The following is a 56,247-nucleotide window of genomic DNA, read 5'->3' as shown; positions in this document are numbered from 1 at the left end:
CGATGCAGAGGGCGCGCTCGCCGAAGAGCAGAACAAGCAGCGGCTTGAAAAGATGGACCCCCTTGAGCGCATCAAGGAACTCAAGCGCCAGCAAAAAGCCCTCAACGACGAAGCTGCCAACGCGCCCGACGCCAAAACCCGTGCCGAGAAAAAAACCGAAGCCCTCAAGCTCAACGACGAGATCGACAAAGCGCAGAAGGAACTCGAGGGGAACAAAGGCGACAAGAAGCCCTCCGTCATCAGCTCGTCTCTCGCCAGCATCGGCGGTGGCGGCCGTGCCTACATTGGCGGAGATCCTGCCCTGGCAGAGTCGCGCCGGCAGACATCTCTCCTGCAGCAGCTCGTGCGGAACACGTCCGGAGGCTCCGGCCTTCCCGGACAGCCCGCGGCGAATCCTTTCTGACATTTCCCCAAGGAGATGATCAAGCATGGCTCCCCACTTCTCACCATCCAGCCCGATGCCGAAGTCTCGGAGGATGAAAACGGCCTGCTCACCGGCGCCGTCACATTCGAAGGAGATCGCGCTTATGTCGCAGCCGTCCCCGCCATCGGCACGCTGCATCCCTATGACACCCGTCTGACGTGTTACAAACGCGGAATCAGCTACATTAAAACCGGCAAGCTCAAAGCCACGCTTAGCTACATTGGAGTCTCCGCAGATCCGACGCCCTTCTTCATCGAACACCCGGGTGGCAGCGGTCAGGACCCGATTCAGACCCATCCCAATTTCCTCGACTTCGCCGGCACCGCCGACGATCCGAAAAACGGCGCTTACTTTGATCCCGACTCCGGCGAGTTCGTCGGCTTTACCGATCCCTCCTCCCGCTTCTTCGGCACCACGGCCTACATCGTGCCGAGCGTCATGGTGAACCTTTCGTTCTACACGCACTACGTGCCGGATCTGGCGAACGTGGGCGAGATCTACACCTGGAACATCCCAAACCTGATCGCCCCGCCAAACGTGAAGAATTTCCTCCTTCTCGGCATGCCCTACCGCCAAATCGGCAACGTCTTCCAGGTCACGCACCAGGTGCTGGGCTCTGGCCCCTCCGGCTGGAACAACACGATCTATTGACGCACGATGAGCGCCAGCACCAATCCCCTCATCCGCCCGCGCACGCCGTTCGACCGTCGGATGGTCGCACAGATGGAGATGGGCAAGCCCATTGGAGGCCTGCGCACGTTTCACAAGCTCTTTCCCGGCGGCACCTCTATCACCACGCCGCGTGCCGTCAGCAAGATCGCGCCCGCCATCACGCCTTTCACCATCACGGCCAAAGGCAAGGTCTATCCCGGCCTCGTCGGCTTGAAAATGCCGACGCTCTCCGGCGGTGCGCTCGATACCACCAGCAACGTCATCGATCTCACCGATCATGGCGGAAACTTCAAAGTCTGGTTCACCCTCAATTTCAGCGTGACCTATCTTTCGACCTTCCTTTCGTCCTACACGCTCAACAGCGTCACCGTGGACACTGGCACCAGCATCCCGGCGGATGACGATCACACGAAGCATCTGCAGTTCAACACGATCACGGCCAAGAAGCCCACGACCTCGTTTTTCCGCGCCAGCATTCCGATCGCACTCTACGACAATGGCGCCAACGCCACCCTTCTCCACTACGGCTAACGATGATCTGGAGACGAGTTGGAAACAGCTTCGGGACCTCGCCGCCACCCGTGCGCGACCAGTATCCCGACCCGAATGGCTCCAACCTGAAAGTCTGGACCCGTCAGCGCGTGGTCACCACCTTCAACAGCGGCACGGTCATTGATTCCGGTTGGACAGCTTGGGCAGATACTTTGACCTGGCCCGCAGGTGGCTTTGCCAAAGCTGGCTCTGGAGGCAGCAGCATGGTCGTCTCGATCGAAACGGCTGGCCGTGCGATGCCCTGGCAGATTGTCGTGCGAGATCAGATCCAGGTGCTGGCCACCGGTGCGACGTCCACTTCAGACTACACCACGGATATGCTGCCCGGCGTTGTGACGGATTTCAACTACACCGCCACCGCCGGAACGCAGCGCCAGGCCTTCAACCATTATTACAACATCCCGGCTGAGGGCGTCTGACACGCTCCCACCGAAGGTGAGCGCGAACCAGCTGAACTTCTGCATCGATGTCCCAAACCGCCGGTTGATCCGGGATTTCTTCAGCAATCTGGAGATTCTGCCCCGCGCGCTCATCCAGGGAGATACCGTGCATCTCCGCATCATTGCCGTGGAGCCAAACATCGGGAGCGATCCCTCACGGCCGTGGCGCTACGTCTCCCTGCCCACCTCCGTTTACTTTGGCATCGGCCCTGTCGGCGTCGGCCCCACTCTCGGCACCTTCACCCTGACTTTTGGCGCAGACACCACCACGGCGCTCGCCTACAACATTACCGCGGCGGCGTTGCAGACCGCCCTCAATGCACTCGCCTCCATCACCAGCGCCGGCGGCGTTGACGTCACCGGTCCGGACTCCGGGCCCTACCAGGTCGTGTTCCGCAGCAATGGCTCCCGAGCGGACATCACCGGCAATGCGGACCTGCTTTACCCGCTTTCCACGATCCAGACCTACAAGGCGCGCGCGGGGGACGCTGGAACTCCCGAGATCCAGGTCATCGTCATCGATCGCCAGCCGGCCGCGCTGGCGGAGACTTTCACCGCGATCTCATCGCCCGGCATCACCATCACCACGCTGCAGGACGGAGCCTCAGGCGTTCCCGAGGTGCAGAAGATCTCCCTCGATCCTACAACGCACGGCGGCACGTTCACGGTCACGTATGCGACGAAAACCACCGTTGCCCTGCCCTACAACATCAGCGCGGCAGATTTGCAAACTGCCCTGCAGGCCTTGAGCTCGATCGGTGCGAACAATTGCGTCGTCACCGGTGCATTCCCTGACTACGTCGTCACCTTTCAGGGTACTCTCACGGGAAATCTATCCGCCATGACCGCCAGCGCTGCAGGCCTGATCGGCCCCGTCGGCGTCGAGGGAGATCTCTCACTCAACACCGCCGGCATCGAGCAGCTGCTCAACGGCGCGGCTTCCGTGGACACAACGCTCGAAATCACCGCCCAGATCGACGGCTCCCCCATCACACTCCTGCAGACGACCGTAACACTGAAAAACGACCAGATCCCGAACGCCCCCGTCTCCGGCACCGGACTCCCCAGCTATTACACCGCGTCCGAAGCAGACGCCCTGTTCGTCCCTCAGCAGACTGGAAGCATCGCAGATCTGACGGCCGATGCTGACACGGCCCACAACATTAGCTCCACCTTCTCCGACACCGAAGTCGAAGGAAAGCTCAACGCCCTGGCCACAAAGCTGAACGCCACCACCACCGCTCTCAACAGCGTCCTGGCCAAGCTCCGCGCCGCCGGACTCATCGATCCTTGATCCTTCATGAAAGCCATCCCTCTCTTCATCAACTACGGCACCGGCGAACTCCGTCGCACGCTCACCCAAGGCCCGGCGCCGCGCGTCGCCGCCATCCTCGGCACCACGCTTGAAATCACCAACACGTTTTTCGATGATGAAGACGCGGCCCTGGAGCTCGACGAAGGCACCACCGGACGCCTCGTCTGCCGTTCTCCGGAGGCCATGGACGGCGATACCGTCCTGCTCGATTCTTCATGGGATCACACGACCGGACAGACCACGTACAGCCTCAAAACTCTCGCGGACTCCGAGCAGCTCCGCGCGTTGATCAAATCGCAGGCTGAATACATCCTCAGCGCCCAGGTGGAGTTCACCGTCCCGGGAGAAGATGCGCCACGCAAATCCCTTCCCTTTGACCTCATCATCATCAACGGCCCCGCCCGTGGCGATGAAGGAGCCCCCGACGTCAACGGCTCCGCGCAGTCCGCCTGGCTCACAGAACGCGCCCCACGCATCGACATCGACGCCGTATTGACCGCAGGCGAGCGCACCCAGCTCCTCACCAACATCGGCAACACGCTGCAGCAGCGTCTCAGCGACGACGGCTCCTACGTCCATTTCTACAACGCCGCCGGCATCTACAAAGGCAGCGCCACACTCCTCGATCTCGGCCAGGCGAACCTCTGACACTTCTACTCTTTTCCCATTTTATGCGCTTCAAGCTCATCGCTCTTCTCGTCTTTCCTGCCGCATTCGCTGCAGCTCAATCCGTCGGCGACTTCAGCATCCCATACAAAGCCAATGCGAACGGACCAATGGTGCAAAAGTCTTGGTCCAAAGGAAACAGCACGCTCTGGGGCACCGATCCCAGTGGCAACCCTCAAAGCATCACCATTGGCAGCGGGCTGACTCTGACCGGCAACACCCTCACAAGCAGCGGTGGCGGCAGCGGCGGTTCTGGAACTGTCACCAGTGTCGGAATGACGGTTCCAACGTTTCTTTCCGTGACAGGCTCTCCCATTACCACGAGCGGAACGTTTTCCCTCAGTCTCAGCGGCATAGCTCTCCCCGTGGCAAACGGTGGCACAGGGCAAACAACTTGGACAGATGGCCAAATCGCCATTGGCAACTCCACCGGCAACACGCTCACCAAAGCCACTCTCACCGCCGGCAGCGGAATCACAGTCACGAATGGAGGTGGTTCTATCACACTCTCCATTGGCAGCAGCGCCATCACCAACACGATGCTGGCAGGCTCGATTGCCTTGAGCAAATTGGCGACCGATCCCCTTTCTCGTGCCAATCACACAGGCACGCAGCTGCTTGCCACGATCAGCGATGCCGGCGCACTCGCGGCGCTCAATGCCGTTGCCTCCGCGCAGATCACGGATGGAACGATCATGAATGCGGATATCTCATCGAGCGCAGCGATCGCCACCAGCAAGATCAATGTCTCCAGTGATGTAAAAAGCGTTCTGGACGCCGCCAACTTCGCTGCCATCCGCACCGCTTTGAGTTTGGTGCCGGGGACGGATGTTCAGGCGCACGATGGAAAGCTGGACACGCTGGCTGCGGGTTTTGGCGGCGTCTTTGCAGGCCCTGGCTTCGTGCAGTGGAACGGGACAACTTATGTGCTTGCTTCGTCAGTTCTCGGCACGACTCAAGGCGGCACTGGCATCGGTGTTTATGCGACGGGGGATATTATTTATTGCTCAAGCACCGGAACGCTTTCAAGGCTGGCAGGAAATACTTCTTCGACGATTAAAATACTGACAAGCACCGGCTCTGGTGGCAATGCCCAGGCTCCGGCTTGGAGTTCGTTTCCTGCGGAGATCGTGGTAGCTTGCTCCGATGAATCAACGGACATCACCACTGGCGCCGCAAAGGTGCGGTTTCGCATGCCGCATGCGATGACCGTTTCAGCGGTGCGTTTGAGCGTCAGCACCGCTCCGACTGGTTCAGTCATCATCGTGAACGTCAAAGAATCCGGCACCACGATTTTTTCCACCAAGCCGCAGATTGCCACCTCCGCATACACTTCTGTAGGCGGTGCAGTGCCGGGAGTTCTATCTGATACTTCTCTGGCCGATGACGCAGAGATCACTATCGATCTCGATCAAATCGGTTCCACCATCGCTGGCAAGGGTCTTAAAGTCACTCTGATCGGTACACGATGAAAAATTTCAGCCGCATCATTCAATCTCTTGCCTGCCTCTGGTTGGCATTCGGTTTTTCATCTCCGCTCATGGGCGGAGTAGTTATTAACTCCTATGTCTTCTCGACGGGCGGCGGAGCACCGACAGACCCGTATTTCGCCAATGTAATCCTGCTGCTTCATTGCAATGGCACCAATGGCTCCACGACCTACGTGGACAGCTCAAGCTATAACCGCACCGTCACCGCCTACAATGGCGCTGCGCTTTCCACAACCTCGCCAAAATTCGGCACGGCCTCAAGTATGCATGACGGTGTAGATGACTACGTGGAAGTAGCCTCCAGTAGTGCGTTTTCCTTCGGCACGTCCACCGACTTCACAATTGAGTTCTGGCTTTGGGCGGACAGCACGGACAGTGATTCGTGCGGCATTGGTCAATTTAGCGGCAGCTATGTGGTGCTCCTCAGCGGTGTGCTTTACGTCGGAAATGGAGCGGTGAATATGTGCAGCTACTCCTATGCTGGGTATTACGATCAATGGACGCATGTTGCAGTGTCTCGCACGGGTAGCAATATGTGGCTTTATCTAAACGGCACGATGGTCGCTGCTGGAGTGAATGCAGCTTGGGGCAACAGTAGCACGATTATTCTGATGCGTTCACCGGTGGTTGGCGGTTATGGCAAGGGAAAGATTGACGATCTGCGCATCACTTCAGGCATCGGCCGTGGAACCGCTGGAGGCATCACTCTTCCTTCAGCTCAATATCCAGACTCATGAAAATCCTCTTTGATACCGAACTTTCGCAGCTTCGGCCCTATCCTCGCAGTGATGACGAGCCCGTTGTCGGCTTGGCCCCCTGCTATGTGGTGCTCGATGTCATCCAAGCTCCGGAGCCATCTCTGGCGCCAGGTCAGCGCGCGGTGCAAACCGAGTCCATTAATCTCGAAACTCGCCAGCTTCTACGAGGGTGGTCCGTCGAAAGTCTGCCAGCGCAATGGGCCAACTCTCAGGAGTTCATGGCAGCGTTCACAGACTCCGAAAAAGCAGCGATTGAGCTGAGCACCGATCCCATCGTCGCGGGCATGCGCCGCACTCTCGATACCTGGGATTCCTCCGTCCACCCGGATGACGTCCGCGTCTCCGGCGGCCTCGCGCATCTCGTGAACATCGGCATCCTCACGGAAGAGCGCAAGGCCGCCATCATTGCGACTGCAGGTTGATCATTGACAGTCCGCCACGTCGCGATGACTCGCGACGAAATCTTCCAAATCGAACGGCACACCGATATCGTGAAAGGCATCATCGGCAGCGTCGCCTGGGGAACCAGCGTCATCACGTCGAACCTGCCCGCCATCGAGGCCTGGCTTCGCATCGCATCGCTCATGGTCGGCATCGCCGTCGGCATCGTCACCATTCGCAGCATCGTGCGGAAAAAGTAGCCGCTCACTGACAACTGCCTCACCGGTATGAAGCTCTCCATTCTCTTCCTCGCAGCCATTTCCCTTGCCGCCACCAGCTGCGCCAATCGTCCCCTGACTGCTCAGGAACAAAAGGCGCTGGTCACCGCCGAGGATGTCGCCCTTTCTGGCATTTCCGGCCTGGCCAATGGCGGCCGCACTGGAGCCATCCTCGGTGCCGTCGGCGCGCTTAAACGCAATCTCCCATCCGCCAAACAACCGCAAAACGTCACGCCATGAAAACCACCGTCCTCGGCATCCTCACCATCATTGCCGCAGCCTCCGGAGCCGCCGTTGAATTCCTCAAAACCGGCACCTGCAACTGGACCACTCTCGGCCTCGGCATCACTGGCGGCTGGGGCTTGATTCACGCCAAAGACGCGAAATAAGCCCGTCCGCATCGATCCACCATGCGCCCGCTCAACGAAGCCACTCTGCAGCTCGTCCGGAGCTTCGAAGGCTTGTACCTTGAAGCCTACAAAGACGAAAAGGGCGTGTGGACCATCGGCTACGGCCACACCGGTTACGACATCGCCGGCGGCGCCGTGACTGCCGGGCGCAAGCTCGCCAATCAAGAGGAAGCCGAGCAGCTGCTCCGTGTGGACCTTGAAAACGTCGCCAAGGATGTCGCAAAACTCCTGCTGTCACGTCCCCAGGCCGAGCTGAACGACAACCAGTTCGGAGCCCTGGTGAGCTTCGCGTTCAACCTCGGAATCGGCAATCTGGAGAAGTCCACCTTGCTCCGCCGGCTCAACGCCCGCGACTATCTCGGCACCGTCCCCGAGTTCGCCAAATGGAACCGCTGCGAAGGCAAAGTCCTTCGCGGTCTCACGCGCCGCCGCACCGCCGAAGCCGCCCTCTTCTGCAGCTTCCCCACCCCCGTCAGCATCGCTGCCTAAGATGTTCAGCTCGACCTGGCACCAAATTTGGTCACGTCTCGCATGTGCGCGACTGCTGCCTTCTTCGTTTTCGAATCGAAGTGGGTGTAGGTAGTGTTTACATCCTCTGATTCGTGGCCTACGAGATCCATAACCACCGATTTTGCTACGCCCGCATTGGCGAGATCCGACACCATGGTATGGCGCAGTGAGTGGAAAGTGAGAGCATTGCGTGTCCTTCGTCCTGAGCGTCCAGGACCGTCCTCTTGCTTGTGGTGGCTTTTCTTCGGCCTGAGCCCTGCCTTCATCAGCAAAGTGGCAAACTGGGTGCTGAGGGTGACTGTCCGGTTTTTTGTCCTTTTCATCACCGCGGCATAGGCCCTGGGATGAAGAGGAGCCTTCACATTGTCGGAGCTTTTTTTCGACAGTACCCATTCAATGTAGGGAGGTGCCATATCCACGATGATACGGAGGTCGGTTTTGTTGCTCCAAAATTTCACGATTCCCATGTGGGGATCTTCGTTCTCCCCAGTCATCAGAGCGATGTCTAGAAGCCGCTGCCCGGTATAATAGGCCCGGATCATCATGTCGCGCCATTCTCCATCCGAAACACGCATGACGGCTTCGAACTCCTCGTCCGAATAAGGCCGTTTTGGAGCCTTTTCAGAACGCATTTCCTTTACCTTTTTCACATCCGCACATGGGTTTTCCGGGGTCCAACCATCAGCCTGAGCCTGTTTGAAGAGCATGCGAATGGTCTTCAATGAATGATTGGTGGTCTTGCCGGTGACCAGCTGCCGGCGTGCATCACGGAAACCGACAATGTCCGCGCGCGTGATACGAAATAAATCAAGATCAGCTCGTGGTCCGAGGTGCCGTAGAAACAGCCTCATTTGGTCGCCATAAAAACGCATCGTATCGTCGCCTGTCTCATTTTTCTTCGTGGCCAGCCATTGCGCGGCGTAGGCCCTGACCGTCATCGAGGGCATCTCGCTCCCGAGAAACTTCCGGTGCAGATCCGCAATGACGCGGCGCATGTTTTCCATGCTCACCTCTCCCGCGGTCGGTCGCGCCATCTTCTCCCACTCATCGGCCAGGTCTTGAGCTTTGCGTTTGTCGGTGAGCTTGGTGCACCGTTGCACGAGGTTGCCGTTCGCGTCGCGGAACAACGCATAGTACAGCTTCTTTTTTCCGCGTGGTCGGATCGAGGCCATCGGTTAATACATCTGCCGTGAGCCTATCGGGTGTTTTAAAAAATGGCAACACATTTGGCAACAACGCGGGTGTTTGCCCGTGTCGCGGGTGTCGAAAAATTGAGCGTCCCCTTCGTACGCCCGGGTCGTTGCTGCCCGCCACTTGAGTCAGGGGTTCGAATCCCCTTAGCTCCACCACAGCCGCTGAAGGCTGGGTGGGAAAAAAGCACATCACACCCCAAGGAGGGGAATCGGTAGACTCCCCCCATTTTGAGACAAGGCAGGGTGGCTGACGGCGAAGCAGTTAAGACAGCTTACTTTTTGCGAGCAGGTTTGGCGGAAGCCTTGGAGGCGGGTTTGGCGCCGGACTGCTCCCGCAGTTGATCGGCTTCGACCTGCCGGGCAACGGCGCGCTCGACGTAGTTGGCAAAGCTGCGGTCATCGAGCTCGGCATATTTTTTGGCGAGCTTGGCGATGCGTGGATCGATGGTGATGCTGGTATTGATTTTCATGAGGTGGCAGATTGTGGTATTTTGAGGCAGTCTGCAACGTCAAATTGAGGCGCGGGCATGGGGAGATAGCCGGACGAGGCAATCAGGGAGGGCTGCCCAGGATGCATGAACTGGGAGGTCCAAGGCCCGGTAACACTGGACGGGAGCAGGTGGTTCGACTGCCTTCAGCATCCATGGATGCCTCATAACTGGATGAGAATCCTTCTGACGCCAGACAGCCGAGGGGCAAGCCTGCCGCCCACCGCCATTCAAGTCGATATTCGAAGCCGGGGATGTGATGCAGCAGTGTCGCACGAGAAATGCCCCACCCTCTCCAAAAAAGCTTCCCAGGATGAAGGCGCCGCCAGCGCAGGGTGAAGGCAAAAAAAAGCCACGCCCTTCAACGGGCGTGGCGAGCGAGCGATAACAGGCTTTAGGAAATGCCTGGCAGTATTAGGCTCAGCGTGTGGAGGCGACTTTGACAGGAGTGGCGGGAACCGTCAGGAGGGGAGAAACTTCCTCGTTGAAATGGGCGTTTGATCCGATCGAATTGCCCCAGCGAAGGTGTGGCTGGCGCAAAAGCTGCTGAAAGGTCTCATTGAGCACGAGGGAGGTGTGGTTGTCATTGTAGCGCAGGGCCTTGAGGGGAAGGATGTGATTATTGGTGTCATCCATGGTGTCCGTGTCATTCACCACCTGGGTGATGCGACCGGAAGGAAGATCCATCAGGAGGAGCCCGACCTCGCCAAGGTAGTGGCCCTGCGGATTTTTGATCTGCATGAGTTCAATGGCTTCAGTGGTCTGCACATAGCCGAGGCGTGGAGCACCAGGATTGCCAGAGTAGGCGAACCAGGGTTTCACACCGAAGTAACGGCTGGATGATGCGACGCGATCCTGCTGGGCGTAGGAGGAGGGATCTTTGCGCCCAAGGAGTGGTGCTGCCGCGAACTGCGCCCGGCTCACATTCAAACGGGCGACTTCGTGGTTGTCATCATACCTGAAGGCGCTCGGAGGAACGGGCGTAACACGCTCGTTCATGCCGAGAAAGCCAAAGCGTGAGGACACGAGCACTTCGACGATGCGTGAGTTGGCAAGGTCCACGGTGATGGCCTTGATGCGGCCGAGTTTTTCGTCCTGATTGTTGCGCACTTCGATGTTGATCAGCTCGGCGAAACGCGAGTCAGGTCCATCCACCTCACCTGTGGCGCGGAGGACAGTGGTGTTCTTTCCCTGGAGGGTTGTGGTGCGGAGGCGTGCGGGTGTGGCGCTCTGAACTTGCTGGAAAGCGCAGAAGAGGGCCAGTACACCGCTGATTACAGACGTGGCATTGAGTTTCATATTGATTGGGGATTAAATGGTGCCGCACCTGTGGCTATGCACCGCTATACCAGCGGCCACTCCCGATGCAGCTGCCTTAAGATCGCACCAGCGAACCAATTCGGATGTGAGGTAATGGCACGACCGAAAGGGACCAGAAAATGAACAAGGTGGGAAATGCCATCAGACGCGACGGATAAAAGATAGCAGGCATCCAAGAAACCGGACGCATGCGATTGGCTGGTTTGGAGGCGGAAGTGCGGAAAGGAGGCCTCAACGGGAGGGGACTTGGCACATTGCGAGATAAACCCAGCGCCGGGCGGGCGTAACCTATGCGCCCCCTTTGATGAGCTCCCTGAAGATTCCAAGATATTCTTGCTGTGACGCGATGATCATGCTGCTCGTGAGTTGTGCCCTGATGTGGGGTCGAGCTGGAGCTGCCCAGGAGTTGGCGAAGGTTGCGCCCGGAAAAACGCCGGAGGAGACTGCCATGGAGCTGAAGAAGGCGGAGGTGAAAAAGACTTTTCGGGAGAAGGTGGAGCCGTTTGTGAAGACGTACTGCTTTGAGTGCCACGGGGACCGAAAGATGAAGGGAGGCGTGACCTACCACCCGGCGCTGAAAAATCCGAGCGATGCGGCGTACAGCCGGCGCTGGAAGATGGGGCTGGCAACGGTAAATACGCATGACATGCCTCCGGACGAGGCGGACAAGCAGCCGACGGATGAGGAACGGCAGATGTTCATGGACTGGGTGGGGCAGCTGAAATTCCTGAGCCCGCAGGATCCCGGGGCGTTTGTGATCCGCCGGCTGACGAAGGTGGAATATGGGAACACGCTGCACGATCTGCTGGGCGTGGATGCGAGCGTGGTCAATGAACTGCCGGATGAGGTGGCGGGAGAAGGCTACATGAACACGCTGTCTTCGCTGCAAATGGAACAGTACCTTGGCATTGCGAATGAGGCGCTGAAGCGTGCGCTTTCAGCGAAGGATGCGGAGCCGACCGCGGTGGAACAACGGCTGTTTGGCAGGGCGCCTGCGGCGGGGGCAGATGTGAAAGCGGTGGCGCGTCAGGTGGCGCGCGTACTGACACGCAGGGCCTATCGGCGGCCACCTACGGTAGCGGAGCTGGATGTACTGATGAGTGTGTTTGATCTGGGAATGCGCAACAAGCTTGGCTACAACGGAGCACTGCGGCTGATGCTGAAGGCTGTTCTGGTCTCGCCGCAATTTCTGTACATCACTCCGTCGATGGAGGCGGAGCTGGAGGCGGGGCGTGAGATCGTGCCTCTGGATGATTACCAGCTGGCGTCGCGCCTTTCGTATCTGCTGTGGTCGTCCATGCCGGATGGCGAGCTGGCGGCGCTGGCAGATGATGGCAAGCTGCATGATCCTGCGGTGCTGAAGGCGCAAGTGGGGCGGATGCTGAAGGACGCGCGATCGCGGGCGCTGTTTGATGGCTTTGGCGCGCAGTGGCTGGGCCTGGGCGAACTGGAGGACAAGACTTTTGACACGACAAAATTTCCGCAGATGACGCCTGTGCTGCGCACAGCGATGTATGATGAGGGGAGGCTGTTCTTTGACAGCATCGTGCGGGAGAATCGCACCGTGGTGAGCTTTGTGCAGAGCGACTACACCTTCATGAATGAGACGCTGGCGGCCATCTACGGCATGGAGCAGACCGTGAAGGGCGCGCAGATGCGAAAGGTGCAGCTGACGGATGCGAATCGCGGTGGGATTTTGGGCATGCCGGGAATTTTGGCGACGACGTCGTTTCCGAATCGCACAAGTCCGGTGAAGCGCGGTGTCTGGGTGCTGGAGCAGGTGCTGGGACAGCACGTTCCCCCTGCCCCGCCGAATGTGCCGACGCTGGAAAAGCAGGACAAGAACAAGATCGCGAACCTGACGCTGCGGCAGCGCACGGAGCTGCACCGCACGAATGTGGTGTGCGCAAACTGCCACAAGATCCTGGACCCGATCGGCTTTGGCCTGGAAAATTTCGATGCCATCGGCCGCTGGCGCGATGCGGATGAGACGGGCGGTGCCATCGATGCGGCGGGTGAACTGCCGGGTGGAAAACGTTTCTCGGCACCGAAGGAGCTGAAGGGCATCATCGCCGCGCGTTCAGAAGAGCTGGCGCGGAATCTGACGGAGAAGCTGCTGGCGTATGCACTGTGCCGCCAGCTGGAGGGGTATGATGAGATCGTGGTGGACAAGCTCATGGCCGACATCAAAAAGGATGGGTACCGGATGCAGAGCGTGATCACGGCGGTGGTGACGAGCTATCCGTTTATGAATCGGCGGGTGGTGGAGGTGGTGAAGTAGAATGGGGATTTCAATGAAGGCAGAGGCTGATCTATTTGGAAACACCCGATCATGAGCAATACCAGCATCGCCGTTTATCCTGCTGCCGTGGGACAGCAGTGCGTGGATTATTTTCGGTCCCAACGGCCCGAGTGGAGTGTTGTCTTGAATGCGGAAAAATTTGTGACTGGCGTGAATGTTTTCATTCAAGAAAACGAGGCGGCTACGGCCATTTGGCTTCGATTTCCGCTAAGCGAGGATTGGGAATTGTATTCAGGCATTTCCAACCGGTTGAAATGCTGCTGGCTCAATGTCCTGTTTCAGGAACATATTGTCTGGGAGTACAACTTGTATGATGAAGCCAATGTCCTGATCGACAGATTTGAACCGCTGCCGGGTATGTGGGGGCATGAAACCGGATCTCCGGGCAATGCTGAGATCGTTGCGCGCATTTGGAAAATCAATCCGGCGAAGATCAACCGATACCTGAAGATGTGGACTGATCGTCTGAGAAGAAGAAGTCGAAAAGCGTACTTTTGCCGGGATGAGTATGGCTATGGCCAACTCGAGCAGGGTTATGATTTCATCAAGGCGCTTACAGGGCTGAAGTTTCCCGATTGAGCAGAGACGGAGTGGATGCTGCTGGCGGAGTTCTGCGGACTAAAGTCCGCGCTCCTTTTGCTTTGCCGCGCTGTTGTGGGTTATGGCACGTTCTCTGCACGAAAACCCGCAAACGGCGCGTAGTTTAGAAGAAGCATCTGCCGCCTGTTTTTTCTCCATGAATCTCTTTTCCCTGAACCGCAAACAGCTCCTCGACCGCCGCACCTGCCTTCGTGGCCTTGGGGCCTCTTTGGCGCTGCCGCTGCTGGAGACGATGGGGTGGGCGGAGGTGGTGAAGGGGAAGGCTGCGGTGAAGCCGCCGGTGAGGCTGGGTTTTATGTACATGCCGCATGGGGTGATCATGGATCAGTTTTGGCCGGCGACGGCGGAGAGCTTTCTGACGGCTCCGCCTCCGGCGCTGGAGTCGCTAAGGCCGGTGCTAAACCAGTGTTTGCTGATGAAGGGAATCTCGGGGATTCCGATCGCGCCGTTCAATGGGGCGCCGCATGCGCTGGAGCTTTCGACGTGGCTGACGGCGCAGTTGCCGGATGCGCGGCAGCGGAACAGGATCAACATTGCGATCTCGGCGGATCAGATCGCGGCGAATTATGTGGGGGCGCTGACGGCGCTGCCTTCGTTGGAGCTGGCGACGATGCCGCAGACACACAAAGAGAATCAGGAAGGGCTGAACGAGGGGTATTACTCGCACTGCAGCTTTCGATCTGCCACGCAGGCGGTGCCGGCTGAGATCAATCCGCGCAGTGTGCTGAACCGGCTTTTCAATCAGGATGCGGCAGGCGCTGGGAAGGCGGGGGACTCGAAGACGAATGCGCTGGATCAGAGCATGCTGGATCTGGTGATCGGCGGTGCGAAGGAACTGCGGCGGAAGCTGCCGCAGGATGATCAGCACAAGCTGGATGAGTACCTGGACAGCGTGCGCGCGGTGGAGCGGCGGATCGCGGCAATCGAGTATCGGCAGAAAGAGGCGGCGCTGGAAAAGGCGGGGGTGAGCAGCAGCAAACGCAAGGCGAGTGACTCGCCGCCGATCGAGATCAAGATTCCGGTGGGGGACAAGCGCAGTGAGTACATGCAGGTGATGTGTGACCTGAACGTGCTGGCTTTCCAGACGGACACGACGCGGGTGAGCACGTACATTGGCTCGACACCGAACGGGGTGTCTTATCCGGAGCTGGGCTTCAAGGATGAGCACCACTCGCAGACGCACCACAACAATCAGGCGGAGAAGGTGGGCAAAGTGGCGGCGATCACCGCGTTTAACATTTCGCAGTTTGCCTACATGGTGAAGAAGATGGCAAGCCTTCGCGAAGGCGACGGGACGCTGCTGGACAACTGCATCATGATGTGGGGCTCGGGCTTGGAGGACGGAAACAAGCACTCGCGTGAAAACCTGCCTTTCATCATCGCGGGCAAAGGCGGCGGCAGCATCAACACGGGCCGCTTCCTGACGGAGACGAAGGGGAATCAGGGCGATCTTTTGACGACGCTTCTGGCCTGTGCGGGAGTGCCGCTGGACCGGCCGATCGGGATTGCGACGAAGCAGATCACGGAGATGAAGGCGAATGGGGCGTAGGCGGGAAGAGATGTGATGAAGCCAGAGGTTCATCGCTTAAAGTTTTGCGGGGCTGGCAAGTAGCGCCCGGCCTGTTGAGTCAGGCGGGGGTTCGTCATTGAACGACGAGAAGGCCACGATAGGGTGCAGTCATGAGACCAACGTTTTTTAACGCCAAGTTCGGCTTTCGTGTATTGATGGCACTGCTGGCACCACTTCTGTGCGGCGGATGCATGCAAGGACAGGCAGAGCCGGGGTCGATGTTTCGCAAGGGAGTGCAGCGGGATGCGTGGCAGACGGAGGCGAATTATTCCGAGGCGGTGCTATTGCACAAGGACAGGCCGCGCAAGGAGATCCCGAGCGTGTACTGGGAGCCTCGCATTCAGCAACTGCACCCGCTGAAGGTGTACATTCACCGCTTGAACCTCGTGGTGGTGCAGAAGGAGCAGGACGGGAAAGAATACGGCCGGTATGTGTACCTGCCCACGGCTCCCTACATGCCGAAGACTTCCTGGTTCCCAAAGACGGGAGTGGACGGCTTTGTGTTTCGCGAGACGGTGGTGTGGGACGAGTACGACTATACGCGAGCCCTGGGGTACTGACGCGCGCCGTCTGAAGGACAAGAAACTGCAATTTTCGAGATCGCGACCTAAAAATGGCTAACCAGTTTTGCGGCCACACAGCTTTGTCAGATTTCAAAAGCCTTGGGAGGTGGGCTGCTCAAAGAGAATTCTGAATTCGATGAGGTCCGAATCCGCGTGTCCCCTGACATTGGCTTCTTGAAACAAGCATCGCCTGACAGATGATGGAAGCCAGTCGTGGAACTGCATGCAGCGGGATCATAGACAGTGGAGGCCGAGGCGACACTGAAGGTGTTTATTAACTCAAGAAAAGTGATTAGATCTCCATCGCTCCATGGAAGGAGAGTAAAGGTTTTTCAGACGAACAGGGTTTTCAGTCTTTAGCCGAGTGTTCTTGAGATAGATCGATGTTTATTTATGAATGAATGCTTTATTTCACCCTGCGGCAGTATTCACGCATGCTCCGAGTTCCGCGTGGGTGGACCATTGAACTTGTCATTCCCTTCTCACCACAAAATGCCAGCCTTCCCCGTGCCACCCAGCCGCTTGACGCAAAGGAACGAGGATGCATTTCTCGAGAGGGGCGACAAGAATCGAGCGAGCGGAAGGCCAGTCTCCCACGTCATTCCCTAAATCAATAAGATCTCACCCTATGGGTGAAGCGTATTCCTCCAACCCACTAATCCGAAGCCATGAACGAAGCCCAAACCACCCAGACCATACGCCTGGCCATTGTCGATGACCACACCATGATGCGGGAAGGTCTGAGCCTCTTCATTGAGAGCACGGGGGACATGCACTGTGTCTGGACCGCCCAAAACGCGGCCGAGGCGGTCAGCAACGTTGAGCGGGACACGCCGGATGTGCTGATCGTGGACATATCCCTGCCAGACCGTTCAGGGCTGGAGTTGATCAAGGATCTGCACCTGCTGCGGCCGGGTATGCCCGTGCTGGCCGTGTCCATGCACGATGAGAAGCTTTATGCCCAGCGCGCCTTGAAGTCCGGAGCCAAGGGTTACGTGATGAAAAATGCGCCGCAAAAGCAACTGGCGCAGGCGATACGGCGGGTGGCGAGCGGTGGGATCGCACTCAGCGAGGAAATGTCCGAGGAGGTGCTGAAGGCCTTTTCCTCCGGCGGCAGCGCGAGCAGCAAAGGAGTGGTGGCCGACCTGACGGACCGCGAATTTGAAGTTTTCCAGATGATCGGCAACGGCCAGAGCACCAACCAGATCGCCGAGGCCATGAAACTCAGCACCAAAACGGTGGATGTTCACAAAATGAACATCCGCAACAAGCTGAACCTGAAAGATGGCAGCGAGCTGACGTTTTTTGCCTTCCGCTGGATGCAGGACAAGCAGGCTTGAAAAACCGGCAGCGCTGGCAAGGGCCGAACCGAACAGCTTTTTTCAGAGGTTTCAGCGTCCGGCAGGAGGTTGACCGCCGAAGTGTTTTGATACTGCCTAATCTTTGCAGGGTCGGCACTCTGCTGTGCGTTTATGTTTGCTAGAAGTCATCACCCCTGACTCAAGACGTTATTATGAAAACCTACTCTCAGATCGTTTGCGGACTGGTGGCGGCCGTGGGCCTGTCTTCCTGTGACATCAACCATCTTTACTCCACCACACGTCCCGTCAGCGGCAGCTTCAAGCCCCTCCTCCCCCCCAGCGCCGGCCCCATCTACACCCCGCTGTCACCCGCCTACCGGAACAGTTCCTACCTCGTCGATCAGGATGTGTCCTATGTGCGCCTGCCTTCCGTTCAGGGGGCTTCCCATTACGTCTGCTATGACTCCGTCCAGCAGCACCCAATTCCGCTGCCGCAGAGGGTCAAAACTTGGCGCTACACCTCGCGCCACCCAAATGAATGGGGCGCTCCCATCTGGGTGACCACCTACCGACCCGCACGCAAGGCCTCCCCTGCCCCGCTGACGGTGGCAACGGAAAGCTCGGCACCGCCTCGTTAGGCCGAGTTTCAGGCTACCTCCTCGCATCCGCCTTCGGAACCGGCAGGGCTTTGGGAACCGCTCCCGATGCGTTGGTGCTTTGATAAGGATCTTTCCCCACCACGACGCTGGCCATCGGGGTGACGGAGAGGATGCGGGGATCGCCATCAACCGGAAGCGCACGGAGAGGGGCGGCGAGAAATTGAGACAGCCCGGGTTTGGCGTCCCAGCCTTGGGGCTTGCCCTCAGTCACCATCTGAAAGACTGCGGCCCACAGGGGCAGCGCTGCGGTGGCGGCGGTGGTCTTGGAGCTGATCAAGGCATCTTTGTCGTGGCCGATCCAGACCAGGCAGGTCACGGCCCGGTCAAAGCCGACAAACCAGGCATCCGTGCGGTCATAAGTGATCCCGCCAAATCCGGCGATGCTTTTGTTGGCAAGGCCGTGCTCGAGGAGGGGCTTGCGGAACTCAGGGCGTTCCATGCTGGAGACGAGGGTGTCCCGCACATGAGCGGCGGCGGCTGGAGCAAACACTTCGGCACTGCGCACGGTGGGGGCGAGCAGGAGGTGCGGCGCGGAGCACATGCGTCCGTCATTGGCGAGGGCGGTGAAAGCACGGGCCAGCTCGATGAGGCGCAGCGGAGTCTGGCCCAGGGTAAAGGCGGCCTCGGTGCGCAGAGGAGTGGTAAAATTGCAGCGATTCAGAGCGGCCCGCAGAGGATCCAGCCCGACCTGGTAACTGAGGCGCACCGTAGCAGCGGTGCGGCCCTCCAGCAGAGCCTGCATGGGAGTGATGGTGCCTCCTGTGTAGGTCACGGGCTCCCCATCCGCCCCCCACTCACCGAGGGTGCCCACCAGACCACCGATCATGGCCTGCCTGTTGTCCAAAGGGCCATCGATCTGCGATGCGTCCGTGAGATCCGGCTGCGTGGTGAGCGCGGCGGCATAGACCAGAGGGAGAAACGCGGTGCCAGGAGGGCGAACGCCATCGAGGGCACGATTGAACGGACTGGTGGTGAAATCGCGCCCGCCCTGCATGGCGAGGATGGCACCGGAGCGGTTATCCAGAACGATGACGGCGCCTTGCATCGTGGTGGCGTCATCGGCGGGAAGACGCTCCAGGTGCTTGCGCATCAAGGCATCAAGCTGGTGCTGCCATTTCAGGCGCAGCGTCATGGTCATTTCCGGCGGGTTTCCAGGCTGCAGGCCAAGACGCTGAAATTCCGCGCGTGCGGCCGCCAGCATGTAGCCGGTGCGTACGCGAGTCTTGTCATGGCGGAGGGTCAGCGGCTGGGCTTTGGCGGCGGTGGCTTCGGCTTCGGTGATCTTGCCCGTCTCCGCCATGCGCTGCAGGGTCAGGTCCCGCTTCTGTTTGGCCAACGCGGTCTGGGTGATGGGGGAGAAGGCCACGGGGGCCTTGATGATCCCGGCCAGCGTGGCGGACTCGACGAGGGTGATGTCCTTCACATCTTTGCCAAAATAGCAGCGCGCCGCAGCACCGACACCGCTGCAGCCGTTGCCGAGGTAGATGCGGTTCATGTAGTCGGTGAGGATCTGCTCTTTGGTGCGCTCGCGCTCAATGCGCATGGCGAGGAAGATTTCAGTGATCTTGCGTTCGTAGTTGCGCCCTTGGAGGCCAAAAGCGTTACGAGCGAGCTGCTGCGTGATGGTGCTGCCGCCCTGGCGGATGCCCTTGGAACTAAAGTTTTTCACCGCAGCGCGCGTGAGGCCCACCAGATCATAGCCGGGATGAGTGTAAAAGCGTGCGTCTTCCGTGGCTATGATGGCATCGGTCAGGGAGATGGGCACGTCTTCGATGGTGACCAGTTCGCGCTCGATCTCGCTGGCGCTGCCAACGAGCTCTCCTTTGGCATCCACAATCAAGGTTTCGTTCTGGCCACGCTTGAGCGCGCTCATGTCAAAGGTGGCAGCCACGCCGGTGTAGTGATGCCAGACAAGAGCCAGCGAAAACGCAGCGACGAGGCAAACCACCGCGCAGAATCCCACCAGCCGACGCAGCCACCGAGGCAGACGCAGATAGAGGGAGCGGAAGACGTGGAAGAGGCCGAGCATGCGAAAAAGCAACAGGTGAAAGGAGTTAGCGGAACAGACGCTGGAAGAAACCTTCCACAGGACCGCGGCTGTAACCCGGCGGGCGCACCAGCTGGGGTTCACCATAGAAACCGCCGGAAGCCACAGGCTCGGTCAGCGGATCGTTTTCCTGATCAACACGGGTGTTTTCATATTTCACCCCATGAGCCTCGGGCCTGGCCTCGATATCGCGCAGCACTTTGGTGATGACAGGCGCCGCGGTGCCGCCACCGGAAAGGCCGCCTTCACCGGCGTTTCCCTCAATCATGACGGCAAAGGCCAGCGGCGGCTGTGTGTCCACAAAGCCGGCGAACCACACGACGTTCGCCTTGGCACCACGCAGCACCCACTGGGCGGTGCCGGTTTTGCCATACACGGCAATCTTTTTCAGACGTGCGGCCTTGCCGGTGCCATTCACGTGATTGACCACGCTGTACATGGCGTTTCGCACGGTCTCGAGATCGGTCTGGCTCACGGGCATGATGGTCTCTCGGCACGGAATGGCCACATCGCCCACATGACCGCTCTGAGACTGCGTATGCATGACCAGCCGTGACCGTGGGCGGCAGGTGCCATTGGCCAGCGCGGACATGGCCATGGCCACCTGCAGCGGAGAAGCCTCCGTGACCCCCTGGCCGATGGAGAGATTGGCGAGATCTCCATTCGAAGGCGCATTGCGCGGCAAAGAACCGGCCGCGGTTTTCACCGGGAGTACAGGTGCCACGCCGAAGCCGAACTCACGAGCCATGTAGAGAATGGGCATGTCCCGCGTCATCATGGCAGACTGGTAGAAGTAGGTGTTGCAGGAGCGGATGAGAGCGGCCCGGGCGTTGAAAAAGCCGTAGTCGTCCTTGGACCAGTTGTCGAACTCGCGACCATCGATCATGAGCGTGGGGCCGCACTCGAACTCCCGCTGGGCATCCACGGTTCCGGCACGCAATCCAGCGAGAACCACGAAAGGTTTGAAGACGGATCCCGGCGGGTAGGTGCCCTGCACCGCGCGGTCAAACAGCGGACCTTCGATGTCTTGAGAGAGCTTCGTAAAGTCATCGCTGGAGATGCCGCCGGCAAAAGCGTTGGGATTGAAGCGAGGGTAGCTGGCCATCGCGCGGATGTCTCCCGTGCTGGAATCGACGATGACCATGGCGCAGCGGTGGCCGCAGTGGTCCAGCGCATTCTCCGCGCAGCGCTGGGTGTCAAGATTGAGCGTGGTCACGATGTCCCGGCCCGCCTGAGGTGGAACGAAAACCTGCTCATAGGCGATGGTGCCGGCATCCGTCATCATGAGGCAAAGCGTACCGTCCGTGCCGGTAAGCTGCTTGTGGTAGGCCGCCTCCAATCCCACGGCGCCGCGCGTGCGCTGCCAGAGTGGCTCGCCGCGCTGCACCTGACCGATGGGTGGAGCACCATCCGCTGACACGTAGCCAAGAAGATGCGCGGCCATGTTTCCCTGCGGATAATAACGCTCATACTCCGCGCGCACGCTGGCATGCGGATGCTTCTGAGGATCGATGGTGATCTCCTGCTTCACAGCATCGCTCACTGTCAGCGGCAGCTCCCGGCGTCCTTCATAATGACGCTTCACCTGGTCCGCGTCCGGCATGCGTGCGGCCGGGAGGTCATGCTTGGAGGCAGCGATTTCCTGCTCCAGCCATGCGGTATAAGTTTCGAGGGTGCCACGCTGCTCTGCCGGAACGGTCAGTTGCAGGCGGTGCACGACGGCGTTTTGTGCCAATGGGCGCCCTTTGCGGTCGAGGATCTGCCCCCGCGGCGCAGGGATGGCAAAGTAGTAGGGCTTCACATCGGTGCGCGTGCCAGTACCTGGGACAAACGCGGGCGCCGGTGGATTGTCAGCGATCAAGGGGGACGCAGCCAGCATGAGGCTTCCCAAAAGAATGCAGTGGAGCCGAAGGCGAAGAGTGGTGGGCGAGACAAAGACAGCGCGCCAAGGGGCACGAGCGGGGGCTGGGATGGCTGTCGGAAAAGAAGAAATCACAGTCGCAAATAATAGAAAAACCCTGCCAAGAACAATAACCTGCCGGCGAGGCTGACTCCAACCTAATATCGTCCCGGCAGCGAGTTTGGACGTGGCAGAACGCAAAGCATTCAAGAATAGGTTGGCGAAGGGTGACGAACAGCCTGCTACCGCAAAAACCGTAACCGCTGCTCGACAATGAAAGGGCGCGCCGAATACTCACAACCCATCTCCCGAACGCGACCTCCATCATGTCTTCCCCAAGCTCCGCCAAGCCTCGCAACGTCCTGATCACCGGAGCCTCGACGGGAATCGGTGCGGCCTGTGCCAGAATGCTGTCAGAACGCGGCTGGCGCGTCTTTGCCGGAGTGCGGCGTGAGAACGATGGAGAAGCACTCCTCGCGAGTACAAAGGGACAAATCGTCCCAGTTATTTTGGATGTGACGAATCGTGAGCAAATCCAGAAAGTGGTGCAGGACATCAGCATCAAGTGTGGTGCGGCTGGCCTGCAAGGAGTGGTGAACAACGCCGGCATCGCGTTGGCAGGGCCGCTCGAGTTCATGCCGCTTGAAGCCTTCGAACGGCAGTTCAACATCAACGTGCTGGGATTGATCGCCGTGACACAGACCGTGTTGCCGCTGATCCGGGCGAGCCGCGGGCGCGTCGTTTTGACGGGCTCGAACTCCGGCTTCATGTGCGAACCGTTTCTGGCTGGCTATGGGGCAACGAAGCACGCGCTAGAAGCCATCGCCGATTCTCTGCGCATCGAACTGCGCCCCTGGGGCATCGAAGTCGCGCTCATCCAGCCGGGTGCGATCAAGACCCCCATCTGGACCAAGTCCCGCGAAGCGGCGGAACAGCTCTTTGTGGGCATGCCGCCGCAGTGCGAGGAGCTGTATGCGGAGCCCATCGCCGCGCTGCGCAAAATGGTGGAAAAAGTCCCCTCGATGGCCATTCCGCCTGAACGGGTGGCCAAGGCGGTGGTGCATGCGCTGGAGGCACGCCGGCCACGCACCCGCTATCCAGTGGGCCTCGACTCCATCCTCGGATCGGTGCTGGTGCGGGTGGTTCCAGACCGGCTGAGGGACTGGTTGATCCGAAAGTTTATGGGGCTGAAGTAGCCGAAAACTCGAGGCAGCCGGGCATCTTTAGATGATGCCCAGTTCCTTGCCGACCTTCTCAAACTTCTCCAGCGCGCGGTCGATCTGCGCATCGGTGTGTGTGGCCATGAGGCTGACGCGGATCAGTTCTTCCCCAGGAGGCACGGCCGGTGGGATGACGGGATTGACGAAGATGCCTTCGTCCTGCAGGCGGCGGCAGAAGGTGAAGGTCCTGAGGGTTTCATTGACGTAAACCGGGAGGATGGGAGTCTCGGTGGCCCCAAGCTTGTAGCCGAGCGAAAGCAGGCCCTGCTTCATGCGCGCGGTATTGGCCCAGAGCTGTTTCATGCGCTCAGGCTCGGCGATCATGATGCGCAGCGCTGCGAGGGCGGCGGCCACATTCGCGGGACTCATGCTGGCGCTGAAGACGAGGGGGCGGGAGTGGTGCTTGAGGTAGTCGATGGTGTCTGCTTCCCCAGCGATGAAACCACCCAGACTCGCGAGTGATTTGCTGAAGGTGCCCATGATGAGGTGAACGTCATCCACCACACCAAAATGCGAGGCTGTGCCTGAGCCATGCTCTCCCAGAACGCCGATGCTGTGGGCATCATCGACCATCACGGCCGCATTGTACTGTTTGGCGAGTTTGACCACCTCGGGCAGCTTGATGATGTCCCCTTCCATGCTGAAGACGCCATCCACGATGATGATCTTGGGAGATTCCGCCGGGAGATGCGCCAGACGACGGGCCAGCGAGGTCATGTCATTGTGGGAAAAGAGGAAGGTCTTGCCCGGAGCCATCTGGCAGCCCGCTCCGAGGCTGGCGTGATTGGCGCGATCCGCCAGAATGCAGTCATCGCGGCCGACGATGGCGCTGATGACGCCGAGATTCACCTGAAAGCCGGTGCTGTAGAGGAGCACCGCCGGCTTTTTCATGAGCTGCGCCAGCTCCTCCTCCAGCTGCACATGGATGTCCAGGGTACCATTGAGAAAGCGCGAACCGGCGCAGCCTGCGCCGTATTTTTGCACGGCCGAGCAGATGGCCTCCTTGATGCGCGGGTCGTTGGTGAGGCCGAGATAACTGTTCGAACCCAGCATGAGCACCTGCTGGCCGTTGATGATGACTTCCGTGTCCTGGGCGGAGGCTATCTCACGAAAGTAGGGGTAGATTCCTGCGGCGCGTACCGGCTCCAGAGCGGTGAATTTACGAACCTTGTCGAACAATGGGAGGGGGCTGGACGGAGAGGCGGAGGGCATCGGAGCACAAAGGAAGCAACGAACCTGCCACTGGATGGCCGACTGTCCATGGCCACCTGAAAGGAAGAACAGATTATGGCAGGTTTGTCATCCAGCGCGGACGGAGCGCTCCACACACCATCAATCGAGAGTGCGTTTCGGCGGGGCGATGGTCACGGGAACCGTCCCCCCGGGAGGGGCCGCACGCGGCGGGGTGGGAGCCAGGCGCTGAACTTCGTACGTGGTGAGATTCACGGTGAGGTCCAGCTTGGCAAGAAACTCCCAGGTGGCCGGCACCCCGACTTCATCGGCGATTTTGCGGGCTTCCAAATAGGCTTCAAACGCATCTGGCATGACCTGGAAAATGGCAACGCCACTGGGGTCTGACTTGATGTCGCGCATGAGGCGGATGTAGGGGGAGTTCGGCTGCTTCATGGACTCCACCGTTTCGCCACCGCCGCCTTTGGGAGTCAGAGCCAGCTGCACATACGGCAGCGTGGGCAGTGTCTTGGGCTCAAAGCCGTACGAGCCCGACATGAGCGGGCTGGAGGCGGCGCGCTGAAGCAGGGCGACAATGCGCGCAGAATCATAGATGGTGCGCGCCTTGCTCACATTTTCGATGCCTTTGACCTTGGACAGATCGTGGAAATAGCCGAGCACATCCTTCGGTGTTGCTTTGACCTCCTGGGTGATGGCACCCCATGAGAACGAGATCTTGCCGCCTGAGACGGAAGCTTTGATGACGGGAACGGCAGGGTCGCGTGATGGATCAAGTTTGACCCAGGGAGCGACGTCCCCCTTGGTGGCGGCAACGATGGCATCTGCCACGACCGGCATGGTCTGGCGGGTGGGGATGGAGATGTCTGCGATGGCGCTGAGCAGCTGCTTGCTGGGTTGAATGCCGCCGGCCACGAGTGCCTTGTAGGCCCCTGCCACGTATTCCATCTGCATGCGATTGACCAGCGGAGCGATGTCCGGCCAGGCCTTCTGTGCATTGGCAGCGGAGCCCAGAATGCCCTCGAGCAGCTTGGCAAACGGCGTGTACTCCACCTTTTCAAATTCGAGCTTCGACTTCACCTTCTCCATGCCATCGAGAATGGGCTGGAGGAATTTGTTCTGGTTGAAGGTCAGCACCCCCTGCTTGGCCACGAGAATGCGCGTCTCATTCGGCTTTTCCGGATAGGGGTGCGGATTGGGCAGACGGACGTAGGTGGCGGGAAGCGGCTGGAACACGGGCGTCTTGTCCAGCAAGGACTTCAGGCGCTCGACTTCCGCGAGCATCTTTTCGGTCTCCGCCTTGCTCATATCCCGGTCTTTTTTCCGCTGATCCAGCTGCTTCTTGAAAGCCTCCAGATCCATGAGCTTGATCTTCGTCTGCGTGTCGGCGGTATCGACGGTTTTGAGCTCCTCGATGGCACGCTTGAGCTCGACCTCCGCCTTTTTCAAATCTTCTTCCAGCTTCTCAGGATCGATCTTTTCAGGCAGGACTTTGACCTGCTCCTTGATCTGCTGAAGCTCCTCCGGAGTGACGGGTGGCAGGTCCGAGAGAACTTTCTTCACCGCACTGGCCGCGCTCAGGCCGACCATAACGAGCACGATGATCAACACGCCGACCACATTGGTCATGGTGTCCATCAAGGCGACGAACGGCAGTTCCTGCTCTTCGTGTGGTTTGCGTTTGGCCATGGTTCGTCAGGCGGCTTTCTTAGCGGGTGGAGTTGCGGCCGGGGGAGCGGGTGGCGGCACGGTTTTGGGCGGCACTGCCGGAGCAGGCGCAGTGCCCGGCGCGGGTGGGGTGGCGGGCACAGGCTTGGCTGTGGGGGCTGGCTTGACAGCGGGAGCAGGTTTTGCGGCCGGAGCCATTAAAGCGGCAGGAGGCGGCGGGATGATGCCGCGATATTTCGCAAACGTGGCGAGGTCGAGAATGCCACGCCCGGGGATGGGCAGCTTGCCAACCCGCACCTTGTAGTCATTCTCGGCGCGACCCGCGCCGTTGTTGAAGGCAGCCTGGCCGTCATCGCGGATGAGGAACAGAACGAGAGACTTGGGATTCTTGGCCACCTCGGTGAGGAAGTAATTATAAACAGGATCCGCCACCACGACCGCCGCGGTGGCACTGAGGCGGTAGTCCTCCTCTCCCCAGGCGCCGAGAATCTTCAAAGCACCGTTCGTGGCCTCCACGAAAAAGACTTTCGTGTCCGCCGCCATGCCGCTGCCGGAAGGCTGGACCACAACCGGGGGCGCTCTCCGCTCAGGCGGCACATCGCGTTTTTTGAGCTCGTCCATGAGCGCGGCGATTTCCTTTTTGCTCTCCGTCTGCTGCTGCTTCATCCCATCGAGTTCCAGCAGCAGATCGTCCAGTTCCTTCTGCATCTGCTGGCTGATTTTGAGGTTTTCCTCCTGGGTCTCCTTGGAAGTGGCGAGCAGCTTGCGCAGTTTCACAAAGCGCTGCTCTTTTTCCTCAATCTGCTTCTGCAGTTCCTCCAGGGAGGCGACCTTCTCCTTGAGTGCGACCGACTGCGTGTTGCGCTCCACGATTTCCTGGCGCAGGCGCTTGGCCTCCTCCGCCGACTGCAGGTCTTCCTGGGTGCGTCCTTCCGCCTGCTGGGTCTGGGACACACACAGCACGACGATGATCAGAATCAGCACGCCGATCAACGAGCAGAGAATGTCCAGAAACGGGACCAGCAGGATCTCGTCTTTGGCAGCATGTCGGCGCTTTGCCATGGTCGAATGTCAGAGGTTAAAAACAGACGGACAACTATTCTTTGCTGAACCAGCCCTTCTTCTTCACCTGATGAATCAAGATCTGCTTGCCACCGAGTTCTGAGAGGAGGGTGTTCAAAGATTGAATGCCGCTGGCCAGCGCGCGGGTGTAGTCGGTGGTGGTTTTGACGCTGTCCTTGACCGAATTGGTGAGGTCCTCCCGCATGCGGTTCAGTGTCATGGCAAACTCGGCGTCCACGCGCTGCTGATGGGCGGCGGCGCGCTTGTCCAGGTTGTCCGCCTGCTCCTTGACCTGCTTGGAGAGGGCGTTGAGATCCACGAGGAATTCTTTCTGCGCACTGGCCACCGCCTTCACCAGCGTGTCCATGATGCCGCCGGTGTCTCCGCCGGCGATGCCGCCACCGTCGTTGAGCCGGGGCAGGAGGACTTCGTTGCAGAAGGAGTCGATGTCATTGAGGCAGTCATCCTCCGACTTCATCATGGCATTGAGCGGGAAGTTCAGCGTCATGGCCAGCACGAGGCCGAGCAGCGTGGCGTCAAACGCGGTTCCCAGACCGCCGGTCACCTTGCCAAGCGTGCCAGTCACCTGCTTGATGTCGGTCATGTTGGTGAAGTCCATGCCACCGATGGCGTGGGACAGACCGATGACGGTGCCGATGAACCCCAGGATGGGAATGGCCCAGAGGAACGCCTTGAGCAGAGAGTAACTGCCGCCGATGCGCATGCTGTCGATGTCCGACTGGCTGGAGAGCATGTTCGTCACGTCACCGGTGTTCTGTTTCACTTCAAACAGTTCCAGGGCCTTGCGCATGCGGTTGACCATCATGCTGTCGCGCAAGCTGTGGGGCAGCTTGTAAAGGTGGTCGATGAAATGGCCGACGTTGTCGCGGTTGATCTCAGCGCCGAGGTCCCAGGGCAGGACATCCAGGAGGAGGGCTTTGCGCTGATGCCCGAGCTTGCGCAGCTTCAAATAGAGGATGGACATGGCCCACGTGAAGAACAGCGTGTTCATGAAGCTCACCAGCATGTGCTTGAAGAACAGCGAAGCCACGAACTGCATGGTCGTGTAGGAGGCGGGAGAAGCGCCGTCCGGAGCCTGGAAGGGATAGAGAATGGCCACCCAGAGAACGAAGAAGCCGAAGCCCATGCCGAAGCTCAGCAGGCTGCTGGGGTTGGTCGGGTCTTTTTCCTCCCACCCGCCACGTTCTCCGCGCACACTCGCGGAGGAGGCAGGTCCCTGGGGAGGAGCCGTGGTGCCATGCTCATACTCCGCGCCAAAGGCGTCGTTTTCAGCGGGCGCCATCCCGCTGGGAGCGGGCAGTCCTGAGGGAGATGGCAGGCCCGATGGCGCAGGGAGCGTGGAAGCGATGTTGGCCGGAATGCTCAGCTTGGTGTCGCAACCGGGGCAGCGGACAATTTTTCCGGCCATTTCCGGCTCGGCTTTGAGCTGCATGTCGCATGAGGGGCATTTGAACGTCACGGGTGAATTCCTCCAGAGTGTGTATTGAAGCGGGTGGCCTGTACCTAGCGGAAGCCATACTCCTTCGACAATATAATTCTTGGGGTGAAACTCACTTCAGCCACAAAGGTACCAATGATTCATTCAAAGGTATCATTTTTGACCACTGAAAGTCACAGCAGCTCTTCGACAAAACGCTTGGAATCAAAGGGCTGGAAGTCTTCGACACGCTCTCCCAGACCGATGAAACGAGCGGGCACGCCAAGCTCCTGCTGGATCGCCACAAGCACACCTCCTTTGCCACTACCGTCCAGCTTGGTGACAATGACACCGGTCAAAGGAATGATCTTATGGAATTCACGCGCCTGCTGCAAAGCGTTGGAGCCGGTGGTGGCATCACAGACGAGCAGCACTTCGTGTGGTGAGGAGGGATCTTTGCGTCCGAGGATGCGGTGGATCTTCTTGAGCTCCTCCATCAGGTTGTGCTTTGTGTGCAGACGTCCGGCGGTGTCGCAGATGAGGAAATCAGCCTGTGTCTTGAGCGCCTTTTCATAACCCTCAAAGCACACGGAGGCGGGATCTCCATTCGGCGGCCCTTTGACGAGCGGAATCTTCAAACGCTCCGCCCAGACGGTGAGCTGCTCCACGGCGGCGGCGCGGAAGGTGTCCGCGGCGGCGAGCACCACCTTGTGCCCGCGCTGATGCAGTATGTGCGCCAGCTTGGCGGTGCTGGTGGTCTTGCCAGTGCCGTTCACGCCGACGATGAGCAGCACCTTGGGCTTCCCTGGGATGGGTTCGAGAGAGGCCACGGACTCGGGCAAAATCTTGCGCACATGCTCACGCGCCACCTGCACGATGTCCGCGCCATGCAGCGTGCGCTGGCGGGACTTCAGGTCTGCCACGATCTGCAGAGCCAGGCGCGGACCGAGGTCTCCGGAGATGAGAGAGGCTTCGAGATCGTCCCAGTCGATGTCGGGCTTGGTAAAACGCTGGATGAGGGATTTGAAAAAACCGGCCATATAAAAATGACGAAATCAGAATGACGAATGACTGAAAGCGAGGGCGGCAGGACAAGCCGGAGGAGAAACCACTAATCGGACACTAATCGAACACTAATGATGAGGTTTCGGAGGATTGGATCCCTGGAGAATCAGATTTCTGGAGGATTGGATTAGTGTGTGATTAGTGTTCGATTAGTGGTTTGCTTTGAAGTTTGGGATTGCCTGTATCACGAATCACCACTGACCCGAGCTAGGCGTCCGCCGCGCTGATGGGATTTTCCACTTTTTTCGGCTCAGGACTGCGCAGCGACTTTGCCAGCTTGTCCAGCACGCCATTGACGAAGGACCCGGACTCACCAGCGCTGAGCGCCTTGGCGATGTCGATGGCCTCGTTCAAAATGACCGGCGTAGGAACATCCGGGCAGTAGAGCAGTTCAAACGAAGCCACGCGCAGCACGTTGCGATCCACGGCGGCGAGGCGCTCAAAGCTGAAATTTTCCAGCAGCCGGGTGATCCCGGAGTCGATCTGCTCCTGGTGCGCGAGCACGCCTTTGATGAGGTTTTCGGCAAAGGCACGGGTGGAGGCCTTGGCGCTGTGCAGCGTCCAGAACACATCGGCATCTTCGGGCTTGGTCTGCCCCTGGAGATCACGGGCAAAGAGAAATTGAATGGCGGCCTCGCGGCCTTCGCGGCGTCTTCCCATGGTGTTAGGCGTGGTCAACGGGTTCGCCGGCAAAGCTGGCCTTCATTTTGCCAAACAGATTGATCATTTTGACACAGGTCTGGGCGGCCTCCGTGCCGCGGTTGATGGTGGCCCCCAGGCAGCGCTCCTCCGCCTGCTCCTCCGTGCTGACCAGCAGCACTTCATGAATGACGGGAATGCAATGGCGCACGGCCATCTGCTGCAGCGCATCGGTCACTGAAGCGCCGACGAGATCCGCATGCTCGGTGGAGCCGCGGATGATGACGCCCAGCGTGATCACGGCATCCGGAGCGCTGCCACGCAGCACATGCTCCACGCAGACGGGAATCTCGAAGGCGCCGGGCACCCGGTAAACATCGACGGAGGCATTGGGAGCAATGACCTCGATTTCTTCCCGGGCGGCATTGAGCAGGCCCTGCACAAACTGGTTGTTATACAAAGAGGCGACGATCGCGATGTTGATCGGCTCCTGGGTGGGACGTGGACGGCTGGAGGCGTAATTGGACATGATTAAAGCTTGTGGCCCATCTTCTTCTTTTTGGTTTCGAGATACTTCGCGTTCTCGGGATGAGGAGGTGATTTAACGGGGACTTGTTCGATGATTTCGAGCTTGTGACCTTCAAGGCCGACGACCTTGCGGGGATTGTTGGTCATGAGCAGGATCTTGCGCACGCCGAGATCGGAGATGATCTGCGCACCGATGCCGTAGTCGCGCAGGTCCATGGGGAAGCCGAGCTTCAGATTGGCCTCGACGGTGTCAAAGCCCTGCTCCTGGAGCTTGTAGGCCATGATCTTGCCATGCAGACCGATGCCGCGCCCTTCATGGCCGCGCATGTAAACGATGATCCCCTTCCCTGCCTGCGCGATGTGGCGCATGGCGGCATGCAGCTGGCTGCCGCAGTCACAGCGGCGGGAGCCAAACACATCGCCAGTGAGGCACTCGCTGTGCACACGCACCAGCACAGGCTCGTCCGGCGAGATGTCGCCCATGGCCAGGGCCACGTGGTGCACGCCATCGAGGCTGCTCTTGTAGAGGTGCAGCTTGAAGGTGCCGAAGTCGGTGGGCATGTCCACGACCTCGATCTTTTCCACCAGCTTTTCACTCAGGCGGCGGTGCGCGATGAGATCGGCAATGCTGCACATCTTGAGACCGTGCTTCTTGGCAAATTTCTTCAGGTGCGGCAGGCGCGCCATGGTGCCATCGGGATTCATGATCTCGATCAGAACACCCGCTTCGCGCAATCCGGCTAGGCGGGCGAGATCAACGGCGGCCTCGGTATGCCCGGCGCGGCGGAGCACGCCGCCTGGCTTGGCCACGAGGGGATTGATGTGACCGGGCTGCACCAGATCCTCCGGTTTCGTTTTGGCGTCTGCCAGCAGGCGGATGGTGCGGGTGCGGTCCGCGGCGCTGATGCCGGTGCTGATGCCCTTGGCAGCGTCCACCGTCACGGTAAAGTCGGTGCGGAAGGCCTCGCGGTTCTCCGGCACCATGCTGGGGAGATTGAGTTTTTCGGCGATCTCGAGGGAGACAGGCACGCAAAGCATGCCGCCGCCCTGGCGCACCATGAAGTTCACCATTTCGGCGGTGATTTTTTCGGCGGCGCAGATCAGATCGCCTTCATTTTCGCGGTCTTCGTCGTCGGTGACGATGACCATGCGGCCGGCGCGAATGTCTGCGAGAACAGACTCCACGGAGTCGAAAACGGATTCCTTTTTGCGGGGCATGGGAGAGGTGGGAAAGAGCCGGTGCCGCGGGGTGCGGCGTCTGGGGGTGGATGACTTAGCCGATTGGGGGACTGTTTTCCAGTGCGAGTTGGTTTTTCGTTGCCGTCCGAGACAAGCTTCGCGTAATGTCAGGTCATGCCGCCTCCGACCAAAGTTAAACGTCCGCCATCGGTGACGGTGGGGGAGTTTTTCACGCTGAATGAAAAATCGCTGAGGCTGAAGCTGGTTGGGTCTGACGCCGGCTACTCCCGCAAGATCAGCGAGCCCTCGGTGAACCGCCCCGGTCTGGCGCTGTCTGGGTTTTTCACCTACTTTGCCTACAAGCGCGTGCAGGTGATCGGCAATTCCGAGCACTCCTTCCTCCAAGGCCTGGACCCGAAGCTGCGCGCCGCGCGCTTCAGCCAGCTCTGCTCCTGGGACATTCCCTGCATCGTGGTGGCACGCGGGCACCGTATTGATGACGATCTCATCCAGATTGCCAACAGCGCGGGCATCTCGGTGTTTCAGACGAGCATGATGACGATGAAGTTCCTCAACGCCGCCACCATCAAGCTGGAGTGGGCCTTTGCTCCCACTCTGCTGGTGCATGGCTGCCTGGTGGACGTGCAGGGCCTCGGCGTGCTGATCCAGGGAGACAGCGGCTGCGGCAAGAGCGAAAGCGTGATCGGCCTGCTGCAGCGCGGTGCCAGCCTGGTGGCGGACGACGCCGTGCGGCTGCGCCTGATCGAAGACCGCGAAATCGTGGGCTCGGCCCCGGAGATCACCCGCGGGATGATTGAAATTCGCGGACTGGGCATCCTGAACGTGGCGGCGCTCTTCGGCGTGAGCGCGGTGCGCCTGAGCAAGCGGCTGGACCTGATCGTGGAACTGGTGCGCGGCGCCAAGACGGAGGACCTGGAGCGCGTCGGGGTAAACACGGAAGCCCGCGACATCATGGGACTCAAAGTGGGCCGGGTGCAGTTGCCGGTGGAACCGGGGCGGGACGTGGCCGGATTGATCGTACTGGCGGCCATCAACTTCAAGCTGCGCACCTTCGGCTATAACAGCGCCGTAGAGTTTGACCAAAGGTTGTTGAAAAAGATGGCGGATGATCAATTAGGTTAATGCAGCTCCCTTCCCCTCCCCTCATGAGCATTCAAAAAGAACTAACGATCCGCAACAAAATGGGCATGCATGCACGCCCGGCGGCGCAGTTCGTCAAACGCGCCAGCAAATACCAGTGCGACGTTTGGGTGGAGAAAGACGACGAACCGGTGAATGGCAAAAGCATCATGGGCCTCATGATGCTCGCCGCTGGTCGTGGCGAGACCATCAAGATCATTGCGGACGGGAATGATGCCGAAGCAGCGGTGGCGGACCTGGAAGAACTGGTGGCCTCGGGTTTTGGGGACGCCGAGTGAATTTATGATTTACGATTTCGGAAACCCGCGCACAAGAAGCGACTGGGCCGTCTCCCAAATCATAAATCGTAAATCATAAATAGAGCGCTCCGCTATTTCTTCGGCTCCGCTTTACCTGCCTCCGCCTTCTTCGCCTCCTCCGGCCTTCCCGCCGAAACCCGGATCTCCTGCGTCTCTTCCTCCTTCGGCGGCGGCGCTTCCTTCAGAAGTTGCAACATCATGCTGCCGATGATGTAGATCAGCCCGCCACCAATGCCTGCGCCTATGGCGATGAAGCGGCGCTGCCAGGTGTGCTCGCGGTCGATGGCATACCAGAAGCGCATGCAGAAGAGGATCCAGACGATGCTGGCAACGAGAACGAGGAGATGGCCGGAGGGCATGGACATGAGGCGGAGTTTGGACCGAATTTGGCTGCCAGCGACAGAAAAAACAAAACCCCGCACTGGGCGGGGCTTTGCACACATCGAGCTGTAACAATGGAAGGCGAATTAACGCTTGGAGAACTGGAAGCGTTTGCGGGCGCCTGGGCGGCCGGGCTTCTTACGTTCCTTGGCGCGGGAGTCACGAGTGAGCAGACCGTTCTGCTTGAGGACGCCGCGAAGCTCAGGATTCACGCCGATGAGGGCGCGGGCGATGCCAAGGCGGACTGCGCCGACCTGGCCGGTGCTGCCACCGCCGCTGGCGTTCACCTTGAAATCATAGGTCTGACGGGAATTCGTGAGAGCCAGGGGGAACAGAATCTGGTTCTGCAGGGCGACGGTCGGGAAGTATTCTTCGAAGTCGCGTCCGTTGACGGTGATGCTTCCGGCTCCTTCAGTGATGAAGACGCGGGCGATGGCGGTCTTGCGGCGGCCGGTGGCGGTTTTGAGAGGCTTGCTCATGCTAAGGGTGACGATGGGAAAAAATTAAGCGACGGCGAAGGGCTTCGGATTCTGCGCCTCATGCGGATGCTCCGCACCTGCATAGATCTTGAGCTTGCCCAGGACGGAGCGGCCAAGGCGGTTGTGCGGGACCATGCCCTTCACAGCGCGCTCGACGAGAAGCTGAGGGCGGCGGGCGCGGACGCGCTCGACGTTCTCGATCTTCTGATTGCCGACGTAGCCAGCCTTCGAGGTGTAGATCTTCTGGGTTTCCTTCTTGCCGGTAAGTTTGACTTCGGCGGCGTTCAGCACGACCACGAAATCACCGGTGTCAACGTGCGGGGTGAAAGTGGGCTTGGTCTTGCCGCGCAGGAGATTGGCGGCTGCGACTGCGACATCTCCAAGAACCTGGTTCTTGGCGTCGATGACCCACCATGTGGGGTTGTGCTCCTGGGCTTTTGCTGAAAACGTCTTCATGAATTCTGTGTACGAAAATCTTCCGAGAGGGGAAGAAGGGGGCCGCGATGGTAAAAGGAATGGCCGGGGTGTCAAGGTCAAAACCGAGTTATTCACAATGAAAAATCATTCCGCCTCCTGAATCAATTCGCCGGCTGCTGTTTGAGCCCCTGCATGGCCTGGCTCAGGGAGGCCACAATGTCCTCCGGCAGCCCCGGTGTGGCGCTGTGCTGCGCCAGCCATCCGGCTGCCTGGGGATTCGAGACACTCTGCAGGGCGGCGAGCACTGCCTGACGGTAGTCTGGGTTCGTGTCTCCCACCCGAAAAGCGGCACCCAGCACACCGTCCAGCGCCTCAGGCGTACCGATGCGTGCGAGGGACTGCACCGCAGCGTACTGCAGAGGCAGCTCAGGCGCATCGCGCACGAGATCGCTCAGAGCACCGATGGCGGAGGGATTGCTGATGCCACCCAGTGCGGAAAGCACGCTCTGCGGCTGTTCGGGGATGCTGGGAGGCTCGCGATACAGCTCGGTGAGAAACTGCACGGTATCGTCCGTGGCCAGGCGCGCGACGACGCCGGAAAGACTGCTGCGCAGAGAGGGATCTGAAACCACCGAGAGAGAAGAGGTCAGCGTTTCCAGCCCGAGGCTGTTCTGCACGGCGTCGAGCTGATCTAAAACGGCGGACCGCTCCTGCGGAGACGTGATGTTTACCAAAGAGAGCACCAGTTGATTGACAGCCTCGCTGCTGCCCATGCGGACGAGCGTGGCTGCCAGCACTGTTTTGGCTGGCACGCCTTTGGCACTGCGCAGCGCTGCTCCGAGATCATCCACCGCCCCTTCCCCGAGCTTGCTCAGGTCATCCACCAGCTCTTGAAATTCGGATTCCGTGGCCAGCTCCGATTTCTGAATCGCTTCATTGATCAGGCGTAATGCGGCCGAATCTGTCGGGGGAGACTCCTGAGGCGGAGCCGTCTGCGCAGGACCTGCCATCGACTTCTTTATGGGCGCGGCCTTTTTCACCACGGCCTGCTCCGGCTGAGGTATCACCTCCACACGCTGGGGCACCAGTTTCCAAACAAGCATGATCACGATCACCGCCAGGGTGGCCGTGATGATCTCATGCTGACGCTGGCTCAATGGGATCACGCTGATGGGACAATGCACTCAGGCGCTGCGTTCCGCTACTGGCTTGTTCCGGTAAGAACCGCATTGTAGGAACCCGCACTCGGATTGGGGCTGGTGAACGCTATGGCTGAAATGAAGCTGGTCGCTGAGACGGCGGGATTGAACTGCACCTGAACCACGCTCGACTGCCCAGGAGCGAGAGTCATGGACTGCACACTCACGATCTTGAAAGCTGGAGGACGATAGGTCCACTTGCCCCCTGTCTTTGTCGCTGTCTGATTGCTCAGGCTCACATTGAACTGAAGCTGCCCGGAGCCTGTATTCGTGACCGTGAATGTGTTGGCCACGGGCACTCCCACCGTCGTCACACCATAGCTGGCGACGCCACCGGAGGCCACCGTGCCAGCTGAAAACGCGACTGAGATGCGGCCCGAGTTGGGATTCGGATTGATGTGGCCGGTCAGGTTGACGCGGTAAGGCACACCGGGCGTGACGTTGTTATAGATGAGAAGCTGCGCGGCCTTGTCCCCCAGCGTGAACGCATTCAGGCTGAGTTGAACGTTGGCAGACTTCCCTGCGGCGATGCTCGTCGGCAGCGGAAAGGGACCGGCAATGCGGAAGTCCAGCGCCTGGGCGGTCGAGGCGGCGTATGGAGAAAAGATCCCGCAAAGCGCGGCAAAATCCTTCGCATTGAATCCGGTGACTGCCGGGAGGCTGGACACAGCATTGGCTGGGGCGATCAGCCAGCCGGTCAGCTTGAGATCAGACTTGCCCGCATTGGATATGGTGAGGGTTTGCGAGGCGGGAACGCCCACGACGGTGTCACCAAAGGCCAGCGTGCCGCCGGATGAAATTGCCGTGGAGCCGGAGCTGGCGGAGATCTGCGCCGTTGAGCCGGTGACTACACCCGTGAGCGCCACAGAGAAGGGATTCTGCGTGCTGTCGTTGCTGCCCACCAAGAGGTTGGCGGCGGCTGTGCCCGCAACGTTTGTCTTCATGCCCACACGCACCGTCGTGGAACCACCGGCGGGAATGCGCGCAGTGGGCGATGTGACGATGGTGAAACCCGGTGCACTGGCGATGACCGCCGAGGTGCCAGCGGACGTTTGCAAAGACACGGAAACGACGAGGTCTGAGTTGCCCACGTTTGCCAGCACGAAGTCCTGCGTCACCACCGCAGCGCCTTGCGTGGCCGTGCCGAAATCAACACTCGCGCCATTGGCCAGACTGGTGGCTCCCTGGCTGACAGCCAGCACAGGCGGCGGCAGTGCCGTAGTGCTGTAGGTGCTCAGCGAGGGGATGAGCGTGGAGGCGGCTGGAGAGCCCAGGCCCGTCACCAGATCGTACGCCACCGTGGCGAGAAATCCGCCGTTCGAACCGGCGGTGATGTCACGGAAGTCCGGAGTGAAACTCGTGGCCGCCAGGTAATACAACGCCTCAGCAGGAGCCGACAAAGCTTTGGAGCGGGAGCTGTTCACCAAGGCTGAAAGAGCCGCCCACTGCGGGGCACCTGCGCTGGTGCCTCCGACGGTGATCCAGCCGCTCGTGCCGCCGTAGTTGCTGATGTAAACGGGAAAGCCGGTGGCGGGATCGGCGGCATAGCTCACATCCGGAATGCTGCGGTTCGCGCTCGACTGCCAGCCGTTTTGGAAGCCGGGCCTCGTTTCATAAATGCTGACACCACCGCCGCTGCCTGACCATCCTGTTTCAGACAGCACATTGCCCACGGCATCCAGATGGAGCGTGGTGCCGCCCACACTGATCACATACGGTGAAGCAGCAGGCCATGAGGTGCCTGCGCCACTGTCGCCAGATGCGGCGAAAAAGCTCACGCCGGGCACATTGAAATGGTAGTCGAAACCGGTCTGCCCCGGAAACTCATTGCTGCCCCAGCTCATGGAGACCTGCGACGCCCCCTGACTGACGGCATAATCCACGGCGCCGAGCAGATTGCTGAGCGAGGCGGTCCTCGCGATCACCACGAGGATTTTGGCTCCGGGGGCGATGGCGTGCGCCCATTCCACGTCCAGCGACGTCTCCAAGGCCCAGCCGCTGTTTGCCGCAGGCGCTCCCTGCGGATAAGCCACGGTGATATTGGCGGCAGGCAGGCCAAAGGCCGCACAAAACGCGGCCACATCCTGCTGCAGGGTGGGGCTGCCATAGGCATCCACAATCGCGATGGTCTGGCCGCTGCCATCTCCTGTGATCTGGTCAAAACCATAGGCCCTGCGCAGTTGGGCCGGGGAGTGACCGGAAATGCCGCTGGAGGCACTGGGGCGGGCGGTGCCGCGCATGCCGCCGTGGGTCCAGAGGGGGGGCCGTGCATTGACGGGGTCCGTCAGCCGAGAATCCCCACGCCGGACAAAGCTTTGCGCGCCAGCTTGGGAAACCGCACCGAGCAGGAGCAGCGTGACAAGGCAAAGGGTATCAAACGACGTTTTTTTCATGAGGCTCAAAACTTCCACATCAGGTGGGGGGAGTCCTGCTTATGGCACAGAATGTCCTATCAAACCAGAACGAGGCGAAAATGTCACGCCGATTTCTTGAGCCCCGTGTAGGCGTCACACCTACTTCCGCCACAGCCACTTCATCGCTTCAGGAAAGATGCTGGCGCCGTGTTTGCTGTTATGAGCCCCATCTCCAAACGTGAAGGTGTAGTCGTACTTCTGGTAGGCCAGCGCCTTGGCCATCTGCTGATTCGCCAGCGGCCAGTTGCCGAAGGGATTGTCCAGATCGCTGCTGCCATCCTGCAGGTAGATGCGCAGCGGCTTGCGCTCGGTGAGGCGGATGATCGAAGGATAGACATGGCCTCCGGCGAGATCGACGTAGCTGCCGATGGTGGAGAACACCTTGCGGAATTTGTCAGGCCGCTCCCAGGCCACGGTGAAGGCACAAATGGCCCCGCTGCTGGCTCCGGCGATGGCCCAGCCCTCCGGGTTCTCCGTCAGCTTGTAGTCCTTCTGAACCTGCGGGATGATTTCCTCGAGCAAGAAGCGCGCGTAAGTGTCTCCCAGCGTATTGTACTCCTTGCCCCGGTTGTTGTTCTTCCACGCGCTCTGCGGCTTCGTTTCCCCGCTGTGGCCGGGATTGATGAAGATGGCGATGGTGGGCTGCATGTCGCCACTGGCGATGAGGTTATCAAACACCACCGGCACCCGCCACGCGCCCTTCAAACCGACGTAGTCATGCCCATCCTGAAACACCATGAGGTTCGCGGGCTGATCGGCCTTGTACTGCGCCGGCACATAGATCCACCAGTCACGCTTCGTGCCGGGGTAGATCTTCGACTCATGCGCCGGCATGGGAATGACCTGCCCTTTTGGCACGTCAGGCTTCTCCTGCGAGAGCGGGCCGAGCTTGTAGTCGTCCACCGCGAGGGCGGAGAGGGAGAAGGACAAGAGGAGCGGCAGGAGATGGCGGGGAGACATGGTGGGAAGGAAAGCGATATACGGGGGAAAGGTCAAGAATTCGTGAACGCTTGCCCCCCCCCCATAGGTCACCCACGGCCTTCATGAATGAATGACATCAAGGACGAAGCATTCCTTTCCGGCCACTTCGGAAAAGAAATTGAGTATCTGTGCAACAGCGGCTTCATCACCAAATAATTTGCCGTTACAACCTTCGCTACATGGTTGAACGAGTTCCTGAAGCTTTGCTAATCTGCGCTGTTATCTTCGCATACTCAGTCTCAGTTACCGAACGTTTAGAGGCCACGGAACCGTCGCGATTCATGACCACTACAATGTTGTTGCCATCCACAGGTTTGCTTGCGTGAAATGAAGCAGCTAGTGATGGATCCACCAGAACTGTCCCTTCCACTACAAATTTTGTTTCACCAAAAATGTAGGGAATGTAAAAAAAGGAACGCGTCAAAACACCATCTACCAGTGCAACTCCCCCGGGCACGGATTCAATAGCTCTATCGACAGCTTGTTTCGGGCTTGGCACACCTGTGGGAAACAAAACGATGATTTTTTTAGCGTCTGTCCCCGTAGCACGCTTAGGATGCCGCTTGAATGAAGCAGCATGAGAAAGGTCCACATTTTTTGTGGAAATAATGGTAAAGTCCACCAACCGCGTCGTGCAACTGGAGAGAAGGATAACGAATGATGATGCGATCAGAGAAGCTTTATTCATACCGAGATTCGATAAATCACTGCTTTATATTCTTAGTTTATATACACAAATATCATCAAAAGACTGATTGATTGCTCCGGGCTTGTCAAGCTGCATTAACCACAAGGTTTCCTGCTAATAACTCCGGTCGTTTTCTCATTTTTAAGCGCTCTCAACCACCTAAAGACGAATTTTCTTCATCCCCCGATCAGCTCCTCCAAATCCTCCTCCGTCAGCCCTTCCATCATCGGGGCCTGGTCATTGAGGGCGGCTTCCACGAGCCCGCGCTTTTGGGCCTGCAGTTTGAGGATGCGCTCCTCCACGGTGCCACGGATGGCGAGGCGGTAGGCATTCACGACCTTCTGCTGACCGATGCGGTGGGCGCGGTCGATGGCCTGGGATTCCACGGCGGGGTTCCACCAAGGATCGGCGAGGATGACGTTGTCGGCAGCGGTGAGGTTCAAGCCGTAGCCGCCGGCCTTGAGGCTGATGAGGAAAATGCGGCAGTTTGGGTCTTTCTGGAAGCGCTCGACCTGCGCCGGGCGGTCCTGGCTGCTGCCGTCCAGATAGGCGTGGTCGAGTTTTTCGGCCTTGAGGTGGTCGCGCATGAGGCGCAGGAACTGCACGAACTGGCTGAATACGAGCAGCTTGCCGCCGGATTCCATGACGGACTCGATCTGCCCGAGCAGCGCGGGCCATTTGCCGGAGAGGTCCTCCTGGTCCAGGCCTTTGAGGGCGTCTGGCTGCACGCCGGTGAGGCGGAGGTCGCAGCAGACCTGGCGCAGGCGCAGCAAGACGGTGAACATGGTCATCTTGGCCCCGCCCTGGCCGGAGCGGCGGCGGGCGGCCTTGATCTCCTCGCGGCCCTCTTCCAGAATCCGGCGGTAGAACTCCGTCTGCGCCGCGCTGGGGGTGCACCACAGCACCTGCTCGATTTTCTCCGGCAGGTCCTTGAGCACCTGGCGTTTGGTGCGGCGGAGGAAGTAGGGCAGCGTCAGTTTCTGCAGGCGCTGGGCGGCGGCCCGTCCGGCGGGCAGGTCCAGCCCGGACTGGATGGGGCTCTCGAAACGCTCTTTGAAGGAGCTCTGATTCCCCAAATACCCCGGCAGGGTGAACTGGAAGATGGACCACAAATCCCGCACGCCGTTCTCCAGCGGCGTCCCGGTAAGGGCAATCCGCCCGCCCGAATTGAGGCCGCGGAGGGTCTTGGCGGCATCCGTATCGGGGTTTTTGATAAAGCTGGCTTCATCCAAAAGAATCAAACCAAATCGAATAGCTTGGTAATATTTAATATCTCTGATGATCAATTGATAAGAGGTCAATATCACGTCATGCGCGGGGATCGTGGCCAAGGCTTTTTCGCGCCCTGCGCCCTGCACCAGCAGCACCTTGAGGGTGGGGGCGAAGCGCTCAAACTCGGACTGCCAGTTGCTCAGCAGCGATTTCGGGCAGACCACCAGGATGGGGCCGCTCTGGTCACCTTTACGCTGCTTGATAAAGAGGGCCAGCGCGATGCTCTGGACGGTTTTGCCCAGGCCCATCTCATCGGCCAAGATGCCGCCACGGCCACGCAGGATGCGGGAGGTCATCCAGCAGACGCCGTCCATTTGATAAGGCCGGAGCATGCCAGCCAAGGCACCGATCTCGGCCTGCACCTCCTCATTTGTAACGGTAATCTCGTTAGCCTTTTCTCCAGTGGCGTCGCCAAAGTAGGCCGCATGCGCCCCGTGGACCCGTGCACCCTCGGGGGTGAGTTCCAGTGGGACATCCCGCAGCGATTCCTCCAAATCATCCACAGCGGCGATATCGAGAATATAACGCTTCCCATTCTTACCCTGAACGGACCTTTGGCCCGACCGGACCAGCCGCAGCACCTCGGCACGCGGTAAGCGGAAGCCGTCCGAAGATTCGTAGCTCAGCTCCATGCTGAGCCAATCGCCACCACTGTTCCCCTGCCCTGACGGTGGGACAAACTGAGTCTTGGGCGCGATCCGATGGATTCCACGCGTTGCCGAACGCCAGCGCTCACCTTCTGTAACGGTGGCAAAGTTACGCAAAAGCAACATTTCGGAAGCATAGAAGCGGAGGACGTTCTCGCTGCCCTGCAGCCGCCACACCTGCCCCTCCGGCTTAAATCCCAGGCTCTGCAATTGCCGCAACAGGCGCGATTCTCCCTCTATGTTACGAGCATAAAATAAAAAAGTATTCGATTCATCCTGAATGGGAAAGGTAACTCCAACTGGCTCACCATACGTAACCAGCCAGCGGTTAGAATTGTAACGCGCATACAGTTTCGCATCCACCACCTGCAAAGACCCGTCCAACTGGATTTCGAAGGTGCAGGGCACCGGCGTTACATGGAAATGCTCCAGTCCAGCACCCCGCAGCTCAAGCTGAAAGCACTCTCCCAAAGCCTCGCCCTGCTCGGCTAGCCAGCGTAACGGCTTGGTAACGGCCGATCTGCTCAACTCCCCCGCCAGGGCTGTCAGGACGGGGCTGTCTGAAATGTGGCGAAACAGGGTGGCAGTCTCCTGGCAGATCCACCAAGATCCCATCACGTGCCGATGCTGTGCCCCCTCCAACTTGAGGCGCACATTCTGAGCATCAACGGACTCCGCCACTAGCGGGAGCCGCACCAGTTCCGGGGCCACATGCAGCGCCCGTTCCTGGCCGTTGGGCTTGCCCACAAACACCCGGGGGTGCTCCGCCAGGGTCTGCAGGAAGGCGTTCAAGCTCTCGCCTCTGAGCGAGATGGGGAGGCTCTGCGGCTGCTTCACCCCCTGCCCGGCCAGCCACGCTGCGAAAAGGGAGGTCTCGCCCTCGCCCCCGGGTTCGAACTTCACAAAGACGCCAAACGGCTCCCGGACCTGCCCCTGAAGCAGCGGCTCCGGCAGGTAGAGGGAGTAGCGCCCCGCGATCTTCTGCGGCGCCAGCGCAGGCTGGGGTTTGGGTATTGGAGTTCCACCTTTAGCCGGTCCGGAAGCTCCAGAGCCGGCTAAAGCCGGTGATGCGCTACCCGATCCCCCTGACCGCGGCCTACCCGCCCCGCTTTGCTCCCGCACATGCGCCAGGGCCACGGCCAGGGCGTGCTCGCACATCATGCCGCTGCGGCGGGCATGGGGGCAGGTGCAGAGGTTTTCCACGTCCGAGGAAGTGCGGATGCGCAGACCGGTGGTAAATTTCATCTTTCCCGAGCCTGCCGTGCCCCGGATCATGCCGTCACTGCTGCTGGTCACGACCGCCAGACCGGCGTCCACCAGGGAGCGGGCGGACTTCATCACCGCCCATCCGCCGATTTCTCCGAGCCATTTCTCTGTGATTTCCATTTCGTGCTGGCGTGTCCCATGGTTTATCTGCAAAGTCCAGCGCCAAGTACCTATGAGGATTGTCGCCATTTCCAACCAGAAAGGCGGTGTCGGTAAAACGACCACCGCTTTGAATCTCGCCGCGTGCCTCACCCAGCGCGGGGTGCGGGTGTTGCTGGTCGATCTCGACCCTCAGGCAAACGCCACCAGCGGACTCGGGCTGGCCCAGGAGGACGGAGGCAGCCTTTATTCCGCCTTGGTGGACGGCACGGATCCCCGCCTGGCCATCCGCAGTACCCGCCTGCCTAATCTCTCCATCATCCGCTCCCACCAGGAGCTGGCGGGCTGTGAAATCGAACTGGCCCAGTCTGGCAATCACCTGGCTCGTCTCAAGGAGGTGCTGGCCCCACTGCGTGATTCCGGCCACTTTGACTACGCCATTCTGGACACCCCGCCCTCCCTCGGCGTGCTCATGACTGGCGCCCTGGCGGCAGCAGACGAGCTGCTGGTGCCCATCCAGTGCGAGTATTTCGGTCTCGAAGGTCTTTCGAAAATCGTCAACGTCGTGCAGCAGATCCGTGACTGCGGGGCCAACCCGAACCTCCTGCTGGAGGGTATCGTCATGACCATGTACGACAGCCGCGCCAATCTGGCGAACCAGGTGGTGAACGATGTGCGCAACTACTTTGCCGAGACCTGCTACCAGACCCTGATCCCACGCACCGTACGCCTCGGCGAGGCCCCCAGCTTCGGCAAGAGCATCATCGAGTACGAGCCCTCCGGTCGCGGAGCACAGGCCTATCGCGCGCTGGCAGATGAGTTTCTGGCACGCCGTGCAGCGGTGGGCGGGGCGGCAGTTGCAGCTGCTCCGGCGGCGGCGTGATCCGTTTTCAAAGATCCTGCAGGCACCGCTTGCCTTCGCACCTCGCGAAGCGTAAAAACGGCACATGCCTGTTCATTCGCACAGCGATGGAAACCACACCCCACCGGGCGTGAAAGGCATCCATGGCCGTGGGGCCGGTCACAATCCGGACCAGCGCTTTGCCGAGCTGCATGTGGACTACGAGCCCGGCGAAGCACCGGATAGAGTCGCCACGAAGTTCCTGCGCGATCACTCTTCCAGCATCATCGCCCGGCACAGCAGCCCTGACCTGCCCTTTGAGGCCAGCCTGAACCCCTACCGTGGCTGCGAACACGGATGCGCCTACTGCTACGCCCGGCCCACGCACGAATACCTCGGCTTCTCCGCCGGCGTGGACTTTGAGTCCCGCATCATGGTCAAGGAGAACGCCCCTGCCCTGCTGCGCGCTGAACTGCTCAAACCTAGCTACAAACCGGTGACGCTGTCCCTGAGCGGCGTCACGGACTGCTACCAGCCCATCGAGAAGAAGCTGCGCATCACCCGTGGCTGCCTGGAGGTGTTGGCCGAGTGCCGGCATCCGGTGGTGCTGATAACGAAAAATCACCTCATCACACGGGACGTGGAACTGCTGGCAGAACTGGCGCGGCATCACGCCACGGCGGTTTACATCTCCATAACCACGCTGGACTCCGAGCTGGCCCGCAAGCTGGAGCCCCGCGCCTCCTCGCCCAAGATGCGCCTCGAAGCCATCCGCCTGCTGCATGAGGCGGGCATTCCCGTGGGCGTGTCCACTGCACCGATCATCCCCGGCCTGAACGATTCCGAAATCCCCGCCCTCATCGAGGCCGCCCGTAGCGCCGGGGCGCAATTCGCCGGCTATACCGTGGTGCGCCTGCCATTTGCCGTGAAAGACGTCTTCCGCGCCTGGCTGGACCAGCACTTCCCCGGCATGCGGGACAAGATCCTCAGCCGCATCGAGGAGACCCAGGGGAAAACGATGTCTCACGGCGAATTCGGCAAACGCCTCAAAGGCATCGGTGTCTGGTCCGAGCAAACGGCGGCGCTCTTCAAGGTCTCCCTCAAGCGAGCCGGAATGCTGCACCGGCGGCCGGAGGTGACAGCAGAGGCCTTCCGCAGGCCTAAAGATCCCGGCGGGCAGATGGAGCTGTTTTGAGCCGGGGCGTGCCGCAGCCTTGGAATTTTCCAACGGTGTTTGTGTTCGATGGACTATGATTGTTACTGCGGTGGGGCCGGGTTCACAGGGTCATTGCAGGTTCACGGCTAGGTTCAGCAGTTGGGTTCACCGTTGGTCAGGTTCAGGGTCAAAATCCGTTTTGACCCTGGTTTGACCCTGTGACCCTACGGGGTCAAAATCCATTTTGAACCCGGTTTGACCCGGTGAACCTTGAGCCTACTCGCCCAGGCAGCGGCGGAAAAAGTCCACCGTCATGCCCAGCGCCTGGCGGGCCAGCTCGGCATCGTAGCGCAGGCCTTCATCGCGCAGGAAGGCGTGGGCGGCATTGAACTCATGCCAGGTGAACTTCACCCCCGCCGATGTGAGGGTCTGGTAGATCATGGCACGGCCTTCGGCGGGCACGTGGGGGTCTTGACGGCCAAAGACGAGCATGAGCTCGCCCTTGATGTCGGCGGCACGCGCAAGTGAGTCGTCGTTCATGCCTGCGCCGAGGCTGCGCTTGTGCAGGTCGGTGGGGTAAAAGCAGGCGGCGGCGGAGACATCCGGCTGCAAGGCCGCGCGATAGGTCAAGTGGCCGCCGATGCAGGGACCGAAGGACCCAAGACGGCCCGTGCAGTCCGGGTGCGCCTTCAGGTAGTCGAGCACGGCGCGGTTGTCTGAATCGTAAGCCGCCACGGCCTTCTCGATCTTGAGCTTGTTGCCCACATCGGAACCGGCCTGATCGTAAGCCAGCACAGTGCCAGCGGGCAGGTATTCATGGTAGATCTCCGGCAGCACGACGATGAAGCCATGCCCGGCCAGAAAGGCGGCGGTGCGGCAGATCGGCCCTGTGTTTTGGAAGATTTCGGAATGGAACAGCAGCCCAGGAAAGCGCCCCTCCCCTGCCGGACGCAGCACCAGTGCGCGCATGGGTCCGGTGGGGGTGGAAAGCTCGATGGTTTCGGGTTCGCGTAGTGTCATGAGGGGGGATTTTGAGGGAAGAGATGAGCGTGGGTGATTACGAAGCTCGTGGCACCCAGGCGACGATGCGCAAGGGGCCGCCACTGCCTTCTTTGATCTTCATGGGCAGCGCGATGATGTAAAGTCCGGTAGCGGGGAGCTGGCTCATGTCTCCTACGTTTTCAAAGGCGGGGATGTTTTTTTCCAGCAGGATGCGGTGGCTCTCAAAGAGCGTGGACTGACCACGGTCGATGCTGGCGGTGTCGAGGCCGATGGCCTTGATGGAGCGCTGTGCCACCAGCCAGCGTGCCGCATCCGGATGCAGTCCGGGAAAATGGAGCTGGGGCACGGCCTCCGCGCCACGCTGCTCGGTACCGAGGTAGGTCTTCGGGTCTGGCCAGCGTGCAGCAAAGCCGGTGCGCAGAAGGACGATGGCGTCCTTCGGCAGCGGGCCGTGCGCTTTCTCCCAGGCTTCGAAATCTGCCACGCTCACCTGATAGTCGGCATCGGCGGCAGCTTTGGCGGTGACGTCCACCACCACCGCAGCGCCGAGCAGCTGATCGATGGGAAGCTGATCCACGGTCTTCCCTTTCTCCGCAAAGTGAATGGGAGCATCGATGTGCGTGCCGCCGTGCTCGGAGGCGCGGTAGCGATTCGCGGCATAGAAATAGCCCTTGGGCGTCATGGCACGGGATTCCACCTCCAGCTGAAAGCGCTGCGCCGTGGGCCAGTAGAGCGTGTCCGCGGCAAACTCATGCGTGAGGTCGATCCAGGTGCCGCCTGCCGCAAAGGGCACGAGAGGCACGACAGGCCTGGTGGCAGGCGCGGCGCCAGCTCCGGCCAGATTGAACAGCCAGCCGAGAGAGACGACGCACAGAAGACCGAGAGGAACGAAGAGCGCTTTCATATGATCCAGTTCTAATCAGCATTGGCGCGATTTCCAACAGGGCTTTCGCCTGCATGAAGGCTCGGAGTCCAGACCGGTTCTTGCCAGCAGGCGCGGCAGGCGCTAGGTGCGCGGCATGACTCCCGATTTTTCCTCCCGCCTTGCCGGCATGCTGCAGGGCAGCTTCATCGCCGAAGCCATCTCGCTGGGCGTGCATTGGATTTATGATCCCGAGGTGATCATGAAAAAGCATGGCCGCGTCTCCGGCTATCTGGCTCCGGGAGCAGACTCCTACCATCCGCGCAAGAAGGCGGGAGCGCAGGGGCATGTGGGAGACCAGGCACTGCGGCTGCTGGCTTTCCTCCAGCGTGAGCGGCGCTGGGATGCCACGGCGTTCCTTGCCGACTGGCAGGCCATGTGGCCAACGTATGACGACTACGTGGACAAGGCCACCAAAGCCACGCAGGCGAATCTTCAGGCCGGTGCCACCGCAGGCACCAGCGGCTCCGCTTCCGATGAACTCGCGGGACCCGCGCGCATCGCGCCGCTCATGGCGTTCTTTGCAGAAAGGCTCGAGTCTGAGGCCGTCGCGGCGGCGATCGAGCAGACGGTGCTCACGCATCGCTCGCCTGCGGCGATTGAGTGCGCAGAGTTTCTGGCACGCGCCACACATCGGCTGCTGCACGGCGGTGAACTGCAAAGCGTCATCCGGGAAACCGCGCCCGCGTGGGCGCTGCAAGCCGCGGAGGCCGCACCGGCGATGGATGCCATCGGCAAGCTTGGCCGCGCCTGCCCCATCCCGCAGGCATTGCCCGCCACTCTCTGGCTCCTGCGCCATCACGGCAATGACTTCTCCAAAGCCAGCATCGAAAACGCCATGGCCGGCGGCGACAACTGCGCCCGCGCGCTTGCCCTGGGCATGCTGCTCGGCGCGTCTCTGGGCCTCGAAGCCATCCCCTCCGCGTGGCGCGAGGGACTGCTCGCAAAGGAGCAGGTGGGGCGCGGACTTTAGTCCGCAGAATTCCGCCGAAGCCCTGTATTCTTACTGTGGCCGTAGTTTCCTAGAAACCGAGAATCAGCGTGTTTGCGGCGCTACGCGTGCAACAACACCCGCCGTGCGCAATCGACCTTCTGCGGACTAAAGTCCGCGCTCCTCAGAGGGCAGCGTGTTTGCGGCGCTACGCGTGCAACAACACCCGCCGTGCACAATCGACCTTCTGCGGACTAAAGTCCGCGCTCCGATTCTACTTGCATGCCTCATTGGCTTTCGCTTTTTTCAGGCATCATGAGCGAGTCACCTCATTCTCGTCGCACAGCTCCGCCGTATCGACCGGAGATGATGCGGGTGGTCGAGCAGCAGCGTGAAGTGTCACCAGAGCTGGAGCGTGAAGAGAAGATTCAAGGCTTCTACGGGTGGCATGAGCGTGGCTATCTGCCCCATCGCGATGAGCCGGGACTGACTCAGTTTGTGACTTTCCGCCTGGCCGACAGCTTGCCTGCGGCACAGCAGGACGAATGGGAAAAACTGCTAAAAATTGAAGATGACCGGGAGCGTCGCATTCAGCTCGAAGCCTGGCTCGACCTTGGGCATGGAACCTGCCACCTGAAAGACAGCCGAGTCGCTGAAATCGTTGCCAGTGCAATGAAGAAGTTTGATGGCACGCGCTATCGCCTGCATGCCTGGACGGTCATGCCCAATCACGTGCACGTGCTGTTCGAAACTTTTGAAGTGCCCATGCGAAAGATCCTGCAACAATGGAAAGGTTCAACCGCACGTGTTGCGAATACTTTGCTGGGGCTTCAAAGTGCGTTCTGGCAAGGCGACTATTGGGATACCTTCATGCGAGATGCGGACCATCAGGATCGGACGATCCGCTACATCAGAAACAATCCCGTGAAGGCAGGCCTGGCATCTGATTGGAAGGCATGGCCCTGGACCTATGTGCACGAAGACCAATAGCCCCAGGGGCGCGGACTTCAGTCCGCAGAATTCCGCCGAAGGCCTGTGCTCTTAGCATGCTGCGGTTTGTATAAGCCGAGGATCAGTGAGCTTGCCGTGCTACGCGTGCCCCCCGCCGTGCATGAGCGACCTTCTGCGGACTAAAGTCCGCGCTCCTTCACCACTGGCTGTAAGGCACCGCGCAGAGATTCGAATTCGTGTATCGCAAATCGTGACTCACTTCCTCGCCGATCCATTCCGGCAGCTCAAAGGGCGTGTCTTCCGCGGGCAGTTCGATCTCCGCTACCACGAGGCCTTCATTCGCGCCGTGAAACACATCCACTTCCCACAGCATGCCCGCGTGCATGACTTCGTGGCGTGTCTTGTCGATCAGCGGCTGATGGCAGAGCAGCAGCAGATCCTGCGCATGCTGGAGAGCGATGGGGAATTCGATCTCCATGCGCGAGATGCCGGTGCGGCGGCTCTTCACGGTCATGAAAGCTTCATCGCCGCCAAGGCGCACGCGCACGGTGCGGTCGGGATCGCGGGAGAGATAACCCTGCGCCATGCGGCGGCCCGGCCCGGTGGGCTGCCACTGGGCGGGCTGCTTGAGGAGGTATTTGCGTTCGATCTCGGTGGCCATGAAGCGACATGCAGAGGAGCGGTCTGAGGTCAATGCGCAGGCAGGCGTTCCTCATCAGGCCGGGCGATGCGCATGCGGCCCGGTCATTTTCACGCGGCCATGGATGCGCCTGCGCAGCTTCTCGGCAAAGGTGTTTTCACGCGCGGTATTGATGTAGCGCTTCCAGACGTAGGAGAGGTCAAACAGCAGCACGCCCAGCCACCACAGGTACAGAAACGCCGCAGCCCCCATGGACGCCTTCAGCAGCGAAGCCTCTGGAGACTTGAGCAGAGACATCACGCTCAAAGCCACGGTGCCGCCGCCAAAAATCATCTGAACGCGCAGCCCCCACACGGGAGATTTGCCAAAGTGTTTCAAAGTGAAGTCGAGCAGAAGCGTCAGGAGGCTGGCGAGAACTCCCGCCAGAAGGACCCACGTAAATCCAGCCCAGTTCATGCCGATAAAGGAGCTCTGTTTGTAGAACGTCCCGGCAAGGACGCCCACGCACAAACCCGTGTACACCATGGGCCAGCCGAAGAGCGCATTGGGGATGCCTGCGATGCGGGCGGAACGGGTAAAAATCGTCACCGCCAGCATCATCGCAGCGCCCCCCACCACGCCTGCCAGACTGCCGGCCCAGCGCACGAGCCCCGCCGAGGCAAAGGGCCAGACGAAGCCTGGATTCGCATGAGTGCCTGGAGAAAGAGACTGATGCAGGATGAACACGGCCACTAGGTGCAGCGCCGCAACGATCGCAAACGGCCACACAGGGCTGGTTTTGCCATACCAGGTGTCCTGCGGCACGATTTTGGAAGTCCTGCCAAAGACGGCACTGTCGCGAATGTGCTCAAACAGCTGTGAGTCGCCAAAGTAGTCCACGTGCGCCTTCCCGGCCAGGATGTAGCGGCGAAAGCCAAAGTCGTCATGCTGCGTGAACTCAAACGCCTGGCAGCCCCAGAGCAGCAGTTTCTCGCGTGCGGTGTCCAGGTCAAAGCCCACGGGGTCCGCCTTGTCATAGTAGTTTCTCCAGCGGATTTTATGCCCGGCTGGCACGTGCCATTTTTGGTGCTGCTCATGCAGGGCTTGGCGAAAGACCTCGGAAGCAGCCGAGCAGACGTCGCACTCATCCTTGCAGGCGGCACAGCCACTGCGGGTTTTCGTGCACTTCTCCTTTGCTTCGTCGAATGCATTCATGGCGGCGCGCGCCTTTTCTTCGCCATCGGAAAGCCTGCCCCACATCTCCGGCCAGAGGAGCAGGTGTTTGTCGATGGGGGAGCCGAAGGTCGTCAGGCTGCGCACACGCGAAATCCATCCGGCGCAATCTTTGAAGGGTTCTTTGAACGGATCTTCGCTCAGCACCGCTTTGTTCATCGCCGTGAGCAAGGTAAAAAAGGTCAGCACCGTGCCCTCGCTGTGTGCCACGAAATGCAGATTTGCGCGTGGGCACTTTGCGGCCAGATAGGCGACGCGGACGGCGAACCGCTTGATGATCTCCTCCCTCACATAACGGAAGTCCGCCACCTGCTGCACATCTCCCAGGTATTGGGCCATGATATTGCCCAGATCAAAGGTGAACATGCCCGCTTTATCGGTCAGGAAAAAGAGGTTCTGCAGGATCTTCATCGACTCCGCCACTTCTTCGAGCACGGTCGCCCCCAGCGTGAGTTCAGGGCCGCTGAAGCCATTTTCCAGGTCATTGCGCTGCCGCAGCCGGTCCACCACGCTGCCCGCCCACTGCGGTGAGTATTCCAGACGGTGAGCATCGCGCTCAGCCACGCGCGGCATGTCAGCCCAGTAAATCTCCGCAAAGCCCAGCTTCCCCAGTTCGGCCAGGGTGGGCGTCTGGTTATTTTCCTTCTGCTTCTTAACTTCGCCCTCCAGGGGCGCGTAGCTGATGACATCATCACATTCCGGCTGGTGCGTCTTCTCCCCTTCCCACAGGCCCTGCGGAAGCCGGATGGCCTGCTTCAGAAAGGGATCCTTCACATACGTCTCCGCAAAGAGCGAGGCCACCGTATGCGTCATGTCGTTGCGGAACTGGTCACCCATGCCATGCACGCTGATGATCAGGTCGGTGCATTCTTCCGCACCCTTCCGATGAAAGACCTTCTGAAATTTAAAGCCGGAAATATCGTTCATGCTTCTGATTTAATCAAAAGAACGAACTCGTCCATCAATATTGCCTAACCCGATCATTGATGGCTTCGGCTACCGATGCCGCTACCACCGGCAGATCACGGCAACTTCCCACCCCAGAGATTTGAGATAAACATGCGGCGGCCCGGCCCGGTGGGCTGCCACTGGGCGGGCTGCTTGAGGAGGTACTTGCGCCCGATCTCGGCGGCAATTCAAGATTCGTGCTTCAGGCCTTGGAGGAATAGAGCGCCACGAGGGCGGCACCGATGGACTGAGAAAGCTCTCCGAGCGTGGCGGGCACGATCTGAAGTTCAGCGCGCTGTTTGGGGAAAAGATAGGGCTGGGCTGCGGCACGGATGCCGCCGAGGTAGCGCTCGCGGAATTCGGGCGTGGTGCTGTCCGGATCCACAAGGCCGCCGCCGATGACGACGATGCCGGGATCGAGCGCCATGCAGAGATTCGCCACATGGATGCCAAGCGCGCGGGCCTGGATGTCGAAGATCTTCAGCGCGAGAGGATCGCCCTTCTGCGCACGTCCGCGCAGGGAGAAGCCTTTGCTTCGTGGCGTTTCATCGCTGGTGGCCAGCTCGTGTTCAGGATGCTTCGGCAGGAAGAACTCCAGAAACTGCGTCAGACCGGAGATAGTGGAGTAGGCCTCGATGCAGCCCCAGTCGCGACCGCAGCCGCAGCGGAACGGCGGCACTTCATCCAGACCGTGGCCCAGCAAATGACGCGGGATGGGCATGTGGCCGCCCTCCATACCAGCGAGGTGATCCCCGCTCAGCGGCAGACCATTCGCATCAATGTAAGCCGCGCCAAGGCCGGAGCCGGGAGCCAGGAGCAGCACAGTGGCCTTGGTAGCACCACGCACGCGTGCGGCCTCGCCCACGCCGCCGAAGTCGCCATCATTTCCGGCGTAGAGCGGGATCTCGCGACCTGCGGCCTTGGCGATGGCTGCGGAGTAGTCGGCGTGAAAATTCCAGCCGGTGAAACTGTCTGGCAGGTTGGAGGATTTCTCCAGCACCCCGTAGCGCTGGTAGGGGCCGGGCAGCGCCAGCCCCGCGGCGGCCACGCGATCCCAGGAGAGACCATGATCCTTCAGGAACCCTTCCGCGCCTTCCACCCACCCCGCCACCACGGCGGCGGTGCCAGCCTGGGAATTCGTCGAGCTCTGACGCAGATGCGTGGAGATCGGCTCACCATTGGCATACACGCCGCCGGTCTTGGAAGTGGTGGCGCCGGAGTCGGTGCCGAGGAAAATGTCGCGAGTATCAGATGCCATATTGGGGGCCGTGAACTTGGAGAGCGAAAGGCCGGTGGTCGAGCAGAATGCGTGGGGATGAAACGGGAAGTCCTGGATAGGCAAAGGGCTGATTTTGATGATACGGACTGCACTTCACGCCCTCGATCACCACCCACAGGTCACCACAATCTCCCGCAGCAGCTCCCCCAGCATTCCTGAGTCGTCGTTGGAATTGATCAGGATCGCGACGCCCTGGGCCTTGTGAGCGTAGCCCAAAACAAACGCATCATAGCCCTCATTGCGTCCGCTTTGGGAGAACACCAGAGAGTCCCCCGTGCCATCGAGGACGAGGCCCAGACCATAGGGATTCATCTGCACGGTCAGCATCTGCCTCGCCATGGCCTGGGTGATCACGCTGGTCGATTCGCCGGCGTAGGCCCTACGCACGCCCGTGACAAAGCGCGCCAAGTCAGAAGCGGTGGTCCACAATCCGGCGGCGGCGGTTTCGGGATAGACGTGCCAGCGCCCCTTCACCGGCGTGCCGTCTCCATAGTGACCCGTCGCCGCCTGCGCTGCGCGGCTCTCAGTCAGCGGCTGTTCCCAGGTGCTGCTTTTCATTCCCAGCGGCTCGAGCACCGCTTCTCTCATGAATGAAGCAAAGGGCTTTGCGGTGGTGTCTTGCATCATCTGCTGCAGCACGCAGTAGCCTCCACCGGAATACTTCCACTGTGTGCCCGGCACGCTTTCCACGCGGACCGCTGCGGAGTTGGCAGGCTTCGCCCCCTCCAGCACCTGCCTGAGATTGGGCACAGGCGCACCTGCCTCATACCCGTCAAAGCCGTGCACGCTCAAACCGGCGCTGTGGCTGAGGATGCCCCGCAGCGTGACCTTCTTTTCCTGCGTGTGCTCATTCTCCGGCACCTTCCACTCTTTCAGCACCGTGTTCACATCCGCATCCAGAGACAGCACCTTCTGCTCGACCAGCCGCAACGCCCCGAGTGCCGCCAAGGACTTGCTGATGGATGCCGCCTGAAACAGCGTCTCCGTCGTCACTGGCATGCGGCTGTTTTTGTCCGCCACACCATAGCCCTTCGCCTTGACAATTTTGCCATCGTGAAGGATCGCCAGAGACAATCCGGCGACGTTTGCTTTGCTCATCAAGGCTTCAATGAGAGTGTCCATCTTGTCTATCGGTTGAGGGCTGTCAGCGGCGTGGAGGTGGAAGAGGGCCAACCAGCCAAGGACCAACGAAATGACAGCGGCGCGTGATTGCATGACTCGCTTTCTTTTACCCGAAGGCCCCGCAGGCGGCAAGAAGGTCCTGCCAGGTAACTCAGTGCGGAAACATGCGGGGATGTAGCGCGGTATTCCGATACCGCGACGGTGCCTACTCGGTATCGGAATACCGAGCTACAACTCCCGAGCCCCACGCCGTGAGCAGGTTTCCTGGCGTGAGCGACCAAAGAGTTCATCTTCCTTCCACAGTCAAACCCGCCTTGAGTTCAGGTCCTCTGCGGTTGCGATACCATGCGAACTGCACCCGTGGGATGTGATTGACAGCCCGTCCCGACCAGACGACTGGCAGCGACTCTTTCCTCCCTATGGTCACACACCAGCACGGCCGTCGTCGCTTTTTGCAGATGCTTGCGAGCAGTCCGGCTCTCACGGGCGGCATCGGCCTCGGCAGCCTTTTGGGTGCAAGCTCCCATGCCGAAGAGGAGCTCATCACCGCAGCGGACCAGGCGGTGAACGTGCTCGAATTTGAAGCCGTGGCGCGCAAGAACCTGCCGCCCTGGCACTACGCCTACCTCGCCACCGGCGTCACCGATGACTCCACGCTGCAGGCCAATCGCGATGCCTTTGGCCGCTATCAGTTGCACACACGGCGGCTCGTGGATGTGGCAAAAGTGGACATGTCCGTGAAGCTCTTCGGCGAAGTGTGGGAGACGCCCATCATGCTCTCTCCCGTGGGCAGCCAGCGCGCGTTTCATCCCGAGGCGGAGCTGGCTACCGCTCGCGCGGCATCGGCACAGAAGCACAACTTCATCTGCTCAACCCACTCCTCGACTGCCATCGAAGAAGTGAACAAGGTCATGGAGCGCCCGGCGTGGTTTCAGCTTTACCCCACCGATGACTGGAACGTGACCCGCGCCGTGGTGAAGCGCGCCGAAAAAGCCGGATGCCCCGTCATGGTGCTCACCGTCGATTCCCAAAACGGCGCCCTGCGGGACACCCTTTTTAAGGTGCGCCGCTCCGCTCCGGTGAAATGCACGGACTGCCACATCGGCGGCTTCACCTACAACGCCGTCGCCAGCCGCAGGCCCATGTTTGCCGGGCTCGATCTCTCCAAGGTCACCACGCAGCTCCCACTGAACATGACCTGGGACGTTCTTCCACGTCTCAAAGAGCTCACGTCCATGAAGCTCCTCATCAAAGGCATCGTCACAAAAGAGGATGCCGCACTCGCGCTGCAGCAAGGCGTGGACGGCATCATCGTCTCCAACCACGGTGGCCGCAGCGAGGACAGCAAACGCGCCAGCATCGACTGCCTCCCCGACGTCATCGCCGCCGTGAACGGCAAGGTGCCCGTGCTCGTGGATGGCGGCTTCCGCCGTGGCACCGATTTTTTCAAAGCCCTCGCCATGGGCGCCAGCGCTGTGTGCATCGGCCGCCCCTACCTCTGGGCGCTTGCGGCGTTCGGGCAGCTGGGTGTGGAGACGGTGCTCACATTGCTGCGCAAGGAATTGCAGATTGATATGAGGCAGGCGGGTGCGGCTTCGATTGGGCAGATTACGCGGGAGTTTTTGGTGAGGTAGCAGAGACTGCGTTCCGTCGGCAGGAATCCGAGGTAGCCCTAGATGTGGACACTTCCAGCTTGGCATCTCCAAAGCGAGCCGTTAACATCCCACACCATGGCTACCCGAGAAATCTTTGAGCAAGCCGTTCGCCTGTCTCCCGAAGAGCGCCGTTTTCTTGCGGAAATCATCTGGGAAACGGTCGATGCCGATTTGCCTGCGCAGTGGGACAACGATTCGACCATTGTAGCAGAAATTGAAAGCCGCTACGAAGCCTTCAAATCCGGCCGCGAGCCGGGACTAAGCCACGATGAGGTTTTTGCCACAGCCAAGGCGCTCGTGGGATGAAGGTGGTCTATTCAACCCGGATACCGAAGTTAAGCAGCGTTTTTGAGATCTGTGTCTGGAGAGGGCAATTGGTCGGGAGGCTGCTTCGGCGAAGTTCGTTTTTGCCACTCCAATATTTTATCCATCAAGGGTTTGTGCTTCTCGCTGCCTCCC

At 60.0% G+C, this 56,247-nt stretch carries 55 protein-coding genes (1 of these 55 only partly in view); 28 read left to right on the top strand and 27 right to left on the bottom strand.

Annotated elements, in window-relative coordinates:
- The 13 genes in view from ACILSR_RS29015 to ACILSR_RS28955 are tightly spaced (at most 50 nt apart) and all read left to right on the top strand, a layout consistent with a single transcriptional unit that may run on beyond the window.
- Positions 1–403, top strand: the final stretch of a protein-coding gene (locus ACILSR_RS29015; RefSeq protein WP_395753320.1) for a hypothetical protein. 1,322 nt of this gene lie to the left of the window's left edge; the window shows 403 of its 1,725 coding nt (coding positions 1,323–1,725); its start codon lies off the left edge, out of view; its stop codon occupies positions 401–403.
- A gap of 15 nt (positions 404–418) precedes the next feature.
- Positions 419–1,075: a hypothetical protein gene (locus ACILSR_RS29010; RefSeq protein WP_395753319.1), complete on the top strand. Its 657-nt coding sequence runs from the start codon at positions 419–421 to the stop codon at positions 1,073–1,075.
- 6 nt (positions 1,076–1,081) lie between these two features.
- Positions 1,082–1,627: a hypothetical protein gene (locus tag ACILSR_RS29005; RefSeq protein WP_395753318.1), complete on the top strand. Its 546-nt coding sequence runs from the start codon at positions 1,082–1,084 to the stop codon at positions 1,625–1,627.
- Positions 1,628–1,677: 50 nt separating this feature from the next.
- Complete coding sequence (locus ACILSR_RS29000) at positions 1,678–2,067, top strand: hypothetical protein (protein WP_395753317.1); 390 nt, start codon at positions 1,678–1,680, stop codon at positions 2,065–2,067.
- Positions 2,068–2,083: 16 nt separating this feature from the next.
- Complete coding sequence (locus ACILSR_RS28995; protein ID WP_395753316.1) at positions 2,084–3,382, top strand: hypothetical protein; 1,299 nt, start codon at positions 2,084–2,086, stop codon at positions 3,380–3,382.
- Between the two features lie 6 nt (positions 3,383–3,388).
- Entirely contained in the window at positions 3,389–4,051 is a 663-nt protein-coding gene (locus tag ACILSR_RS28990) for a hypothetical protein (RefSeq protein WP_395753315.1), read from the top strand.
- 23 nt (positions 4,052–4,074) lie between these two features.
- The gene (locus ACILSR_RS28985; RefSeq protein WP_395753314.1) at positions 4,075–5,541 is read left to right on the top strand and encodes a hypothetical protein; all 1,467 of its coding nucleotides are present in this window, start codon (positions 4,075–4,077) and stop codon (positions 5,539–5,541) included.
- On the top strand, positions 5,538–6,296 hold the full coding sequence (locus tag ACILSR_RS28980) for a LamG-like jellyroll fold domain-containing protein (protein ID WP_395753313.1): 759 nt from the start codon (positions 5,538–5,540) through the stop codon (positions 6,294–6,296). Before ACILSR_RS28985 ends, ACILSR_RS28980 begins: the two co-directional genes overlap by 4 nt.
- A complete protein-coding gene (locus tag ACILSR_RS28975; protein ID WP_395753312.1) occupies positions 6,293–6,739 on the top strand; it encodes a hypothetical protein in 447 nt (148 codons plus the stop codon). Before ACILSR_RS28980 ends, ACILSR_RS28975 begins: the two co-directional genes overlap by 4 nt.
- A 24-nt stretch (positions 6,740–6,763) precedes the next feature.
- The gene (locus tag ACILSR_RS28970) at positions 6,764–6,958 is read left to right on the top strand and encodes a hypothetical protein (RefSeq protein ID WP_395753311.1); all 195 of its coding nucleotides are present in this window, start codon (positions 6,764–6,766) and stop codon (positions 6,956–6,958) included.
- Between the two features lie 27 nt (positions 6,959–6,985).
- Complete coding sequence (locus ACILSR_RS28965; RefSeq protein WP_395753310.1) at positions 6,986–7,216, top strand: hypothetical protein; 231 nt, start codon at positions 6,986–6,988, stop codon at positions 7,214–7,216.
- A complete protein-coding gene (locus ACILSR_RS28960) occupies positions 7,213–7,365 on the top strand; it encodes a hypothetical protein (RefSeq protein WP_395753309.1) in 153 nt (50 codons plus the stop codon). Before ACILSR_RS28965 ends, ACILSR_RS28960 begins: the two co-directional genes overlap by 4 nt.
- Before the next feature lie 21 nt (positions 7,366–7,386).
- Positions 7,387–7,875, top strand: a complete 489-nt coding sequence (locus ACILSR_RS28955; protein WP_395753308.1) for a lysozyme — start codon at positions 7,387–7,389, stop codon at positions 7,873–7,875.
- A 5-nt stretch (positions 7,876–7,880) separates the two neighbouring features.
- Here the strand turns inward: ACILSR_RS28955 and ACILSR_RS28950 are convergent, their stop codons facing one another.
- From ACILSR_RS28950 to ACILSR_RS28940, 3 genes are all read right to left on the bottom strand, one after another.
- Positions 7,881–9,068 carry a tyrosine-type recombinase/integrase gene (locus ACILSR_RS28950; protein WP_395753307.1) on the bottom strand — a complete coding sequence of 396 codons (1,188 nt, stop codon included), beginning with the start codon at positions 9,066–9,068 and terminating at the stop codon, positions 7,881–7,883.
- 293 nt (positions 9,069–9,361) lie between these two features.
- Positions 9,362–9,559 (bottom strand): hypothetical protein, encoded by a 198-nt coding sequence (locus ACILSR_RS28945; RefSeq protein ID WP_395753306.1) that lies wholly within the window; start codon positions 9,557–9,559, stop codon positions 9,362–9,364.
- A 438-nt stretch (positions 9,560–9,997) separates the two neighbouring features.
- Complete coding sequence (locus ACILSR_RS28940) at positions 9,998–10,876, bottom strand: PRC-barrel domain-containing protein (protein WP_395753305.1); 879 nt, start codon at positions 10,874–10,876, stop codon at positions 9,998–10,000.
- Between the two features lie 469 nt (positions 10,877–11,345).
- On the opposite strand from ACILSR_RS28940, the gene ACILSR_RS28935 reads away from it, so the two are divergent.
- The 6 genes from ACILSR_RS28935 to ACILSR_RS28910 all read left to right on the top strand — a co-directional run bounded on the left by ACILSR_RS28935 (position 11,346) and on the right by ACILSR_RS28910 (position 17,871).
- A complete protein-coding gene (locus ACILSR_RS28935; protein WP_395753304.1) occupies positions 11,346–13,178 on the top strand; it encodes a DUF1592 domain-containing protein in 1,833 nt (610 codons plus the stop codon).
- Between the two features lie 51 nt (positions 13,179–13,229).
- On the top strand, positions 13,230–13,778 hold the full coding sequence (locus ACILSR_RS28930; RefSeq protein ID WP_395753303.1) for a hypothetical protein: 549 nt from the start codon (positions 13,230–13,232) through the stop codon (positions 13,776–13,778).
- A gap of 157 nt (positions 13,779–13,935) precedes the next feature.
- Positions 13,936–15,348, top strand: a complete 1,413-nt coding sequence (locus tag ACILSR_RS28925; RefSeq protein ID WP_395753302.1) for a DUF1552 domain-containing protein — start codon at positions 13,936–13,938, stop codon at positions 15,346–15,348.
- A gap of 131 nt (positions 15,349–15,479) precedes the next feature.
- Entirely contained in the window at positions 15,480–15,929 is a 450-nt protein-coding gene (locus ACILSR_RS28920; protein WP_395753301.1) for a hypothetical protein, read from the top strand.
- Between the two features lie 671 nt (positions 15,930–16,600).
- Positions 16,601–17,272, top strand: a complete 672-nt coding sequence (locus ACILSR_RS28915) for a response regulator (protein WP_395753300.1) — start codon at positions 16,601–16,603, stop codon at positions 17,270–17,272.
- 173 nt (positions 17,273–17,445) lie between these two features.
- Positions 17,446–17,871 carry a hypothetical protein gene (locus tag ACILSR_RS28910; RefSeq protein WP_395753299.1) on the top strand — a complete coding sequence of 142 codons (426 nt, stop codon included), beginning with the start codon at positions 17,446–17,448 and terminating at the stop codon, positions 17,869–17,871.
- Between the two features lie 13 nt (positions 17,872–17,884).
- On the opposite strand, the gene ACILSR_RS28905 is transcribed toward ACILSR_RS28910, so the two are convergent.
- Together ACILSR_RS28905 and ACILSR_RS28900 are read right to left on the bottom strand one after the other, a co-directional pair.
- Positions 17,885–19,921, bottom strand: coding sequence for a transglycosylase domain-containing protein (locus ACILSR_RS28905; protein ID WP_395753298.1), 2,037 nt, complete (start codon positions 19,919–19,921; stop codon positions 17,885–17,887).
- Positions 19,922–19,946: 25 nt separating this feature from the next.
- A complete protein-coding gene (locus ACILSR_RS28900; protein WP_395753297.1) occupies positions 19,947–21,818 on the bottom strand; it encodes a peptidoglycan D,D-transpeptidase FtsI family protein in 1,872 nt (623 codons plus the stop codon).
- A 347-nt stretch (positions 21,819–22,165) separates the two neighbouring features.
- On the opposite strand from ACILSR_RS28900, the gene ACILSR_RS28895 reads away from it, so the two are divergent.
- Complete coding sequence (locus tag ACILSR_RS28895) at positions 22,166–23,035, top strand: SDR family oxidoreductase (RefSeq protein ID WP_395753296.1); 870 nt, start codon at positions 22,166–22,168, stop codon at positions 23,033–23,035.
- Positions 23,036–23,062: 27 nt separating this feature from the next.
- Here the strand turns inward: ACILSR_RS28895 and ACILSR_RS28890 are convergent, their stop codons facing one another.
- From ACILSR_RS28890 to ACILSR_RS28855, 8 genes are all read right to left on the bottom strand, one after another.
- A complete protein-coding gene (locus tag ACILSR_RS28890) occupies positions 23,063–24,271 on the bottom strand; it encodes an aminotransferase class I/II-fold pyridoxal phosphate-dependent enzyme (protein WP_395753295.1) in 1,209 nt (402 codons plus the stop codon).
- A 120-nt stretch (positions 24,272–24,391) separates the two neighbouring features.
- On the bottom strand, positions 24,392–25,936 hold the full coding sequence (locus ACILSR_RS28885; protein WP_395753294.1) for a hypothetical protein: 1,545 nt from the start codon (positions 25,934–25,936) through the stop codon (positions 24,392–24,394).
- A gap of 6 nt (positions 25,937–25,942) precedes the next feature.
- Positions 25,943–26,977, bottom strand: coding sequence for a hypothetical protein (locus ACILSR_RS28880; RefSeq protein ID WP_395753293.1), 1,035 nt, complete (start codon positions 26,975–26,977; stop codon positions 25,943–25,945).
- A gap of 34 nt (positions 26,978–27,011) precedes the next feature.
- Positions 27,012–28,430, bottom strand: coding sequence for a MotA/TolQ/ExbB proton channel family protein (locus ACILSR_RS28875; RefSeq protein ID WP_395753292.1), 1,419 nt, complete (start codon positions 28,428–28,430; stop codon positions 27,012–27,014).
- Positions 28,431–28,609: 179 nt separating this feature from the next.
- Positions 28,610–29,455, bottom strand: coding sequence for a signal recognition particle-docking protein FtsY (gene ftsY, locus ACILSR_RS28870; protein WP_395753291.1), 846 nt, complete (start codon positions 29,453–29,455; stop codon positions 28,610–28,612).
- Positions 29,456–29,687: 232 nt separating this feature from the next.
- A complete protein-coding gene (gene nusB / locus ACILSR_RS28865) occupies positions 29,688–30,140 on the bottom strand; it encodes a transcription antitermination factor NusB (RefSeq protein ID WP_395753290.1) in 453 nt (150 codons plus the stop codon).
- A gap of 4 nt (positions 30,141–30,144) precedes the next feature.
- A complete protein-coding gene (ribH, locus tag ACILSR_RS28860; RefSeq protein WP_395753289.1) occupies positions 30,145–30,648 on the bottom strand; it encodes a 6,7-dimethyl-8-ribityllumazine synthase in 504 nt (167 codons plus the stop codon).
- Between the two features lie 2 nt (positions 30,649–30,650).
- Positions 30,651–31,865: a bifunctional 3,4-dihydroxy-2-butanone-4-phosphate synthase/GTP cyclohydrolase II gene (locus tag ACILSR_RS28855; protein WP_395753288.1), complete on the bottom strand. Its 1,215-nt coding sequence runs from the start codon at positions 31,863–31,865 to the stop codon at positions 30,651–30,653.
- A 135-nt stretch (positions 31,866–32,000) separates the two neighbouring features.
- Here ACILSR_RS28855 and hprK point away from each other — a divergent pair, with 135 nt between their 5' ends.
- Both hprK and ACILSR_RS28845 read left to right on the top strand, forming a co-directional pair.
- Positions 32,001–32,969, top strand: a complete 969-nt coding sequence (gene hprK / locus ACILSR_RS28850; RefSeq protein ID WP_395753287.1) for an HPr(Ser) kinase/phosphatase — start codon at positions 32,001–32,003, stop codon at positions 32,967–32,969.
- Positions 32,970–32,992: 23 nt separating this feature from the next.
- Positions 32,993–33,265, top strand: a complete 273-nt coding sequence (locus ACILSR_RS28845) for an HPr family phosphocarrier protein (RefSeq protein ID WP_395753286.1) — start codon at positions 32,993–32,995, stop codon at positions 33,263–33,265.
- 92 nt (positions 33,266–33,357) lie between these two features.
- Here ACILSR_RS28845 and ACILSR_RS28840 read toward each other — a convergent pair whose 3' ends face one another.
- From ACILSR_RS28840 to ACILSR_RS28805, 8 genes are all read right to left on the bottom strand, one after another.
- Positions 33,358–33,651, bottom strand: a complete 294-nt coding sequence (locus tag ACILSR_RS28840) for a hypothetical protein (protein ID WP_395753285.1) — start codon at positions 33,649–33,651, stop codon at positions 33,358–33,360.
- 102 nt (positions 33,652–33,753) lie between these two features.
- Complete coding sequence (gene rpsI, locus ACILSR_RS28835; RefSeq protein ID WP_395736162.1) at positions 33,754–34,146, bottom strand: 30S ribosomal protein S9; 393 nt, start codon at positions 34,144–34,146, stop codon at positions 33,754–33,756.
- Positions 34,147–34,170: 24 nt separating this feature from the next.
- Positions 34,171–34,602 carry a 50S ribosomal protein L13 gene (rplM, locus tag ACILSR_RS28830; RefSeq protein ID WP_395753284.1) on the bottom strand — a complete coding sequence of 144 codons (432 nt, stop codon included), beginning with the start codon at positions 34,600–34,602 and terminating at the stop codon, positions 34,171–34,173.
- A gap of 122 nt (positions 34,603–34,724) precedes the next feature.
- On the bottom strand, positions 34,725–35,729 hold the full coding sequence (locus ACILSR_RS28825; protein WP_395753283.1) for a HEAT repeat domain-containing protein: 1,005 nt from the start codon (positions 35,727–35,729) through the stop codon (positions 34,725–34,727).
- A 35-nt stretch (positions 35,730–35,764) separates the two neighbouring features.
- On the bottom strand, positions 35,765–38,155 hold the full coding sequence (locus tag ACILSR_RS28820; protein WP_395753282.1) for a choice-of-anchor D domain-containing protein: 2,391 nt from the start codon (positions 38,153–38,155) through the stop codon (positions 35,765–35,767).
- A 120-nt stretch (positions 38,156–38,275) separates the two neighbouring features.
- Positions 38,276–39,136, bottom strand: a complete 861-nt coding sequence (locus tag ACILSR_RS28815) for an alpha/beta hydrolase (RefSeq protein WP_395753281.1) — start codon at positions 39,134–39,136, stop codon at positions 38,276–38,278.
- A gap of 196 nt (positions 39,137–39,332) precedes the next feature.
- Positions 39,333–39,845 carry a hypothetical protein gene (locus tag ACILSR_RS28810; protein WP_395753280.1) on the bottom strand — a complete coding sequence of 171 codons (513 nt, stop codon included), beginning with the start codon at positions 39,843–39,845 and terminating at the stop codon, positions 39,333–39,335.
- Positions 39,846–40,021: 176 nt separating this feature from the next.
- The gene (locus tag ACILSR_RS28805; RefSeq protein ID WP_395753279.1) at positions 40,022–43,150 is read right to left on the bottom strand and encodes a DEAD/DEAH box helicase; all 3,129 of its coding nucleotides are present in this window, start codon (positions 43,148–43,150) and stop codon (positions 40,022–40,024) included.
- 52 nt (positions 43,151–43,202) lie between these two features.
- Here ACILSR_RS28805 and ACILSR_RS28800 point away from each other — a divergent pair, with 52 nt between their 5' ends.
- Positions 43,203–44,012, top strand: coding sequence for a ParA family protein (locus ACILSR_RS28800; RefSeq protein WP_395753278.1), 810 nt, complete (start codon positions 43,203–43,205; stop codon positions 44,010–44,012).
- Positions 44,013–44,076: 64 nt separating this feature from the next.
- Entirely contained in the window at positions 44,077–45,165 is a 1,089-nt protein-coding gene (locus tag ACILSR_RS28795) for a PA0069 family radical SAM protein (protein WP_395753277.1), read from the top strand.
- Between the two features lie 237 nt (positions 45,166–45,402).
- Here ACILSR_RS28795 and ACILSR_RS28790 read toward each other — a convergent pair whose 3' ends face one another.
- Positions 45,403–46,146, bottom strand: a complete 744-nt coding sequence (locus ACILSR_RS28790) for a dienelactone hydrolase family protein (protein WP_395753276.1) — start codon at positions 46,144–46,146, stop codon at positions 45,403–45,405.
- A gap of 37 nt (positions 46,147–46,183) precedes the next feature.
- Entirely contained in the window at positions 46,184–47,032 is an 849-nt protein-coding gene (locus tag ACILSR_RS28785; protein ID WP_395753275.1) for a cyclase family protein, read from the bottom strand.
- A gap of 115 nt (positions 47,033–47,147) precedes the next feature.
- Here ACILSR_RS28785 and ACILSR_RS28780 point away from each other — a divergent pair, with 115 nt between their 5' ends.
- The gene (locus ACILSR_RS28780; RefSeq protein ID WP_395753274.1) at positions 47,148–48,023 is read left to right on the top strand and encodes an ADP-ribosylglycohydrolase family protein; all 876 of its coding nucleotides are present in this window, start codon (positions 47,148–47,150) and stop codon (positions 48,021–48,023) included.
- Positions 48,024–48,263: 240 nt separating this feature from the next.
- On the top strand, positions 48,264–48,971 hold the full coding sequence (locus tag ACILSR_RS28775; protein WP_395753273.1) for a transposase: 708 nt from the start codon (positions 48,264–48,266) through the stop codon (positions 48,969–48,971).
- Between the two features lie 157 nt (positions 48,972–49,128).
- Here ACILSR_RS28775 and ACILSR_RS28770 read toward each other — a convergent pair whose 3' ends face one another.
- The 4 genes from ACILSR_RS28770 to ACILSR_RS28755 all read right to left on the bottom strand — a co-directional run bounded on the left by ACILSR_RS28770 (position 49,129) and on the right by ACILSR_RS28755 (position 54,133).
- Positions 49,129–49,593: a CYTH domain-containing protein gene (locus ACILSR_RS28770; protein WP_395753272.1), complete on the bottom strand. Its 465-nt coding sequence runs from the start codon at positions 49,591–49,593 to the stop codon at positions 49,129–49,131.
- Positions 49,594–49,647: 54 nt separating this feature from the next.
- On the bottom strand, positions 49,648–51,711 hold the full coding sequence (locus ACILSR_RS28765) for a hypothetical protein (protein WP_395753271.1): 2,064 nt from the start codon (positions 51,709–51,711) through the stop codon (positions 49,648–49,650).
- 223 nt (positions 51,712–51,934) lie between these two features.
- Positions 51,935–52,990 (bottom strand): ROK family protein, encoded by a 1,056-nt coding sequence (locus ACILSR_RS28760; protein WP_395753270.1) that lies wholly within the window; start codon positions 52,988–52,990, stop codon positions 51,935–51,937.
- Positions 52,991–53,116: 126 nt separating this feature from the next.
- Positions 53,117–54,133 carry a serine hydrolase domain-containing protein gene (locus ACILSR_RS28755; RefSeq protein WP_395753269.1) on the bottom strand — a complete coding sequence of 339 codons (1,017 nt, stop codon included), beginning with the start codon at positions 54,131–54,133 and terminating at the stop codon, positions 53,117–53,119.
- Positions 54,134–54,552: 419 nt separating this feature from the next.
- Between ACILSR_RS28755 and ACILSR_RS28750 the strand changes: the two genes are divergently transcribed.
- Complete coding sequence (locus ACILSR_RS28750) at positions 54,553–55,767, top strand: alpha-hydroxy acid oxidase (RefSeq protein WP_395753268.1); 1,215 nt, start codon at positions 54,553–54,555, stop codon at positions 55,765–55,767.
- A gap of 96 nt (positions 55,768–55,863) precedes the next feature.
- On the top strand, positions 55,864–56,094 hold the full coding sequence (locus tag ACILSR_RS28745; RefSeq protein WP_395753267.1) for an addiction module protein: 231 nt from the start codon (positions 55,864–55,866) through the stop codon (positions 56,092–56,094).
- Positions 56,095–56,247 lie beyond the last annotated feature (153 nt).

Source organism: Prosthecobacter sp., from assembly GCF_044222565.1.
Taxonomy (GTDB): Bacteria; Verrucomicrobiota; Verrucomicrobiia; order Verrucomicrobiales; family Verrucomicrobiaceae; genus Prosthecobacter.
The sequence above is the reverse complement of the archived record's forward strand: the minus strand, read 5'-3'. Positions and strand labels throughout refer to the sequence as shown.

What these genes read in the sequence shown, in the direction of transcription:
- ACILSR_RS28795 (WP_395753277.1), top strand. Translation starts at nt 44,077, where the DNA reads ATGCCTGTTCATTCGCACAGCGATGGAAACCACACCCCACCGGGCGTG.
- ACILSR_RS28985 (WP_395753314.1), top strand. Translation starts at nt 4,075, where the DNA reads ATGCGCTTCAAGCTCATCGCTCTTCTCGTCTTTCCTGCCGCATTCGCT.
- ACILSR_RS28960 (WP_395753309.1), top strand. Translation starts at nt 7,213, where the DNA reads ATGAAAACCACCGTCCTCGGCATCCTCACCATCATTGCCGCAGCCTCC.
- ACILSR_RS28770 (WP_395753272.1), bottom strand. Translation starts at nt 49,593, where the DNA reads ATGGCCACCGAGATCGAACGCAAATACCTCCTCAAGCAGCCCGCCCAG.
- ACILSR_RS28975 (WP_395753312.1), top strand. Translation starts at nt 6,293, where the DNA reads ATGAAAATCCTCTTTGATACCGAACTTTCGCAGCTTCGGCCCTATCCT.
- ribH (WP_395753289.1), bottom strand. Translation starts at nt 30,648, where the DNA reads ATGTCCAATTACGCCTCCAGCCGTCCACGTCCCACCCAGGAGCCGATC.
- ftsY (WP_395753291.1), bottom strand. Translation starts at nt 29,455, where the DNA reads ATGGCCGGTTTTTTCAAATCCCTCATCCAGCGTTTTACCAAGCCCGAC.
- ACILSR_RS28880 (WP_395753293.1), bottom strand. Translation starts at nt 26,977, where the DNA reads ATGGCAAAGCGCCGACATGCTGCCAAAGACGAGATCCTGCTGGTCCCG.
- ACILSR_RS28760 (WP_395753270.1), bottom strand. Translation starts at nt 52,990, where the DNA reads ATGGCATCTGATACTCGCGACATTTTCCTCGGCACCGACTCCGGCGCC.
- ACILSR_RS28930 (WP_395753303.1), top strand. Translation starts at nt 13,230, where the DNA reads ATGAGCAATACCAGCATCGCCGTTTATCCTGCTGCCGTGGGACAGCAG.
- ACILSR_RS28805 (WP_395753279.1), bottom strand. Translation starts at nt 43,150, where the DNA reads ATGGAAATCACAGAGAAATGGCTCGGAGAAATCGGCGGATGGGCGGTG.
- ACILSR_RS28920 (WP_395753301.1), top strand. Translation starts at nt 15,480, where the DNA reads ATGAGACCAACGTTTTTTAACGCCAAGTTCGGCTTTCGTGTATTGATG.
- ACILSR_RS28945 (WP_395753306.1), bottom strand. Translation starts at nt 9,559, where the DNA reads ATGAAAATCAATACCAGCATCACCATCGATCCACGCATCGCCAAGCTC.
- ACILSR_RS28905 (WP_395753298.1), bottom strand. Translation starts at nt 19,921, where the DNA reads ATGCTCGGCCTCTTCCACGTCTTCCGCTCCCTCTATCTGCGTCTGCCT.
- ACILSR_RS28855 (WP_395753288.1), bottom strand. Translation starts at nt 31,865, where the DNA reads ATGCCCCGCAAAAAGGAATCCGTTTTCGACTCCGTGGAGTCTGTTCTC.
- rplM (WP_395753284.1), bottom strand. Translation starts at nt 34,602, where the DNA reads ATGAAGACGTTTTCAGCAAAAGCCCAGGAGCACAACCCCACATGGTGG.
- ACILSR_RS28925 (WP_395753302.1), top strand. Translation starts at nt 13,936, where the DNA reads ATGAATCTCTTTTCCCTGAACCGCAAACAGCTCCTCGACCGCCGCACC.
- ACILSR_RS28755 (WP_395753269.1), bottom strand. Translation starts at nt 54,133, where the DNA reads ATGGACACTCTCATTGAAGCCTTGATGAGCAAAGCAAACGTCGCCGGA.
- ACILSR_RS28780 (WP_395753274.1), top strand. Translation starts at nt 47,148, where the DNA reads ATGACTCCCGATTTTTCCTCCCGCCTTGCCGGCATGCTGCAGGGCAGC.
- ACILSR_RS28765 (WP_395753271.1), bottom strand. Translation starts at nt 51,711, where the DNA reads ATGAACGATATTTCCGGCTTTAAATTTCAGAAGGTCTTTCATCGGAAG.
- ACILSR_RS28840 (WP_395753285.1), bottom strand. Translation starts at nt 33,651, where the DNA reads ATGTCCATGCCCTCCGGCCATCTCCTCGTTCTCGTTGCCAGCATCGTC.
- ACILSR_RS28990 (WP_395753315.1), top strand. Translation starts at nt 3,389, where the DNA reads ATGAAAGCCATCCCTCTCTTCATCAACTACGGCACCGGCGAACTCCGT.
- ACILSR_RS29010 (WP_395753319.1), top strand. Translation starts at nt 419, where the DNA reads ATGATCAAGCATGGCTCCCCACTTCTCACCATCCAGCCCGATGCCGAA.
- ACILSR_RS28810 (WP_395753280.1), bottom strand. Translation starts at nt 39,845, where the DNA reads ATGAATAAAGCTTCTCTGATCGCATCATCATTCGTTATCCTTCTCTCC.
- ACILSR_RS28890 (WP_395753295.1), bottom strand. Translation starts at nt 24,271, where the DNA reads ATGCCCTCCGCCTCTCCGTCCAGCCCCCTCCCATTGTTCGACAAGGTT.
- ACILSR_RS28910 (WP_395753299.1), top strand. Translation starts at nt 17,446, where the DNA reads ATGAAAACCTACTCTCAGATCGTTTGCGGACTGGTGGCGGCCGTGGGC.
- ACILSR_RS28845 (WP_395753286.1), top strand. Translation starts at nt 32,993, where the DNA reads ATGAGCATTCAAAAAGAACTAACGATCCGCAACAAAATGGGCATGCAT.
- ACILSR_RS28750 (WP_395753268.1), top strand. Translation starts at nt 54,553, where the DNA reads ATGGTCACACACCAGCACGGCCGTCGTCGCTTTTTGCAGATGCTTGCG.
- ACILSR_RS28820 (WP_395753282.1), bottom strand. Translation starts at nt 38,155, where the DNA reads ATGAAAAAAACGTCGTTTGATACCCTTTGCCTTGTCACGCTGCTCCTG.
- ACILSR_RS28745 (WP_395753267.1), top strand. Translation starts at nt 55,864, where the DNA reads ATGGCTACCCGAGAAATCTTTGAGCAAGCCGTTCGCCTGTCTCCCGAA.
- rpsI (WP_395736162.1), bottom strand. Translation starts at nt 34,146, where the DNA reads ATGAGCAAGCCTCTCAAAACCGCCACCGGCCGCCGCAAGACCGCCATC.
- ACILSR_RS29005 (WP_395753318.1), top strand. Translation starts at nt 1,082, where the DNA reads ATGAGCGCCAGCACCAATCCCCTCATCCGCCCGCGCACGCCGTTCGAC.
- hprK (WP_395753287.1), top strand. Translation starts at nt 32,001, where the DNA reads ATGCCGCCTCCGACCAAAGTTAAACGTCCGCCATCGGTGACGGTGGGG.
- ACILSR_RS28800 (WP_395753278.1), top strand. Translation starts at nt 43,203, where the DNA reads ATGAGGATTGTCGCCATTTCCAACCAGAAAGGCGGTGTCGGTAAAACG.
- ACILSR_RS28785 (WP_395753275.1), bottom strand. Translation starts at nt 47,032, where the DNA reads ATGAAAGCGCTCTTCGTTCCTCTCGGTCTTCTGTGCGTCGTCTCTCTC.
- nusB (WP_395753290.1), bottom strand. Translation starts at nt 30,140, where the DNA reads ATGGGAAGACGCCGCGAAGGCCGCGAGGCCGCCATTCAATTTCTCTTT.
- ACILSR_RS28875 (WP_395753292.1), bottom strand. Translation starts at nt 28,430, where the DNA reads ATGCAGCTCAAAGCCGAGCCGGAAATGGCCGGAAAAATTGTCCGCTGC.
- ACILSR_RS28940 (WP_395753305.1), bottom strand. Translation starts at nt 10,876, where the DNA reads ATGAAACTCAATGCCACGTCTGTAATCAGCGGTGTACTGGCCCTCTTC.
- ACILSR_RS28900 (WP_395753297.1), bottom strand. Translation starts at nt 21,818, where the DNA reads ATGCTGGCTGCGTCCCCCTTGATCGCTGACAATCCACCGGCGCCCGCG.
- ACILSR_RS28885 (WP_395753294.1), bottom strand. Translation starts at nt 25,936, where the DNA reads ATGGCCAAACGCAAACCACACGAAGAGCAGGAACTGCCGTTCGTCGCC.
- ACILSR_RS28950 (WP_395753307.1), bottom strand. Translation starts at nt 9,068, where the DNA reads ATGGCCTCGATCCGACCACGCGGAAAAAAGAAGCTGTACTATGCGTTG.
- ACILSR_RS28815 (WP_395753281.1), bottom strand. Translation starts at nt 39,136, where the DNA reads ATGTCTCCCCGCCATCTCCTGCCGCTCCTCTTGTCCTTCTCCCTCTCC.
- ACILSR_RS28965 (WP_395753310.1), top strand. Translation starts at nt 6,986, where the DNA reads ATGAAGCTCTCCATTCTCTTCCTCGCAGCCATTTCCCTTGCCGCCACC.
- ACILSR_RS28895 (WP_395753296.1), top strand. Translation starts at nt 22,166, where the DNA reads ATGTCTTCCCCAAGCTCCGCCAAGCCTCGCAACGTCCTGATCACCGGA.
- ACILSR_RS28915 (WP_395753300.1), top strand. Translation starts at nt 16,601, where the DNA reads ATGAACGAAGCCCAAACCACCCAGACCATACGCCTGGCCATTGTCGAT.
- ACILSR_RS28935 (WP_395753304.1), top strand. Translation starts at nt 11,346, where the DNA reads ATGGAGCTGAAGAAGGCGGAGGTGAAAAAGACTTTTCGGGAGAAGGTG.
- ACILSR_RS28775 (WP_395753273.1), top strand. Translation starts at nt 48,264, where the DNA reads ATGCCTCATTGGCTTTCGCTTTTTTCAGGCATCATGAGCGAGTCACCT.
- ACILSR_RS28790 (WP_395753276.1), bottom strand. Translation starts at nt 46,146, where the DNA reads ATGACACTACGCGAACCCGAAACCATCGAGCTTTCCACCCCCACCGGA.
- ACILSR_RS28980 (WP_395753313.1), top strand. Translation starts at nt 5,538, where the DNA reads ATGAAAAATTTCAGCCGCATCATTCAATCTCTTGCCTGCCTCTGGTTG.
- ACILSR_RS28970 (WP_395753311.1), top strand. Translation starts at nt 6,764, where the DNA reads ATGACTCGCGACGAAATCTTCCAAATCGAACGGCACACCGATATCGTG.
- ACILSR_RS28955 (WP_395753308.1), top strand. Translation starts at nt 7,387, where the DNA reads ATGCGCCCGCTCAACGAAGCCACTCTGCAGCTCGTCCGGAGCTTCGAA.